The following is a 54,514-nucleotide window of genomic DNA, read 5'->3' on the forward strand; positions in this document are numbered from 1 at the left end:
GTAAGAAAGTTGTCGACGCATATGACGCGATACCCGTCGTGAAGCAGGGCCTCGCACAAATGCGAACCGAGGAAACCGGCACCGCCGGCGACAAGCGCCGTCCGTGTCTGCTGAACCCTTCTTGATCGCCGCATCTGCAAAGTCTCCTGTCTGCTATTCATGCTGCACTTTCCACGCTCAGATCGATCGCCGCGCGCGTATGGACTGACTGAGTCAAACTCAGAACGAATTCACGCGCCCGAGCGCCGCCGGTGTGGCTTGCAAGCACCGCCTCGCGTGCCGAACGGGCCATATCGAGTCTGGCCCGCTCCGATTTCGCTGTGAGGATTTCCTGCACGTCGCCGGCACTGGCTGCGGTCTCGATCGTCAATTCCGGGAAGAAGCTATCGAGACCGGGCCAGCGGTCGCTGATGATCGGGGTGCCGCAGGCGGCGGCCTCGAAGAGCCGCACGCTGGGCGACCATCCTGCCGCGATCATTGACGCCCGCGTAAGGTTCAGCGTGTAACGCTGGCGGCTGTAGAAGGCGGCATGTTCGGCGGGCGGCAGGTGCTCGATCCGCTGGACGTTGTCCGGCCAGGCGAGGTCGAATGGATATTGTGAGCCGGCGACGACGAAGCGGCGGTCCGGCAGGCACCGCGCCGGCTCCAGCAGCAGCGTTTCGAGGGCGAGCTGCCGGTCGGCGCTGTAGGTTCCAAGATAGCCGAGATCCCATTCGATCGCGTCTCCGGTGCGATGGTGTCGCTTTGGATCGACCGAGCAGTAGAGCGGCTCCGTTCGGAGGGCGCCGAACTCCGATCTGAGGCGCTGCAACGTCGGTCCGCCGGTGAAGGAGAAGTAGACGTCGAAATAGGGGATCTGCCTGCGGGCAAGGTAATCGCAATCGTCCTCGGCAACCCGCGCCAGCGTCACTGGCGTGTCGATGTCGTAAAAGCAGAACTGTCCAGTGCACAGCGAAGCGAGGTCGTCGATGATGACCCTGCCTTCCGGCACGAAGGAGCCTATCACCACCGCGTCGGCCCGCTGCAACTCCTGCCGGTGATTGCGGCGCAGCTCGGAGACCGTCTGGTAGTAGCGCAAGTCGCAGAAATCGGGGTCGCGCAGGTCCCGGTGATGCGCGTACCAGGGCACGTCGCGTTCGAGGAAGGTGACGCGATGGCCGAGCTCGTCGAGCGCGCGCAGCAGCCCCCGGAAAGTCGTCGCGTGGCCGTTGCCCCAGGATGAGGATAACGAAAGTCCGAGGAAAACGATGTCGAGCGGTTTCGTCATTCCGCGGCCTCCATTGCCCGGCGCTCGAAATGCGCCTTGAAGATGTCGTCCACCAGCCGGGCTCTCAACGTGTAGGTATGCTCGGCCAGAACGCGCCGCAGCGCTGCGGCGCCGATCGCCTTCGCCCGTGTCGGCGTCAGCGTGCGCACGATCTCGGCGACGTCGGCACCGTCCCGCGCGACCAGGATCTCTTCGCCGGGGGTCAGGAACAACTCGACGCCGAGCCAGGCATCAGTGATTAGGCATGCACCCGCGCCCGCCGCTTCGAAGACGCGTGTCGCGGGCGAAAACCCGTTGGCCGCCATGCTGTCGCGGCTGATGTTGAGCACCGCCTTCGGCGTAACGTTGAAGGCGTTGTGATCGCGCGTACCGACATGGCCGAGCCACGAAACGTTCGCCGGCAAGGGCTTGTCGCCCCAGCCGGATCCACCGAGCAGGAAGCGTTGGCTGCCAAGCACACGGGCCGGGTCGAAGAAGAAGGCGTCGACGCGCGCCTCGCGGTCGGGCAGCCGATTGCCGAGGAAAGCGAGGTCACAGGCAAAGCCCGGATTTGCGGCGACCGGATGATGTGTCTCGGGATCGAGCGCGTTGTAGATCGGCACGCATTCCGCGGCGCCGAGCGCGCGATAATCCCAAACCACGGGATCGCCGCCGCCATAGGTCAGAACAAGGCCAATCCTCTTCAACGTCTCATGCAGGGGGTGTTCGGCATGATTGCGCAACTCGCTTAGGGTCGCCGGCGCGTCGACGTCCCAGAACACGGTCAGCGCATCCGGGCGAGCGTTGTCGAGAACCGCATGCAGTAGCGCCTCGTCCTCGAAGCCGACGCCGCTTGCCTTGACCACGACGTCTGCCTGCGCGGCGCACGAGGCGACCTGCATCAGCGCATGCGCTGTCGGCTCGTAGACGACGACGCTGCACCAGTCCGGCGCCTTGATATCGCGATGCTTCTGGCGATCGTAGACATCGGGCTCATAGAAGACGATGTCATAGCCGCGCTTCGACAACGCCTTGAGCAAGCCTCGATAATAGGTGGCCGCGCCGTTCCAGTAGGACGACAGAAGGCTCGATCCGTAAAAGGCGATCTTCATGCGACGGCCTCCCTTGCAGGTTTGATTTCCGCGACCTCGCGATTGCCGCATGCGGCGAGAATGTCGAACAACTCGTCGACGCGGTGCCGGCATGTGTGGTGCGCAAGGATGGTTTCCCGGCCGGACGCCGCCAGCGCCTCCGCACGCTGGCTGTCGTTCAGCACGTCGCGAAGGTGACCTCGCATCTCGGCGCCGTTCCGGGCGAAGAGGAAATCCTTGCCGGCACGGAACAGTCCTTCGACATCCGACCATGGCGCCGAGACCAGCGGAATGCCGCAGGCCATCGCCTCGAACATGCGTATGGTCGGAATGCCGGGCAGGCTCTCCCGATAAGGTCGGCGGGGGATGTGCATAGTGACGCGATGCCGGGCGAAGCTCTTCGGCACGTCGGCATTGGCAATCCAGCCATCATAGCGCAGCCCTGCCTCGGCAAGCGCGGCTCGGGCATCGGTCGGATAGCGCACGCCGTGCACGGTTCCCGACAGCGCGAGAGCGCTCGCCGGCTCGATCAGGAACTCGGCAATCTCGGCGCTGCGTTCGTCGTCGCCCCAATTGCCAATCCAGACGAGGTCGGAGACGGGATCGACATCCGGGCACGGCTTGAACAGCCGGTCGTCCGCCGCCTCATGCCAGGTGAAGACCCGTTTGCCCCAGCCGGCGCGAAGATAGCTCTCGCGCAGCACCTCGCCGAAGACCAGCACCCCGTCATAGTGCTCGAGCTGAAGTGCCGCTATCGCCTGCGTCGCCGATACGGCGCGGTGGTGGGTGTCGTGGAACAGGAGCGTGAAATTGCCATAGGCTCGCGCCTGTCCGATGCGCGCGACAAGATCCTTGTCCGTCCATTCGTGGACGATCACGACATCCGCGCCAGCGAGCCAGGCTTCGTGCGCGAAGCCGGGGCCATAGCTCAGCGCCATCAGCTCCGGGAAATCCTTGCGGAAGCGCTCGACAGCGAAAGGGCCTTGCTCGGCAAGCAGATTCGATCGGCTCCAGCCGTCGGCGGGTTCCAGCGCGACCGCCTCATGTCCGCGCGCGACGAGCTCGCGCATGATGCCGCGCTGGAAATGCGCGTTGCCGTGATTCCAGTCGGAAACTGCGGAATGGGTGTAGAACACGAAACGCATGGTCAAAGCCCTGCCATGGCCGTCGCCGCCCGATCGTAGACCTCTCGCATCCGCGCCGTCTGGGCGCTGAGCGAGAATTTGCGCGCCCGTCGGGCGGCGCGCTGACCGAACTGGCGTCGCAAGCTTTCGTCACGCGAGAGCCTGGCGATGCAGCCGGCAAGCGCGTGGGGATCGCGCGCGTCGAAGAACGTCGCTGCTCCGTCCCAGATCTCGCGGTAGGTCGCGATGTCCGCCAACACCAAGGGGGTGCCCGCAGAGGCTGCCTCCAGGGCGGCCAGCCCGAAAGGCTCGTAGATGGACGGCGAGACAAACATGCTGGCCCGCGCCATCAATTGCCGAACCTCGCAATGGCTGATCGAGCCAAGCGAGATGCAATGATCGAAGAACAGGCGCTGTCCATCCGGACCTTCAGTTTCGCCTGCGGCGAAAACGGGAGGGCCACACAAGGCAGCCGCGGCATCGAGCGCCAATCCGTTTTTACCCTCATCCCACCAGCGGGCGGCAGCGAGAACGAAGGACTCACGATGCGCGCTTGCCGGGCCGGGGAGCGCACCATTGTGGACGACGCTCAAGCCCGCGATCGGACCGTAGCAAGCTCCGAGCATGGCGGCATGGCTTCGGCTCGGCGCGACAATGGCTTCGGCGCGGTCGAATCCGGCGCGGTTGCGCTCTCGTTGCCACGCCCAATCGCCCTCGGGCATTTGCGCCCGAACTGCATGCAGCCATGTGACCACGCAGGAATGGGATACCGCGACGATCGGACAAGTCAGCTCGAGACCGGCTGCCTGCGCCGGCGCATTGAGGTGTACGAGATTGATTGCATAGTCCGACGCAAGCTCCTGCAATTCGCCAGGCAACCGGTCGAGATCTTTCGTGTCGCGCGTCATCCAGTCCGGCGGGCATTTCAGCCAAACCAGCGCGGCGATGGACCGCGCTTCCCGAGCCTGTTCGGGGGAAGGCTCGGGTCCCAGCCCGGCAAGCACGATGCTGTCGCCGCTGGCCACCAGCTCTCGCGCCAGATCGAGCGAATAGCGCCAGACTCCGCCGACGGCGTCGGTCGTCATAAGGATGCGCCGCGGACGATGGGTCAGTGATTGCAGCATGAGGACTCCAACTCAGCCAGCGCATGCGGCCGCTGGTCCTGGATGTCGCTGAAGGATCGGAAGGAGGCGAGGTAGTGCTCATGGGCGCGCTCCCAGGCGAGGTCGTCGGGTTCGCCCCACAATTCGCGGTAGCTGGGAGAGCTCGGATAGGGATAGAGCGGCACGGGCTCGTTCGCCCAGACGCCGTGATCGATGAGGTGCTTGCGCCAATAGTCCACCAGCGTCGGGTCGTCCTCGACCACGCCAATCAGATTGGCCTGGACGAAAGGCACATGACGGCGGGCGTCAACCAGAAGCGCAGCCAGATCCTCTGTGTCGAGCCGACAGCGCTTGGCGAGCATCGCGCGGCCTTCGACGGTCAGGCTTTCAAGACCGGCCTCGATCGAGACGCAGCCGGCCGCGCCAAGCAGTTCGAGCAGTTCCGGCTTCCAGAGGTCGATACGTGTCTGGACGCCGAACTGGACGTCGCGTTCGACCAAGGCCTCCAGCAGCGCCTTCTGCGGCAGGAAGATCTCGTCGATGAAATAGATATAGCCGACCCCTTGAGTGATCAAACCGTCGATCTCGGCCATGACGGCGTCGTGCTTCCTGCGCCGATATGCATCGCGGAAATCGATCTTGGCGCAGAAGCTGCAATTATAGGGGCAGCCGCGCGACGCTTCCACCTCGGCGCCGGCGCCCTTCTGATGGGCATCGAACCTGTGGTGGTGGTGGCCATGCGCGGCGATCCAGTCGGACGGCCAGGCGAGCGCAGCATGATCGACGAACGGGCTGGCATGCACGCCGCCATTGCACACTGGAAGGTCGTTTTGGAGCCGGGCCGTATGCGCAATCTTGCTCCAGTCGCTCTGCCGTGCAAGCTCCGTCACGACGTCCTCACATTCACCGCGCACGACGACATCGACGCCGAGCTTGCGTAGGGTCGGTGCAGGCGTCGCCGAGCCATGCGGTCCGACCGCCACGGTTCGTCCGCCGCGTCCGGCGAGATGGCTGAGGAATTCCCCCGGCACGCGCAGTTCAGGCGGCGCGCAGCGCCAGAACAGATAGGTCGGCGCGGTGGTGACCACGGTCATGGCCGGCGCGAATGACGCCACCTGCTCTGCCAGCGCCGCGTTGTCGAGGACCTGCAATTGCCCGTCCAGCATCAGGACGTCGTGACCATCCGCTTCCAGCATTGCCTTCGAATAGCCGAGCTCCAGCGGCAGATGCGGCTGCCGGCAGCCGAAATAGATGCTGTGCTCATACGTCCAGAACGGATTGACCAAGGCGACTTTCATGCGACGTACCTCGTGGCTTCCGGGCGCGACTGGAGCCGATGTCGCACCAGCCAGCTGGCGAGATCGCAGACGCCTTCGCGCCATGGGACACGCGCCTGCCAGCCGATCGCGGCTTGCAGCTTGCGCGTGTCGGCGACGAAGAATGGTTGGTCGCCAACGCGCTCGCGGTCGTGGCGAAGCGCGACGTCGCTGCCCGTCATCTCGACTATCTCCGCCAGCAGCACGCGCAGGCTGACCGCATTGCTCGGGCCGCCGCCCAGGTTGAACGCCTGGCCCTTGAGATCCTCAATCCTGGCCAACACGCCGCGATAGGCGGCTACGGCATCGGACACATGCAGGATGTCGCGCACCTGCCTGCCGTCGCCGTAAACGGTAATCGGCCGGCCGGACAAGACGCTGAGTAGAAAATGCGCGACCCAGCCCTGATCCTCGGTGCCAAACTGGCGCGGCCCGTAGATGCAGCTCATGCGCAGCACCGCTGTCGGGAGTCCGTAGGATTTGGAATAGTCGAGCACATACTGATCGGCTGCGCCCTTCGAGCAGCCATAGGGCGTGCAGAAATCAAGGCCCACCTTCTCATCGACCCCGCTCGCACGCACCTTCTCGTCAAGCGGCTCGCAGTGATCGTCGGCTTGCCGCACCGCGATCTGGGGCAGGCTGCCATAGACCTTGTTGGTGCTGGCGAAGACTACCGGGACGCCGGTGCTGCGAGCGGTCTCCAGCACGTTGAACGTGCCTTTGAGGTTGATGTCGAAATCCTGCGCGGGATCGACCAGGCTGGTCGTCACGGCGGTCTGGGCGGCGAGGTGAAAGATCGCCTTTGCCGGCGCCAGCGCCGCCGCCAGTGCGCTGGCATCGCGTATGTCGACTGTTTCGGCGCTCAGTCGGTCGCCGTGCTTTTGCGCCAGCCAGTCGAGATTCTGCTCGACGCCCGGGCGGCTGAGATTGTCGACGACAAGCACGGCCTCGCCATCGGATAGCAGGCTGTCGGCCAGGTTGGAGCCGATGAAGCCGCTGCCGCCAATGACGGCTATCGGTGCCTTGCGCGGATGGCGGTGGCTCTGGGTCATGAGACCAATCCCCGCTCTTCCAGCTCGCGCCGCATGTCCGCGCCCCGGTCGATAACGACGCTGTTGCGGACCCATGCCGCGAATTCGCCGAGCGAATCTTCCAGCCGACGCTTCGGCTCAAAGCCCAGCAGTTCGCGGGCCTTGGCGATGTCGGCGAAGCAGTTGCGGATATCGCCGGAGCGCGCCTTGGTGAGGATTTCGGGCGGCCGCTTTGGGATGCCCATAGCCTTGGCAAGAAGACGGGCCACGTCCCTGATCGAATAGGCGTGGCCGCTGCCGATGTTGATGGCATGGCCGGCGGCCTGGCGCTGCTCCAGCGCCAGCCGGAACGCGGTGGCGACATCGCGCACATGAACGAAATCGCGCTTCTGCTCGCCGTCCTCGAAGATCGTCGGCCGCTTGCCGTTGGCAAGGCGCGAGGCGAAGTTGGCGAGAACGCCGGTGTAGGGATTGGCAAGCGCCTGTCCGGCGCCGAACACGTTGAACAGGCGCAGTGCAACGGCATCGACGCCGTAGGCCTGGCCGAAGATCAGCACCGCGCGTTCCTGCGCATACTTGGTCAGCGCGTAGATCGAGGCGAGATCGGGCCGCTTCTCCTCGTCCGTCGGAAGAGGCGACAGTGTTTGGCCGGTCGCCGACAGCAAATCCCAGCGGCCCTCCCTTATATCGGCTGGCTTGCGGCGCGCATTGTCGATCCGCTCGCCGTCCGGAGTCTGATAGAGGCCTTCACCATAGATGCTCATGGAGGACGCCACGACGATCCGTTCGACCGGCTTCTTGATGAGTGCCTCGAGCAGCACCGCCGTGCCGAGATCGTTCGTGCCGACATAGCGGGCGATCTCGTACATGGACTGGCCGACGCCAACCTCGGCCGCCAGATGGATCACGGCATCGACGTCTGAAACCGCCTCAGCGACAGCGTCGCGGTCGCGCACGTCCCCCTTGATCAGTTCGGCCCCCGTAGGGAGGTTGATGGCTTCGGCGCCGTGCACCTGATCGACAAGCGCGTCGAGCAGGCGCACCTGATAGCCATGGTCGGTGAGTTCCTGGGCGACGTGGCGGCCGATGAAGCCGCAACCTCCCGTAACCAATACACGTTTCACGATGACTCCCTTGCGGATTTGGCTTCGGCGCCCCGAACTGCGCGGCAAAAGGTTTGTTCCCTGCTTCAACAAAGTTCCCGTCTCAGGAGGTGCCGCAGCTTTGTCAGAGAACCGTTCCACCATCTGGAACATTGCCTGTTGGCTGCTGTTAGGACCGCTCATCGGTCCCCGCTGCAGAAAGGAAAGTCCATGTCCGAGGCCAAGACGACCACCAACCACGACGAAATCCGGAAGTGGGTAGAAGAACGGAATGGCCAGCCGGCTGTCGTTCGCACGAAAGGCAAGGGCGGCATTCTGCGCATCGATTTCGGCGAGCCCGAAGACACGCTCGAACCGATCGAATGGGACGAATTCTTCCGCATCTTCGACGAGAACGATCTCGCCTTCCTGCATCAGGATGAAGCTGGCGGCGGAACGAGCCGCTTCAACAAATTCGTCGAGCGCAGCCGGAAGAGCTGACGGCCAAGGATAGTGTCATGGCGCCGTTGAAGGGAGAGGAGACCCTGCAACGGCGCCGCGACAGGCGGTCAGGCTGCCGCATTTGTTCGTCCCGCTCAATCGAGCGGCTTGTCCGTCGGCCTGGGTGTCGGCCCGGCCTCGCGGCGCCGGCCGGCATTGCGGCTGGCAACACGGTTATCGAGCGGCGAGGACGATGGCTCCGGGGCGCCTGCGGTCTTCGGAGCGATCGGCTTCGCGCCTGCATCGCTGCCCTGCGCATCGCGACGCGGATGTGGAAGACCTCCGCGGTCGGGCGACTTCACTGGAGGCTTGGACGTATCTTTCGCTTGAGCCATTTCGAACCTTCCTGGTTCAGTCAGAGATCTGCAAAGCCTATCATTCGCTATCGGCGCTATCAGCCGTGCGGGCGCATCACCACTTTGATGCAGCCGTCCTGCTTGTCGCGGAATGTCTTGTAGAGGCCGGGTCCGTCTTCGAGGCCGGCGCGGTGGGTGATGACGAAGGACGGGTCGATCTCGCCGCTCTCGACCTTTTGAAGGAGCGGCTCGAGATAGCGCTGGGTGTGGGTCTGGCCCATGCGGAATGTCAGCCCCTTGTTCATCGCCGCACCGAAGGGAATGTGATCGACCAGGCCGATATAGACACCGGGCACCGAGATGGTGCCGCCCTTGCGGCAGCAATAGATCACCTCGCGCAGCACATGCGGCCGGTCGGTGCCGAGATAGACGGTGGCCTTGGCCTTATCGAGCATGGAATCGGTCGTTGCGGTGGCATCGGCCTCGGTGCCGACGCAGTCGATGCAACTGTCGGGCCCGCGCCCGCCGGTCATGGCCATCAGGGCATCGTAAATATCGGAATTGCTGAAATCGAGCGTTTCCGCCTTGCCGTAGTCGCGCGCCATGGCAAGCCGTTCCGGCACCTTGTCGATGGCGATGACGCGGCCGGCGCCGAGCATCCACGCGCTCTGGATGGCAAACTGGCCGACCGGTCCACAACCCCAAATGGCGACAGTGTCGCCTTCCTGGATGCCGGCATTCTCGGCCGCCATGTAGCCGGTCGGAAAGATATCGGAGAGGAACAGCACCTGCTCGTCATCGATGCCGTCGGGCACCTTGATGGGGCCGACATCGGCGAAGGGAACGCGCAGATACTCGGCCTGTCCTCCCCAGTAGCCGCCGACCAGATGCGAATAGCCGAACAGGCCCGCGGGCGACTGGCCCATGACCTTGGCAGCCTGCTCGGCGTTGGGGTTCGACCGGTCGCAGAGCGAGAACAGGCCGTTCTGACAGAACCAGCATTCTCCGCACGAGATGTTGAAGGGCACGACGACGCGATCGCCCTTCTTGAACTTCGTAGGGGCGCGGCCGACCTCCACCACTTCGCCCATGGTCTCGTGGCCCAGCACGTCGCCCGATTTCATCGTCGGCATGTAGCCGTCCATCAGATGCAGGTCCGAACCGCATATGGCGCAGCAGGTGACCTTGATGATGATATCGCGGTCGTTCTCGATCGCCGGATCGGCGACCTGATCGCAACGAATGTCGCCTTTGCCATGCCATGTCAGGGCTTTCATTGGGATTGTTCCTATGAATTGTGGGTCCTAGCGATGCGGCGGAACTGACGCTGAGCGGGAATGTCCCCGGATCATTTTCAGCCCTCTTTCGCCGAACCCGGCTCGGCCATCTCGCGGTGCTGTTCGGCCAGCGCGCCGACCGGCGTGACATGGGCGGCGGCGACCTGCATCTTGTTCTTCCAGCCGCTGACGACCTGTTCTTCGCCTGCCATCAAGGCATCGTAGCCGTCTTTCGCCACATCCGCGGGGTTGTCCTTCTCCTGCGTTCCGACCTCGGTGTCCATCATATCGGCACGCTCGAAGAAGCGCGTCTGCGTGGCCCCCGGCATCAGCACGGTCACGCTCACGCCGCTGTCTTTCAGCTCGTGGCGCATCGCGATGGCAAAGGAATCGATGAAAGCCTTGGTGCCGTTGTAGACCGCCTGGAACGTACCCGGCATGAAGCCGGCAATCGAGCCGGTGAACAGGATCCGGCCGCGGCCGCGCTCCACCATTTTGCGGCCGAGCTTATGGGCGAGATAGACGGTGCCGGTGATGTTGGTGTCGATGACGCGGCGTGCCTCGCTCCAGTCCTGGTCGACAAAGCCGCGGCCCAGGCCGCGCCCTGCATTGAGGAAGAGAAGATCGATGTCGCGATCGCCGATCTTGGCGATCAATTTGTCGGCGCCGTCCTCGCTTGCAAGGTCGGCCTCCACTGCGTCGACCGAGACGCCATGCGACTGGAGCGCCTCGGCGGCCTGCTCGATGGCCGGCTCATCGGCGACAATGGCTAGATCGTAGCCGTCCTTGGCGCAGAGTTTCGCGAGCGCCTTGCCGATGCCGCTCGAGGCGCCGGTGACGACCGCCAGTTTCCTGTTTCCCATTCGATCCTCCTGAGTGGTTCGGCCGAACATCCGGTTGGACCGAATGTTCCTCGGGCGGGTAGGATTTCGGGCAAGGAGGATTTGCGCGCGGCCGATTGCTATGCGGTCGGCCGAGGGAACCGCGTGGGCGCTCAGGCTGTTGGATCAGCAAGGAGCAATGGCATGGGACTCTTTTCCGACCTGAGCAAAAAGCTGACCGAGAACCTATATGCTCATGGAAGCTATCTGAGCGATCCGAGCGCCGACCTGCCGCGGCGGGTGGAGGAAACGGTCGATCTGCTGATGCCCTTCGTGAAGCCCGAAGCGCGGGAAACGGTCAAGCTGCAGATCCTCGGTATCATCCACGAGCATATCTTTGACGAGAAGTGACTCCGGCTCGATCCCGGAGACACTAGCCGGCGGGGGCTCTGTCACCCCGAACGTCGGGATCCGCGCTGCTTTTCGGCTTCGCGCAGCACCCGCACAATGGCGTCGACTGGAGAGGGGTGTGTTGTTGGCTGTGCTTTCCAGCGCCACAGATGACGAAACAAACGTCTCAAGCGCGGCATCGCAATTACCTCCTTGCGCCATCCAACTTGGAACGGGGAATGATGTTCCTTTCATACCTGGCGGAAGACCGCGGCGAGCAGAAACACAACCGCGGCCAGTACAACCAGCGCCACGATCACCAGCACCGGGCCATTCCTGCGCGGTTGCAGGCCGGGCGCGTTCTCTGGCGGCCGCATCGCGTTGGCAAAGCTTGTCTGGTTGGTGAAGCTCGGTTTGCGCGGCCCGGCCGGCTTGGCGGAAGTCGGGACATCGCCGGCCTCGGCATCCGTCTCCTGCGGCGCCGCCGCAGGGTCGAACCCTGGGGTCTTGTCCTGCGTCCTGCCGGCCTGGATTTCGCCGCGGGCCTCGGCGGGTGTGCGTTGGTTGGGTGACATTCGGCGCCTCCTTTGTTTCCAAACCTGCTTCCGGCCCCGCTGTTCCAACCGGGCCTTTAGGATGGATATCGATCAGGGAGCCGCCTTCGAGTTCATCGCGAGCGCTTTGGGGATGTCAGGCGCGGCTATCTAAGTCGATTCTTGAACTGGGGCGGAACTTTCGGGAGCAGGGGAGCTTTGTATCCCCAACGCGGAGACGAAGAGGCAGGAATGCAAGTTCTCGACACAGCGATACATGCCGGTACTGGACACGTGACGGTCGAATTTCTCGGCGAGGACGGGGAAAACATCGCTGTCACCATGGTTGTCTCCGACCGCTTGCCTGGCGATGCCGCGCTTGTCGATCGCGCCAAAGAGTTGATGGTTCAGTGCGCGGCATTCGGCGGCCGATCTGCGCAAGGTAGCCAGGACGGCACCGTGGATGCCGTCCGGCCCGCCGACGAGAGGCCAATCGACGTGGGCCAGGATCTCTATACATTCGAATATCGCGAGGGTGGCAGTTTGAGGCGGCTTGATGGGGTGGAATTGCCCAACGCCGAAGCTGTACATGATGAAGCGCTGCGCTCGGCGATCGATCTGCTCGACGATCCGGCTGCCGAACCTCGGCGGGAGGGCTGGGCGGTTCGGGGCGGCGACGGCGATGTAATCTTGTCCATCGCTATCGATGAGGCAAAGCGGGAAAGGCGGCCGCGGCGTTGTGATGGAGGCAAGTCTGTGAAGGATCGGACTATAAATCTCTTTATGCCCTTGCACGCGATTGCCGCCGCAAGGGGCGATGGGCTGAGGTCGCAATTCCTTCGACTGTTCGAGGCCCGCGCGGCCTTGTCAGACCTCGACGTGATCCAACTTAGCCGGGGCGAGGACGCAGGCTTGGACCAAGCCGGCCCGAATCCTATCGGCAGCCGCGCAGCCGTTTGCGGGCGAAACATTGTGCGCTTCCCTGGCCGGCGGAGTACATCAAGCCGTGTGCCAGGAGGAGGTAAGCGTGTCTGAGGAGATGGTTATGCAAGCGCCCTTGGCACTGATCATTGAAGACGAATATTTGATCGCTTGCGACGTGGCGGATGGCTTAAGGGCGCTCGGCTTCGAGGTGGCGTGCGTGGCCTCGGAACGGGCAGCCGCGACATGGCTGGACGACAACCGCCCCGATCTGGCCATCATCGACATCCAATTGCTCGACGGCCAACGGGGTACCGCCGCCGCTCGCCTCAAGGAAGCGGGTGTGCCTTTCGTCGTCCATTCGGGCTACGATCCGGCGTTCCAGTCCGCTGTCTTCCATGGCGCGCCTTTTCTGCCGAAGCCTGCGCCGATCCGGCACCTGGTCGAACTTGCGAGCCGGTTGATAGGCGATCGCACCACGTCGTAGGCCAGGCTTTCTCAGTCCGGCGCATCGCTCTTGCGGAACCGCGACACCGCTTCAATCAACAGGTTGTAATCGACCGGCTTCGACAGCTTGGGCTTGTCGCGAAACTGGTCGGGAAAGACGGTGACGCTGTCATAGCCGGTAAGGAAAATGAAAGGGACACGGCCGAGCGTGAGATGCTCGGCCAGCGGAAAGCTTTGCTCCCCCCGAAGGTTCACATCCAGCACGGCTCCGTCCAGGGCAACACCATCGATATGTGCAAGCGCCTGTCTGACCGTAGGTGCCGGGCCGATCACTGTGCATCCTGCTTGCGTCAACCGGTCGGTGAGATCCTCCGCAAGCATAAATACGTCCTCGACCACGAGGACATTCAGGCCGGACAAGAGCATGTTGTGTCCACTCCTCATCGCTCAGCGGCAAATGTCACCGACCTTTGCCTGACGCCAGTGGAATTTCTATGTCGCATTCAAGTCCGGAGCGTTCGAACCTTAGATCGACCTTCCCTCCCAGCTCGTACTCCAAACTCTGCTGGATGAAGCTCGTTCCGAAATTCCGCCTTGGCGGCTCTTCGACGACAGGTCCGTCGATTTCCCTCCAGCGGATCGACAGAATGCCCGGTTTGTCGGTGTTCCAGGCTACTTCGACGCGACCGTCCTCTGTCGATAGGGCCCCGTATTTCGCGGCATTGCTGGCAAGCTCGAAGAACACCATGCCGAGTGTCGCGGCCGCGCTCGCGCCAAGCTGCAAAGGGCTTCCGAGGATGATGATATTCTGGCGCAGCTTGCTGCTGTAAGGCGACAGCACTGCCCGCAGCAACTGCTCGAGATCGGCATCTGTCCAGTTGTAGGAAGACAGCACGTCGTGCGTTCGACCCATTGCCTGCAGCCGCTGCTGGAAGGACGTGGAAAAATCGCTCATCGAACTGGATGTGCGAACCATGCGAGATGTCAGCGCGGTGATCGTGGCGAGGATATTCTTCACGCGGTGCTGCAATTCGTGCAGCAGCCTTTCCTGGCTGCGCTCGGCCTCCTTGTGGCTGGATATGTCGACCAGCGCCGCGATGGCGCCGCGGACCTTGCCCTTTTCGTCGAACAGCGGGTTGGCCGACATCATGACGTCGATTGCGGTGCCGTCTTCATGCTGGACCCTCGCTTCATAGCCGGGAATTGCCCTGCCGGTGCGCATTGTCTTGAGCAGTGGCTGGTCGTCGGTGCCTACCTTGGTTCCATTGAGCGTCAGCGGCAGGATTGCGGGCACGGATATCAGCTTGGTGCCGGCAGCGGGCCGACCCAACAGCTCCGCCGCGCGCCGGTTGGCGCGGATCTGCACGCCAGCGTCATCCTCGGCGATGAAGATGCCGATCGGCACGAGGTCGAGCAGGGTTCCGAGGCTTTCGACGCGGTTGCGCAGGTCGTGCGAGAGTGCGCCGATCGTTTTCTCGGCTTGCGTGATCTGGGTAATGTCGACGAAGGTGACGACGACGCCCGCTATGATGTTGTCGACTGTCCGGTAGGGCAGCACCCTCATGATATAGCTCTTGCCGTTGTCGATGCCCTCGATCTGCCGCTCGATCGTGCCAAGCCTTTGCAGCACCTGTTCCATGTCGGCCTGCAGGCCGTCGGCCGGGAAGCGCGGACGGACATGCGCCAGCGGCCGTCCGACATCGCTTTCCACCAGCCGGAACAGGTCGCGCGCGGTCGGTGTGAAGTTCTTGATGCAGAGGTCGCGGTCGAGGAAGACGGTGGCGATCTGCGTGCTTTCGAGCAGGTTCGCCACATCGTTGTTGGCGCGGGTGAGCTCGTCGACGCGCAGACTGAGCTCGGCATTGACGGTGTGCAACTCCTCGTTGATCGACTGGAGCTCCTCTTTCGAGGTCTCCAGTTCCTCGTTGGACGACTGCAACTCCTCGTTGATCGAGGAAAGCTCCTCGTTCGAGGATTTCAGCTCCTCGTTGGAGGATTCGAGTTCCTCCGTCGTGATCTGCAGACGCTCCTTGGTTTCCCTCAGCTCCCTTTCGAGCTGGCTGACATTGGCGCTTTCAACATCGTCGGTTATGTGGATGGCCTCGTCCTCGGCTTCAGGCTTGATCCCGCCTACATCCCGGAAGATCAGCATATAGAGGGGGTCGGAAGAACCATCGCCCGGCAGCGGCTGTACAGCCAGGCTGATCGTCTGACGCCCGCCATTGGTGCCGATGCTGATCTTGTTCTGGACTGCCACCTGTCCGGTGCTTACGGCCTTGTGGAGCGCGGCCCTCAGATCCATGCGCAACCCGCGACGCGCCATGGAAAAGACGCTGTGGCTGGGGGCGCCGGCAGCGAGCTCCAAATATTTGCCCGTGCCGCCTGAGCTGTGCATCATTTCGCCGGCGGCATTCACGATCACATATGCCGGCGAATAGCGCTCGACGAGCAAACGCTCCGCGATTTCCTGCAGGGTTTCGGTCGTTGCCCGCCGGCGCGCACTTGGATCCGTCGATCTCGCCGCGGCAGCGAGCGGGAATTCCGGCAACCGATGTGTGGTGGCCCCGTTGCGCCTTTGGAAGATGCGGTTTGTCTTATCTACCGTCGAGAACAGCTGTGGATGGCGCGTGACGTTCTCCGAGGAACCGAGAAGGAGATAGCCGTTGTTGCGCAATGCGTAGTGAAAGATCGGGACGATCTTTTCCTGCAGTTCCGGGCCCATATAGATCAAAAGGTTGCGGCACGCGATCAGGTCGAGCTTCGAAAAGGGCGGATCTCGCAAGAGATTGTGCGCCGAAAAAAGGCAGATCTCCCGCAAGTCGGCGGAAATGCGGTACGTACCGTCCTCGCGCAAGAAGAACTCCTTCAGCCGCTTCGGCGCAACGTCCGGCGCGATCGTCGCCGAGTAGCGACCGGCGCGCGCTACTTCCAGCGCGCGCTCGTCGATGTCGGTGGCGAAGATCTGTAAGTTGGGCGAGGCGGCGCCGCGCGGCGCGCTTTCCTTCAAGAGCATGGCGATCGAATAGGCTTCCTCGCCGGTGGCGCAGCCCGGCACCCATACCCTGATCGTCTCGCCAGGCTTGCGGCTCTCAAGCAGCCGGGGAATGACCACACGTTCGAGAGCTTCGAAAGCCTGCGGGTCCCGGAAGAAGCTGGTGACGCCGATCAACAGGTCCTGGAACAAAAGATCGACCTGCTGCGGGTCCTCGCGTAGCCGCTCATAGAAGACGGTAGGATCGTCGATCTGCAGCACCTGCATGCGGCGCTGGATGCGCCGCAAAATGGTGTTGTCCTTATAGCCGCTGAAATCATGGCCTGTGCGCGAGCGAAGCAGGGCGACGATGCGCGAAAGCTGTTCGGTCACTTCGCGCTTGCGTCGATCCCGCTCGGTTTCGGTGCGGCTCGCGTGAGTGAAATAGCTGACCAGCTTGCCGGCCATCTCCTCCGCGGGAAGCACCATGTCGACCAGGCCGCTCTGGACGGCGCTGCGCATCATCCCGTCATATTCGGCGCTCTCCTGCGCAAGGGTCAGTCCGCCGCGCTCCTTGATAGCCCTCAGGCCGACGGTGCCGTCGCTGCCGGTTCCGGAAAGAATGATTCCGGCGGCGTTCTCGGCCTGCTCCTGCGCAAGGGAGGTGAAGAAATCATCGATCGGCGCCCGTTTGTCGCGCTCGGCCGCGATCTTGACCAAGTGAAAGCGCCGCTCTTCAATCCTCACCGAAACACCTGGCGGGATCACATAGATGTTATCGGCTTTGATCTCTACGCTTTCGGCAACTGTTTGCGTTGCGATCGCGGTTGAGCGCTGGAGGATGCTGGCAAGTGCACTTTCGTGCTCGGCGTCGAGATGCTGGATGACCACGTAGGCGAAGCCGCTGTCGGCGGGCACCTCGGGAAAAAAGCTCCGCAATGCCGCGATGCCACCCGCCGATGCGCCGATGCCGACAATCGGGAAGGACGCCGGCTGTTTTTCATCGTCGGGCGAACTAACCCTTGCCTTGTGAGTACTTGCCTTCCGCGCTGACTTCGCCATTGCCCCTTACCTGAACCCGCCTGCTTTCGAGAATGCGTTCGATCACAGCGGCATCCGCCTCATATTCCTTCGCCCGCCTGCCCATTTCGGCGGCGAGTTCGGAGCGGAGCTTCGCCCGCTCCCGCTCTGCCATTCGCTTGGCAAACGCCGCCCGCTGCTGATGCGAGCGGAGCAGGCTCCACAGGATATCGTCGGCCTCCACCGCCTGCACCTCCATCACCGCGTCGGTGGTGAAGGCATGCCCGGTATGACACCGATAGCGCAGCATGTCACCGTCTTCGATCTCCCACAACGGCCCGTGACATTCCGGGCATGTAAACACTGACAATTCGCCAAGTCGATCCGCTTCTTGCATCGTCGAATGCTCCTGCGCGGCAATGGCCGCTTCCAATCTAACCACAGGCGGGGGAGGAAAGGATTCTCCGGGCGGCTCGACCGCAAGCTTTGCCAGCAAAGGGCCGAGCTCGGCAGCGGGCAGGCAGTGGTCGACGTCGACATAGCGCAGCGCGCTTTCAATCATCCCCGGCACCAGCGTGTCCTTGGGGTGCTGGACGACAGCCAGCCCGCCGACGGACTTGATGGCCCTTAACCCGGCGGTGCCGTCGGAAAGCGAACCCGAAAGCAGAACCCCGATGACACTCGCACCGTAGCTCAGCGCCGCCGAGCGGAACAAGGGGTCGATGGCCGGCCGGGCAAGGTTCTCGCGCGGGCCGCGCCGCAGCATCATATGGCCATCGTGAAGGAGAAGGTGGAAGCCGGGTGGCGCCACATAGATGCAGCCAGTCCTGAACTCTTCACCGTTCCTGGCCGGCTGCGTTTCGAGTGTGCCCGCGCGGTCTAGGATCTCCGGCAGGTAGCTGACCTGGCCGATATGCACCACGACGAACGTGGCGGCCGGCAGATCGGCGGGCAGGTCGTTGACAATCCGCTTCAGCGGCTCGATCCCGCCGGCCGACGCCCCGATGACGATGATATTGTGGTTGTTCGATGGGCCATGGGAACGGGCCATTCGCCAACAAGCCTCCAAGCTTGGCTGAGAACCGCTCCGATGCAGTGATGGCGCCACCGCGGTTCAGCGGTTCAAACGACTGGTCAGATGTTCAACCCTGCAATCTGCACGAAGTTCCATTCGCTGCCGGCCCAGGCTCATCACCGCGAGGATGGCTGGAACATAGCGGAGGACTGGCAGTTCGGGTTCGCTTCAGACGCCACGCCAGGCGTTTGTCGAGGATCGGTGGGCAACACCCCTGATCGGCCCGCGCCTGTCCCTCGCAGGCGCGGGCTTCCGGCCCGGCAGGTCTGCCGCGCCGTGCAGATATCGGCCTCAAACCACAGGAGACAGCAATGAAGCATCAGACCTCATATGAACTTCAATCGGTGGCAGTCGTCGACCGGCTTGGATTGATTCCGCTTGCAACGAGAACGCAGCGGATCGAGCGGTGGGCGGAACTGCTGGACCGCAATCCCCTTCGGTGCCTGTCCGCGCTAACGGGCACCGAATATGTCGATCCCGAGGTTCGCGAACGCGTGCGCGCGGACGGATCGCCGCTCGCGGTTGCGTTCGATGATCCGTTGCTGCGCGCGGCCGGCTTGCAGTCCGACACCTACGGCGAGGCGAAGCGCTTTTTCGAATTGTCCGATTGGCAATTGCATGACGTCGTGTGCAGCTGCCATGCCGGCGCGACGATGCAAGCCAGCTGGGCTGCCGCGCGGGTCCGCCGGATCATAAAAGGCAACCGGATTCTCGGCTGGCTCAGAAGCCGCCTGACGCATTGAGAATGCTGGTCGCCCGGCGAACGCAGGTCGCCGGCGGCTCGGCTGTCTGAGATCAGTGCAGCAGACAAGCTCCGCGCAGCCGCGCCATCCTGCGCATGATGGTGTTCAGCCAGTCGGCGATCGACGACCCTTCGGGCCTTTTGTCGATATCTTCAAGCGCCTGTTCCAAAGTGTGCTCGACAAGGCGGTCGGAAGCGCCGGCATCGTCCAGCAGCAGACGCGCGGTGAGCCGGAGTTTGGGGAGCAGCGCTACGACGTCCTCCGCCGCGGTCGCCGGCTGCGCGAAGGTCAATGGCTCTGCAGAGGGCTCCGGCTGGAACAGCGCATCGACCACGACAGCACGGTTTGACGACTTGCTCAGGCTGCTCGCGAAACGCAAACGCTCGGGGATGGCGATCTCGTCATACCCGCTGAAGAAGACGAAAGGCACGTTGCGCCGCATCAATTCATCCGCTACCGGGAAAACGTGGCGGCCATGCAGATTGATATCCAGAATCGCTGCGTCCGCCGCCTTTGCATGTCGCCCGGCCTGCTCCACTGTCGCTGCCGGTCCGAGGATGATAGCGCCCATGTCAGCGAAGAAAGTCGCCAGATCGCTGGCCACCAGCCACTCGTCTTCCGCGATCAAGAGGTGAAGTCCCCTGAGGTTTCGCACACGAAGCTCCTTAGTTCATATTCTCATTGTGGTGAGACCTCAGTCGCGGGGCATGCCGGGTCGATACCCGGCGCGTATATCCACGAGATCGCAGGGAACCCAATTGGTAGAACGCGGCGACGTGTGAACCGTTCCAGCCGTTCACTGCGCGCGCTTCGATCGGGATCCGACAGGCATGGAACCATTCCGCCGGCCTGCGGTTCGGCGTGAGGTCGGCCGGGAACCATGACTATGACGTCGCACGGCGAAGCTCCCAGGGACGACAACGGGGTCGAAATGCCGAATACGTCCGCGACCTTCCGGAAAGAGCGAGAATCCCAAGCGGGGTGGTGTTGGCGCTGATGCTGAAATACGGCAACGAGCCGAACGTGCTCGATCGCGAGGCTGCAAAGCTCGAGCGCGACGTGGAGAATAGGGAGACACGCGGTGCTAGCTGATCCGATGGTGCTCATCCTAATGTATTTCGTCTTGCCGTTCTGGCTGATTGCGGGCTTTGCCGACTGGCTCTGCCATCGCGCCACCCACATCGAATCGACGACCGGTGCGAAGGAATCGCTCATTCATTTGCTGATGTTCGCCGAGGTTGGAATCCCGCTGCTTGCGGCAATGTTCCTGGAGGTGAATGCCTTGGTGATCGCCGTGATGATCGTCACCTTCTTCGTCCACGAAGCGACGGCGCTGTGGGACGTTCGCTATGCGACCACCGCGCGCACGGTGAGCCCGATCGAGCAGCATGTGCACAGCTTCCTGGAAATGATCCCGCTGATGGGTCTGGTCATCGTGGTGGCGCTGCATTGGGACCAATTCCTGGCTCTGTTCGGCGCCGGAACGGAAAAGGCTCGCCTCGATCTAACCTGGAAAGAACAGCAACTGCCGGTGACATATATTGCCGCCGTGATGATTGTCATCGTGCTGTTCGAACTGCTGCCCTATGTGGAGGAGTTCTTCAGAGGTTTGCGCGCCAACTCAGGCCGGCTGGTGCCTGCCAAGGCCAGACGGCATGAGCCCGGCGACACCGCGACGCGGTGAGTTTAGCTATCCTCTCGGCCATTCTGGTCGATAGCGTGCGGCGATGGCTGCTGGGCGCCACCGCGCGGGCGTCCGCCGTTTTGGTCAAACCAGACCCATAGCGCGACCAGAACGATCACCAGAATGCCAGGTGCAATTAGGATACGACGCATCCGCAGGCCGAGGTGCTTCAGCCGCCCGGCCTGTTGGCGGCAGGGTCGGAGACGACGCCAACTGCGGGATCGGGCGCCACCGGGCCGCGCTCGACTTCCGAACCTTCCGGCTCGATCTCCTGGACGGCTTGATCCCAGTGTTCCTGCTGGCGGCCCTCGGGGCGACCATCACGCTCCCAGATTTCATGGGCGCGTTGCCTGATGCGTTCTTCCCCGTCCATGACGAGCCTCCTTTCGCACCTCCCGTAGCGCTGCTCGCACCTCCCGTAGCGCTGCCCGCGCCTAATTGATTGCCTGCACGTTTGTTCCGTCCGGTCAAAACGTGGGTGCCGTGTATCGTGCTGGATCGGGAACGTCGCCTTCGCGCCATTGTTACTTCTCCATGAGAAATGGAGATCAGCCATGAACAATCAGAACCGCCGCGAGACGGGCGCCACAAAATATCCCGCTAATAGCGATCCGGATCCTGCCGACCAATTTTCGCAGGAAGCTGCCGAGAATGAAAAGCCTCGCGAAGGCATGGGTCTCACCAGACGACAGGGCGAGGTCGAGGACAGGACCCATCAGTCGGAGGGCCGCAATCCGCCGCGCCAGACCACGCCCAGCCCGGCCACGCAAAAGAGTTCAGGGGCCGGTCCCTCTGTCGCGGAGCATTCCAAGGACGCCAAGGCGCCGAGGAGTGGTCGTCAGTCCGGCGCCTACGTGAAGGAATGAACTGCGCCGCGGTCGTCGCGGAACATAGCCATGACTTCTAAGTTCAGGGACTGCCGCCGCCGACGATCCGGCGGCGGATTGTGAGGCTCTGGAACCGTCCGGAGCCGCCGCAACCATGGCGAATCGATACTATGAACAAAGCAGCGTCACGCGAGTACCTGCGAGAACGGGCGGCGGCCGTTGGGCCGCCTTCGCTACTTGCTGGAGAAAACCAACGGGTGCATCTCGACCAACGCGACAGGCTTCGCCGCCGGTCAAAGCCCGTCGATTGAGATGTCCAGCCGACCATTGGCCGAGAACGTGTTCGTGTTCGGCACTTTGAAAAGAGGCTTTCCGCTCCACGATGAAGGCCTGTCGGGCGCGCGATTTATCGGCCCGTGCCGTACCAAACAGCGATATCCGATGCTGATCGCAGGGCCACGCTTCGCCCCGATGATGTTCAATGAGCCCGGGAGCGGCCTTCATGTCAGCGGCGAGCTTTATATCGTCGATGAATGCGTTCTGGCGAAGCTCGATAGCATTGAGTCAATCGGCAAACCGGGGAACTTTCGCATTCTGATCGAGATCGATCCTGTCGCGGACGGGTCAAGCACGCTGGCACATGTCTACATGAAGTCTCGCAGCCTTGCCGATCCGATCCAATCCGGATTGCTCGACCGCTACGAGGATCGGCGTTTCATCCGGGAGGACCCGGCAAAGCCCGGCCCGCGATGTTGTCCGTGACACAGGATTGCGGGGCCGGGCCCAGCCTAGGTGAGGGCACAAAGGCCAAATCAACATTGCCCCATGAATGACGGCACTGCGTTAACATAGGTTGTTGATTGCGGCGGCAATTACGCGCTTCTTTTTGTGCGAAATCGTCAGCGGCAAAACGATCATGCGCACAGAACGCATCAAACGTTTTCGCAAACCGGTTATCGTGCAGCCCGGCAGGGTCGATCGTGATCGGGTGGTGGTCACTGTGCTGGATGCGGCCGACATCCTTCTGCATACTTGGCCGCAACCGGACTCCAGCGCGCGACATCATGCAATCAGGGCATGTTTGTCGGTGTTGCGGGACGGAAAGCCTCCACGCGTGGCACGCCAGGCCTTCGTCGCCGCCGCAAAAGACGCAAGGATTTTCCTTGGCGACCAGACTTAAGGTCGGCCGCTATTTTCGCCTGCGAGCCCCTCTCCCGGCGCCTTGAGCATTTCGCCAGAGCGGATAAAGGCTTCTGTCTCTCTCGATCCTGTCCAGCAGCACGCGGGATTGCTGCAGCAGAATTTGGGCCTGGGCAATGGCCGAGCCGGTTTCATCCATCAGACGCTCCGCGCGCATGCGTGTCCGGAGAAGGTCTTCCAGGTACAATTGAATGCTATGCGAGCGAAATTCATCCATAGCGCCGAACAGCGAAGCAAGCCGCATGTTCCACTCAGTCGATAAGCCCGTAGTCATCAGGCAGACAGGCGATCACGGCGAACGGTGGTGCCCCGGCTGTCAGTACCCGTTTCGCATGTGGCGCATGTACTGGCTTGCTCTCAGCCAGATAGCCAACAGCACCAGGACGCCTGTCGACAAAAATTCGCTCTGCCAGGCGATCATCAGCTCCAACGCACCATCCAGGCATGGTTGCGATGCAGGCGCCGCTGCATTCGTCAGAGCTCTGGCGATGAGAGTGGCAGACACCCCGCGTTGCCGCTCACGAACCCGCTTTGTAAATCCCGCATGGTAGCGCTAGGCGCGCACCCGTCGCCGTCCCTCCAAAGCCGCTGTCGACCTTAGGCAGCCATGCAAAACGGCAACAGGCTGCTATTGGCGTTTGAGCGTCTCCCAGCGCCTTGGAAATGGCGCCGACGATTTGCCGGAGCTGCACCGGCTTCTGCAGCCGCTCGATGTCGTCGAACCGGTCGGGGATCACCTCCTGATCGTAGCCGGTGATGAAAACGAACGGGATACGGATATCCTTGAGGGAATCGGCCAGGCTGAATGACGGCCCGGGCCCGAGGTTGATATCGAGTAGAACCGCATGGGGGCGCCGCTCTTCGAGTTCAGCCCTCGCGGCCCGATCGGATGGACATGGCCCGATGACCTCGGCGCCGGCGCAGCGCAACGCGCGCGCCGCCTCGAGGGCGATGTAATATTCGTCCTCCACGACCAGCACAGTGCGGCCGCCGAGATCAGATCCTCCCATCACAGCCAGTGCTCCTCCAAACACCGTGTCACCCTTAGGAGCGCTTCTTGCTGCCCCTGGCGACCGCCAAATTGACGCGGCGAATGACTCCCTTTGTCATCTTTCCGCAATCCAGCCTCCCGCTCCAATATTGGCATGACGATATTAGTGGTCGACGCATGTCGGAGCGGAAAGGAATATGGCTCAGCGTCGCGAAATCTCAATGGCAGCGCATCTTCAGATACCATTTGCGTCTGTTTCCTCGCGTGCTGGGTTCTGCAACGCCTGCTTGAAGGCCTCGATCAACGCCGGCGGGCTGGGTTCGCCCTCATGGAGATCTTCGTAAAGCGACCGGACGATGTCCTCGATCGGCACCGCCAGATCGGACAGCGAGAGCTCACGCGCTACAGCCGTGATTTCGCAAAAACCAGAGCTGTTGGGAGCGGAGATCATTGTGTTCTTCTTACTGTTCGGCTGAACGCCTTGCGGGCGATCCCAGGCGCCATTTCGACCGGGTCCGCCGGTGACGCTGAAGATGTCTGCGCTCGGCGCCGGTGCCCGACATAACGCAGGTCAAAGCAACTCTTTCCCGGTTCGGATAAATCTCAGCCCTGGCTTGACAAAACGGCGGCAGCCAAAGAGAGCCGGAGGGCCCGCCTAACTCTACCCCAGGCGAGGCCCTTTCTCCTGATCGGACCCTTGCCGCGCCGAAGCTTCCAAAGAATTTCCGCCTTCCTCTCATGGGTTAATGCGTGGCCGCGAGGCCGGGCGCAATTATCAACTGCAAGACAGCAAAAGCGCGGCTAAGGGAGGTTGCGGCGTGATCAAATATCATCCTGTGCGGCTCAACGAACTCATCGAACATTACATGGAAACGCGTTCCTCGAACCGCTCGCCGGTGTCCGTGGCCGCGGCCACGCGTGCCATCTTGACGGTCATGCCGGATTGCTCGGTCGAGTGCCCGCAATTGAGCAACATGATCGCGCGATCGGCCGTAAAGCACGGCCATGTCGTGAGCTTCGACTTGATGGGCATCTGATCCGGCGACGAACCTTCAGCGGTGCCGGCAATGGCTGGCGTGTCATTTCCGGTATGTGACGCGCCGGTTCCATAGGATCGTAAGGCTTCTCAGGTCTGCGACTTTCGCGTCGTAGCCGGTGGCGAAAACCAGCGGCAGCCGCCGGCAAAGTCGACGGTGGCGAGGTCCAGAGGGAGGACGGCGGCGTCGGCGCGATCATGACAGGCTTCCATCGCTTCATAGTTGGTCGCGACAGGACCGATGACAGCCAGACCGAGCGCAGCGAGCGCTTTGGTGATATCCTGGCCCAGAAAAATACTTGTCTTCCATCTCGAGCACGCGAGCACCGGCGACCTTCTAATCCATTGGCCTGCCTCCCCCGACGGCGAGTCGCCGCGCCCATGCTGGACATTAACATAGGTAAGGTCGCCGGCAGATCATTCTGTGTACCACGGGACAAGAGGATAAGGATGAGGCGACCTCTGATCCGCAAGCTCGAGAAATTCACGCGGCTTTCGCATGCCGACAAGGAGATGCTGGTCAAAATCGCGGCGCAACGCGTCCGGCGCTTCTCCGCCCGAGAAGACATTATCCATGAAGGCGAGAAACCTGAATTCATCAATCTGATCAACGAGGGCTGGGCCTACCGCTATAAGACCCTCGAAGACGGACGCCGGCAGATCATTGCGTTTTTCCTCCCCGGCGATCTGTGCGATCTCAACGTCTTCATCCTCAAGGAAATGGACCACTCGATCGGTGCCATCACGCCGGTCGTAGTCTCGGAAATTTCACGCGCCGCTTTCGACGAGATGATGATCCGGCACCCGCGCATCACTCAGGCACTGTGGTGGGAATTGCTCGTCGCGGCGGCCATCCAGCGCGAGTGGACGGTCAACCTCGGCCAGCGCGATGCGCTCGAGCGGATGGCGCATCTGTTATGCGAGTTGTTCATCCGGCTGGAGGCTGCCGGCTGCACAAGCAATAGCAGTTGCGAATTCCCGTTGACGCAGACGGAGTTGGGCGAGACGCTGGGTATGTCGACGGTTCACGTCAATCGTACGCTGCAGGAGTTGCGCGCTTCGAACCTCATTGTGCTGAAGGACAGGACGCTCACCATTCCCAATCTCCAGGCATTGCAGGACGTCGCGCTTTTCAATCCCAACTATTTGCATCTCGATCGCGAAGGCAGGCATCTCGATGCTAATGAGGAGTGATGTCCAAGGGCCCGCCCGACAAGCCGCTTGAACGCGGTCTGGCCAATGTCAACGCGGCCATGCGCGAGCATGCGCGTGCCGAGGCCCGGCTGCGTGACGGCGAGGAGAACCTGCAGGATTTCGGAGAGGCCGCCTCGGACGTATTGTGGATCCGCAACGCCGAGACGCTGCAGTGGGAATACCTGACGCCCGCCTTCGATGCCATTTACGGGATGAGCCGTGAACAGGCCTTGGCCGGCAACCACTTCGCCACCTGGATCGAGCTTATCGTGCCCGAAGATCGCGAGTATGTGCTGGGCCAGATCGAGCGCATTCGCGAGGGCGAACGCGCGACCTTCGAATACCGCATATGCCGGCCAGCCGACAACGAGATACGCTGGCTGCGCGATGCCGATTTTCCGATGCGCGATGAAGCGGGAAAGGTCGCCCATATCGGTGGCGTCGGCCAGGACATCACGCGTCAGCGGGAAGCCGAGGAACGGCAGCAGGCGCGCTTCGCTGAATTGCAGCATCATGCGCGCAACACGCTGGCGGTCATCCGTTCGATCGTGCGGCGTACGATGGAAAAGAGCGAATCGCTGGACGAGGCGGCGGCTCATCTGGAGGGTCGCATCAACGCTTTCGCCCGTGTGCAGGCAGCCATCACGCGGCGCCCGTCCATCGGCATCAATCTGGCGTCGATCGTCGCGGAAGAATTGCGCGCCGCAGGTGGCCGGGAAGACGAGAACCTGATGATCAAAGGCCCGTCCGTGGCTCTGGCGCCCAAGGCCGCCGAGACAATGGGGCTGGCCATTCACGAGCTGGCGACGAATGCCCTGAAGTACGGAGCACTTTCAAGTCGCGCGGGCCGCATCGACATCGAATGGCAGCTGGACGAAGACGCGCTCCGCTTCACATGGACAGAAAGCAGTCCCCATGATTTCAGCCCCGCTGAGCGGCGCGGCTTCGGCCTGGAGGTGCTGGAGCACACCTTGCCTTACGAGCTCGGAGCGACGGTGGATTTGCGGATCGCTCCGAGCGGTCTCAATTTCATGGCTGTCATCCCGCTTGAGGCCATCGGCAGCCAGTAGCACCACGGGCGGCGGCTGAATTGCCCTTCTATTCTTTGTTTCAAAACAATTCCGAGAGGAAAGCCGCTCACACTTTCCTGGAATGCTCCAGGCCCGGCGATATCCGTCAGCCGTTTCGCAAAAAGCGGGCCTCGTCCTCATCTCTCTGGCGGCCACCAAGCACTCCGGCGACGGCCGCGATGAAGGCGCCGATTACCAGAGACAAAGCTCCGATCAGCGCGGTCGTGGCGCTTGCCTTGCGAGCCTTATCGGCGGCCGTCTTGGCCTTGTTCTTGGCATCCTCGATCCGCGCCAAGACGTCGTCGACCCGCTTCAGCGCATCAGCCTGTGGAAGACCCGTGCGCGACGCTACCAGGCGGGCGAGATAAGCCTTGTCGTCCGCGCTCATTTCCCCGTTCGCGGCGCCGACCGCCAGTATGCGTGATGCCTGGGCCGTGGTGTCCGCGTTGTTCTGGGGCGCGCCAGCCGCGGGAGGCGCGGCAGCGGCTGCGTTGTCGGCCGGCCGGAACAACGAGTCGACGAAGTATCCGGCCAAGTCATTGGCGGATGGCGACTGCGCCGAGGCCCGCGAAGCCGCGCCGGTGGCGGCGCCGCTCAACAAGCCGGTCGCGGCCTGGGTGCCTGCGCCGACAATCCCCGAGATCGCCGAACCAAGGACGGTCGCCACCAGCAAGGTAGCCAAGGCCCAAGCGAGGAAGCCATGCGCCGTATCACGGAAATACACCTCGTCGGTGTGGACGTTGACCCATTTGGTGCGAAGCCGCCCGGCAATATAGCCTCCCAGCGCGGATGAGAGCCATTGCACGATGACAAGCCAGATCGCGGTCGAGACCGCAAATGTCGTCAGGGAGGCGCTGCCCCAGGGCGACATCATGGTCAGGCCAAGCCCGGACCCTACGAGCATCAGGACGACTGTAAGGGTTGAGGCCGCAAAAGCGCCGGCCACAATGGGACCCCAACTGACCGCGGAGCTCGACGTTTCGATTGCGGCCGGTTCATCGACCCCGGAAAATGCATTGGTCATCGTCGGGCTCCTAACGCGCGAAAAGCATCAAAAGAATGATGATCGGGATTGGAACGCCGAGCAGCCAGAGCAGAATACCTCGTCCCATTTCTTCCTCCTGGAAATCATGTTCAGATGCTTGTACCTAATTCCCGGATTTGGCTTTCGTTCCTTTCGACGGATGAAGCGCCGACTTGATCCAAAGCTGGGGGCTTCAGCGGGCAAAGCCCGCCCGCAAGGGGAACGGGCGGGCCTCGATCAGACAATTGAGGCCTGAGATGGCGCATGGGGACGCGACATGCGCCATCGCCGGTCGAACTGAGGTTTTGCCTAGATATTCCCGGAGAACTCAGCAATCAGGACAGTCAAAATGGCCGTACCAACATCGCTCAAGGCGGCTAATGCCAGTATCCAAGAATAGCGTCTACCGGCGCCACCTCGACATGGTGGGAGTAGCGCTTGGTGAAGAGCTTCAGGATGTTTTCATAGGCTTCATCGGACGTGCTGCAAATGGCGTCCTCCGCCAAGATCGTTCGATAGTCGAGATCGACAGAGCCGAGCAAGGTCGCCAGAACGCACATGTCGGCCTCGCCGCCGCTGACGATGACCTCCTCGACGCCTTCGGACTGAAGCACGCGAGCAAGTTCGCCGCTCAGCCACGGTGAATAGATCGGTTTATCGAACAGGCACGCCGGCGGGATGTGGATGGCAAGCTCGGGCAGAAGTTCGACCATCTCCTTGCCGGCCCTTGCGATCGTCATCTCCGCCAGATGCTCATATTCCACTGACCATGGCCTTTGCCCGGATTCCACGCCGGGATGAACCTGGTGAAGATCGTGGCTTCCGGTCGCTTGCGCACCAGCCTGTGAACTTGTGGCAGGCAGCCATTCGACCGCCCAAGGCCCCAGCGGCGTGACATCTGCTGCATGTTTACGCAGATATGGACGGCTTTCTCCGAGATCGGTGAGAGCGCTGCCAAAGTATTTTGCCTTCAAATCGCGGCGCGTTCGAAATCGCGAGAAGCAGTTCGCGTGTCGAAATCCCGCGTCAGGCCGGACTCTTTGATGCGACAGGCTAAGACGCGTATTGCGCGTGCGAACGATACATCTTGATGCGTTCGAATTCCCTCGCGTGCGCCTTGGCCATGGCCGCGCACCGTTCGCGTTCGAGAAGGCGCGAGATCATGGAGGGTACAAACCCACGCCGCGCCCTCCAGCTCGCGGAGGCAGAGCCCAACGGGTTGGCTGAAGCATCTAACTTGCCGTCCAAGCCACTTCGACACCAAACGGATCCAACTCACGATCCGCCCGGCCGCGGCCGGGCTATTTTTCAGAGCATGGAATGAGGCGCCTGGGGAACAAAGGGCAAGAACGGTTGTTCGGTGCCACCAAGACCAAAGGAGCCTTGCCCCATGAGCACGCGGACATTCTTTATCCCATCGGCGGCCGCTGCGTTGATGCTTGCCTTTCCGGCCTTCGCGGCCGACGACGCGCAGACCTTCGTCAACAAGGCAGCCATCGGCGGGATGTTCGAAGTGGATTCGAGCAAAATCGCGCAGGACAACGCGAAGGATCAGCAGATCAAGAATTTCGCCAAGCGGATGATCACCGATCACGGCGCGGCGAACGCCAAGCTGCAGAAGATCGCCGGCGAGCAGAAGTTGCAGGTACCGGCGCAATCCGATGCCAAGCATAAGAGCGATCTGGAACGATTGCAGAGCACGACGGCCTCACTGGACCAGCCTTACGTAGAGATGCAGCGCAAAGCGCATGCAGACGCAGTCGGCCTGTTCGAGGCGTACGCCAAGGATGGAGACAATCCCGCCCTCAAATCTTTCGCGGCGGAGACGCTGCCGACGCTGAAGATGCATCAGGACATGATCGAGAAGATCGCCGGCGGCAGCGCGGGCATGCCGGCGGTTAAATCGGCATCGACGCCCAAACCATCCGCTCCTGTCCCCGGCGCGAACAGCTTCACCGAAGCGCAGGCGAAGAAGCGCATCGAGGATGCCGGCTACGGGGACGTCTCGGCGCTCGCCAAGGACGAACAGGGCATCTGGCGCGGTCAGGCGACGAAGGACGGCAAGGGCACCGCCGTTGCGCTCGACTATCAGGGCAACGTCTTTGCCAGCCAACAATAAACAGGAGAACCGACATGCAAACGATCACCGCTCTGTTTGACGAGTATGACGACGCCGCTGACGCCGTGGGCGCGCTGGAGTCCATCGGCGTCCCGTCATCCGACATCAGCATCATGGCCAACAATGCCCGCGGCTGGTACCAGAACACGCATTCCCCAGCCTCCGAGGATGCCGCAAGCGGCGCCGGCATCGGCGCGGTCGTGGGTGGCGCTGGCGGCCTGGCAACAGGCCTGGGCGCCATGGCGATACCGGGCGTCGGGCCGGTGGTCGCGGCGGGCTGGCTGGCGGCAACAGCCGCGGGCGCCGTCGCCGGAGCGATTGTGGGCGGCGCCGCCGGCGGCATCATCGGCAGCCTGACGGATGCGGGCGTGCCGGAGGAAGACGCGCATGTCTATGCCGAAGGCGTCCGCCGCGGCGGCACGCTGGTGACGGCTCGCGTCGAGGACGACCTCGCCTCGGAAGCCCGGGAAGTTCTCCGCAGCTCCGCGTCAGTCAACATCGCCGACCGCCGTAGTGAATACCAGGCGGGCGGATGGGCAGCGTTCGACCCGGCTGCCGGCGATTATTCGGCTGATGATGTCGAGCGCGAGGCTGCGCGACGGCGGGAAGCATGAGCGTCGCCGGCGCCTGCGGTGCAACAGCAAAGCCCGTCAGGAGTTCGGCATGAAACGGGTGCTTTTGCCGCTGCTGCTGCTGATTATAGTCATGGCGCTCTGTTACTGGGCCTTCGCCTATGTCGGCACCGGCTGGCAAACAGCGCCCGTCAAACGCACACCAGAACAAAACCAGGGCGGGAATGCGCCGCAGGATACCTCGCCAGCCGCCGGCATCACGAAGAATCCCCAGGACGCCAGCAAAATGCCGGGAGTTCAGTAATTGTCGAAGCCCGTCACATCCTGGATCGCTACTCTCGCGGGACGAATTTGTTGAAGCGGCTGGTGCTGCCCTCCGAGGTCATGTCCTGGTGAACGAACATCAAGTTGTTGTCCTCCAGCACTTTGAAGAAATCTTCCCATTCGATCGGCTTCAGATCTTCATCGCCTCCGCCGAAATCGACCCGCAGCATCGCGGCCTTCCCCGGCGCCGCGACGATGGCAGGCCTGCCCTCGCGCGCCTCGATCCATGCTCGGATCACTTCGTGATTTGAGGTCGTCATAGCCTCGCTCATTGCGGCCTCCTGTCGACGGTTTCCTCTCTCGAAAGAACCCGGAAGACATCCCGCTTGTTCCCGCCGCGCCCGGTTTCGCGAGATTCGCCGCAACCGAATATCCGCAGACGAAGAAGGGCCCGATGCTGCATGCGGCAACGGGCCCTCATGGGCCTTGATGGGACCCCGGATCGCTGGAGGGAGGGCGATCTTCTCTCGAACCGGCATGCGCTCGAAATGTTCCGGCAAAGTCCTGTATTTCTATTGGTCGGATGAACACGTCAGAGTTTCACGGCACCTTCCCTCGCCCATAGCCGCAACCTGCGGCACGCCTCGACGAACGAGCGCGCGGAACCGCCGCCATTAAGCTCGATGAGCCCCTCGTCCGCATCGGTCGCTACCCCGGCGCTTGCCAGCAGAGGTCCGGCCTCCGCGACGAAGCCGATGAACTTCAGATGGGCGAAGGCGTCAGACACGAAGTCCTTTGCGGCAGCATCTCTGGACAGCATCTCGGCGCCTTCCTCAGATACGAGCAGCACGACCGCGTCGAAGAGAACCGACGGTCCGCCGTCGATCATGTGGTTGGCTTCGATCCAGCTGCCATCCCCGGCCTCGACACCCCCCACCTTGCGCGCCACGACTTCCACCTTGGCGCCCTCCGCGTGCGCCGCATCCCGCACCGCTTGCAGAAGGACGGAATCGATGCCGTCGCTGACGAGCACGCCCATCTTACGGCCCTTGAAGCTGTCCGGCCCGTTATTGATGATACTGAGTGCGGGCGACGGCTCGAGATCATCGCGAGTCGGCACGGCGGCATCGGCCGCGGGAGGCATCGTCTTGATGCCGAGCTTGTCGGCGACAGTGACCGCCAGCGTCTCGTCGATGTTGAGCAGATGGGAGATCATTCGCTCGCGGATGACTGGCGTCTCGACCTTGCTCAGTTCGAACGTCAAAGCCATCGCGATGTGACGCTGCTCAGGCTCGGTCTGACTGAGGAAGAATTGCCGGGCCTGGCTGTAGTGATCGGCGAAGCTCTCCGCCCGCAGCCGGACCTTCTGTCCCTCCTCCGCATCGGCAAAGGAGCGGAAGCCCCGCTCAGGCGCCTCGCGCGGCCCCTCGCCCCAGGAATTCGGCTGATAGTTGGCGCGGCCAGCCGGGTTGCGCATCGCCATGTGGCCGTCCTGCTGGAAATGATGGAACGGGCATTTCGGCGCGTTGATGGGAAGGTGGGTGAAGTTGGGGCTGCCCAGACGCTTGAGCTGCGTATCGAGGTAGGAGAAGTTGCGTCCCTGCAGCAGGGGATCGTTGGAAAAATCGATACCCGGCGGCACGTTCTGCGTCATGAAGGCGACCTGCTCGGTTTCGGCGAAGAAATTCTCCGGCATGCGATCGAGAACAAGGCGGCCGACCGGCAGCGGCTCGATGACCTCCTCTGGAATGATCTTGGTCGGATCGAGGATATCGAAGTCGAAACTCTCGGCGAAATCCTGGTCGAAGAGCTGCACGCAGAGCTCCCATTCCGGAAAATCGCCGGACCGGATGGCGTTCCAGAGGTCGCGACGGTGAAAATCGGGATCGGCGCCGTTGATCTTCACGGCCTCGTTCCAGACCACCGACTGCATGCCGAGTTTCGGCTTCCAGATGAATTTCACGAAGGTCGATTCATCCTTGGCGTTAACCAGACGGAACGTGTGCACGCCAAAGCCCTGCATGAACCGGAAGGACCGCGGAATGGCGCGGTCGGACATGATCCACATGATCATGTGCATCGATTCCGGAGTCAGCGAGATAAAATCCCAGAAATTGTCGTGCGCGGATTGGGCCTGCGGGAACGCCCTGTCTGGTTCCTCTTTCACGGCATGGACCATATCCGGAAACCTGACCGCATCCTGGATGAAGAAGACCGGGATGTTGTTGCCGACCAGATCCCAGTTCCCCTCCTTGGTGTAGAGCTTCACGGCGAAGCCCCGGACATCCCGCGCCAGATCAAAAGACCCTTTGCTGCCGGCGACGGTCGAGAAACGCACGAAGGCTGGTGTCTTTTCGCCGGCCCGCTGGAAGATATCGGCTTTCGTATACTGGGCGAGTGACTCATACGTCTCGAAGAAGCCATGGGCGCCGTAGCCACGCGCGTGGACCACGCGTTCGGGGATGCGCTCATGATCGAAGTGGAAGATCTTTTCGCGGAAATGAAAATCCTCGATCAGCGTGGGACCACGTTCGCCGATCTTCAACGTGTTGTGGTCATCCGCGATCGGCGTACCAAGCGCCGTCGTCTGCACCTCGACCTCGCCTTCGGCCACCTGATGCAGTTCGCCGCCATTGCCGCGGACAAGTTCCTGGTCATGAATCTTAGCCACGGTCGTAGCGTCGGCCGGGGAAGCTTTCTTCGGCATTGTCGGTGTCCCTTGTGCTCGCTGAAATGATGTTGCCGAACGAGCAATATGGGCGAATGTTCCAGCCGGTTTAGCGAGGCATGCCGTGGCGTGAGCTAGCTTGGAACAGCGTCCGATCCTTCCTCTGCTCCGCTGGCTTGGGGACAGCCCGGGTTATCCGAGAGGATGCGCGAGCCGGCACCCTCTCTCGGTGCCAGGTAAGAGATTTCGGCGCCACCAGCGCTGCAGGAACTCGGCCTTTGAAATTACCTCTTCATCCGATTGCCCATGGAAGGTTCACAGGCGACCAATTCCGGCCATGATTGTTCCGGAGGCGGCGCGATCAGAACGTCGTCACTGGCCGTCAATTCGGACGGGCTTTGCGCGCACGCAACGTGATCGCAGCGTCCAGCTTTCGCGCCAGTTCCAGCATTCGAGAAGGCGCTTCTTGGTGTGCCAACGCATCCAAAGCCACGGCTATTTCGCGCTCCACCTTTGTGGTGTCGGAAGACAACTCTTCCGGACTGAGCACTTCATCAACCTTCCGTGCCACTGCCTCTTCCTAACATAAGTTAACGACAGCACATTAATCCATTGGGGAAAATAAGGTTCCCGCCGACGACGTTCCGCCGTCGACGAGGCCCAAAACCTCTCGCCAGCAATTCGCCTTGATGACCATGGCGAATTGTCAGCCCGTGGCCGCTGGTGCCGTTCTCGCGATTTGAAAAAGAATGGCCGAGGGATGCCGCTACCGCGACGCGCTATCGCTATTAAGCCTCTTTGCAGCCCATCAGCGCCGAAGCCACCCTGTTTCTATTCCACCCGGCCCTCTCAGCCATTTCGATTAGTTTCGTCGAGGCGCGATGCGAGGGCATCTTGGCAATCACTATCATAATGGGCGGCATTGACCTCATGTTTGGGCGGTCTGATCCCGGTATCGGTTGTCGTCATCTATCTGAGCTCATGAAAGGGCGGCGGAATGCAGAGCGCCGAACTGCCGTCAGGCGCTCCGCCGGCATAAGCGTGAGTGGGGCGGCCGTTTCCGATAACGGGAGGTCCCGGTCTTCAACGAAAATGTCTTTCCGACGCGCGAAGGCCCACAAAAATGCTCCTCGCCGTCTCCGCGCCGATGTCTCCGGCCAAGACGGCCTTGCAAGCCCGAATGGCTGCCCTCTGCTCCGGGCTGTTGCCGCGCCAGGCAACCGCAAATTGGTAGGCCTCGACCACCGTATTGAGTTGACGCGGGAAGCCCAACCCGACCCACACGCGGACTGGTTTCGAAAGGTTCGGAAAGCATCGCGAGCTCCGTTACCTTCCCGATGCCTTCAGGCTGTCAATCCACCACCGGGGCCGCTCGTGCCCGTCATCCAAGGCGGCGGAGCACTCACGTCCTCGACGATTTAGCAGACCTGGCAAAGCCGGAAAACGCGGACTGCGCCGACGTCAGCGGGTAATCACTGTCGAAGGCCCGCTGGCGAGCGCGAAGGGCGGTGTCGTAGATCGGACCGCGTTTATGCTTTGGCCATTCATACAAGAATTCCAAAGCGTCTTCGGGACACGCGATCTCTTGGATGGAGGCTGTTTCCACTTTTTACGAAAACAGGGCTGTCGAACATCCGATCGTTCATAAGATCCTCCAAATGGAACGAACAATTGAGCTTCCGGGCAGGCAAGGAGCCGACAGCGGCTACCTTAGTTCGCCGGACCATACGAGATCATACGAAGGGTATGGGTTGGCTAACCATCCGCTAACCCGTTGATTTTCTTTAACAATCTCCGGGCCCACTGCAACCGTTGATCTTGTTGATGAAATTGCTTTCGGCCCGGGGGGGCGGGCTCGGCAGGGTGCCCGCGCGGCTCGACGGTTTGTCAGCTTCGTTCGCCGGAGCCTCGCATTTCCTCGATTTCTTCCGGCTCTTTGTCGTCCACTTCGGCGATCTCGTTGCGAGCCTCATCGTTCGCCTTGATCAGCTCATCGAGTTTCGCTTGGAGGGCTTGAGTGTCGCGATGCTCGGCCCTTTGGATAAGCAGCGTCATTGCCCACGTGATCAGCGTCGCGGCGCCGTGCCAGTCAAGCGTTTCCCGTTCAAAGACAAGCCAACAAACAGTGTAGCCGCCCAGAATCAAAAATGCCGCTGGCCGGGACGTCAACGTGCCGACCTTGGTCAGCGCTTCTCGAAGCTGCAATGTCGCCATGCGTGCGAACGGCTGAGAGCAATGCGGGTTCCCGCAAAGGCGGCTGGCGACGCGAGGTGCAGTGCCTCCCACGCGTCGCCAAGCCAGGGTAGGCTTACTTGTTAAGTCCATTGGGCGCACGGTCTCCAGGCGACCCAGGAAGAAGCTGACCGTTTTCATCGTCGGTCATGGAATTTCGCGGGATGTTCGGGTTCCCAACCGTCCATCGATCCGTTCGTTCCTCGCGGTTTCGGATTAGCGGGAACCTCAGTGCCACGGTCCGGTTATCTCGCTGCGAGGAGATGCTCCATGAATGCGACGAAGGAATTCCTGCGCAGCTGGCTGGACGAGAATCTCGGCAATTTGCTCGCCGATACCGCGGTCAGCGTTCCGATGCTGGCGCAGCAGTTCGAGCAGGACGCCGACGCCGCCGGCTACGGTCGCGAAGTGCGGGAGCAGGAGGTCGGCAACATCGAAGAGGCCATCCAAAGCGCGCTTGATAAAAACGGCGCGGAAAATGCGAAGACGGAATCGAATTCCGATGAGGAGAATTCACTGGCACCGGTTATCGATGCCTTGGAAGCTGCCGATCCCGACCACGAGGCGCCGGACGACGCCGAGGGCCTGCGGTGAGGGTCAGCAGCGGCGGAACAAAGGCTGATGCCAAGGGTTTGGCACCGATTTGTCCATGGCAGCCATGCAGCCCTTCCGACGAACAGAGACGCATACGATGATGAAGTCCCCTGGAAAGAGCGATCCTGTCGGGTCGGAATCAAGCAATAATCAGGCGAAGCGGCAAACAGAGACATTGCCGGAGCAAGACCCCGCGGAAGGATCGCGCAAGACGGTGGATCGCGAGTTGGAACGGCAAAAGCGCTCGCCTGGGGCTGAAGATCGAAAGTCCGGACGACAGGCGCTGCGGGATCAGGTCGAGGAAGAGACCGAGCTGCCTCAGAAAGGGTCGGCCTGATCGCGAGCAGCGACGCGACTGCTCTCGTGACAACAAGGTCCAAGCGGAACCTGCTCCTGTTGCTTGCAGCGGCAACGGCTGGGCTGGCGCTCTACAACAACCTCCTCGCGAGACGGGCATTGGCCGGACGCCCGCTCGGGCGTTTCATCCACCTCCGCGGAACCAAGCTGCATTTCCTGGAAGCGGGCCATCGGCAACCTTTGCTGCTCCTGCACGGCAACGGCGCTTCGGCGGAGGACTTCACGACAAGCGGCATCTTCGACAAAGCCGCTGCCAAGTATCGTGTGCTTGCCTTTGACAGACCCGGCTTCGGCCTGAGCCCACGCCCGGTGGGCAGATTTTGGACCGCCGGCGCCCAGGCCGATCTCATCCAGGCCGCGGCCGAAAAACTCGGCGTCGAGCGCTATGTGGTTGTCGGGCATTCATGGGGAGCCGCCGTGGCGCTCGAGATGGCACGTCGGCACACCCGATTCGTCGCCGGTGTTGTCGTTGTCGCTGGCTATCACTATCCGCCGCCAAGGCTGGCGCTAGCCATCGCCGCGCTGCCGGCGGTCCCGCTGATCGGGACGGTATTGCGTCACGCCATACTGCCTTCGCTGGTCAGGCTGAACTGGCGCTGGGCGATGGAGAAGATATTCCACCCGGCAAGGGTCGCGACCCTTTTCGCGGCAACGACAAGCGGGCTGGCGAGCCGCCCCTCGCAACTGCGGTCCATCTCTGCGGAATCCTTCCTGATGCTGGCGTCGGCTCTGTTCCCCAATCGTCAATATGCCGACATCGCCATTCCTGTCGGGATAATTGCCGGCGCAGGTGATCAGCTGTTTGATGCCAAGGCCGAGGCGCTACGGCTGCACGCCGAGATAGACCACTCGCTGGTCGATATCGTCCGGGATGCCGGACATATGGTGCATCAAAGCAAGCCGCAGGCGGTTCTAGCAATGATCGACAAGGTTGCCGCTCTCGCGAGCGTTGCCGACCCGGTCTCTGGGGCCCCTATTCAAGTCCCCGGTTCCTAAGACACGTCCGCGTCGCCTTGCGACGAGCCATCCGGACAGGAACCGGGTGGCTGCAGCAGGCCAGCGCATAAATCCCGGATGGCTTGAGGCAGGACCTCGAGAGCAAGCCTGCTGGATTGGCTGGAACGGCGTGGTGGCACGGTCGAGGACGATGCTTTCCCGAGCCGGGTCGATCTCGCACACCACATGAGGACAAGGCAGTACGCCCGTCTAGTGACGAATTGGTGACTACGATCGGTCTGCGTCCAGAGGAGTACGGCACTCATTCGCTTCGGCGCGAAGGCTTCGATGATCTACAAGGCGACGGGCAATATCCGCACCATCCAGATCGCACTCGGCCACTCAAAGATTGAGAATACTGTCCGATATCTTGGCGTCGACGTGGAGGACGCACTGCTCTTGGCAGAGCGGACCGAAATCTGACGCTGGGCGGTCATCCGTCGCAGCGCGGATGACCGTTTCAGCTCCCGAGACTACGTTGCTTGTCTTGGGGTGGGAAGCGGAGGTGCAGGTTTCGGGCGATCACCCCGGGAAAGCTGCCTTGCATGTGGCAACGAGCTTCGGCGGCAACGCCTATGTTGGCCGTAGTCTTGCGCTCTATCGTTGACCAAAAGCTGTCGTGGCCAAGCCCATTGCCCAATTCCCTCAGGCAATTACTGCTCAGAGTGTCAGGTTCACCGCTCCAGGCAGATTGCCACTCCTTGTCCGCCGCCGATGCAGAGCGATGCCAATCCTTTTTTCGCGTCGCGGCGGACCATCTCGTGCAGTAGCGTCACCACGATGCGGCAGCCGGAGCCGGCCAGCGGATGTCCAAGCGCGATGGCGCCGCCGTTAATGTTGATAATGTCCTCGTCCCAGCCCATCTCACGATTGACCGCGATGGCCTGCGCGGCGAAGGCCTCGTTGATCTCCATCACGTCGAGGTCGGACGCCCGCCAGCCGGCCTTGTCGAGCGCGCGGCGCGAGGCCGCCACCGGTCCGAGCCCCATGTTCATCGGCTCGACACCGGCGGAAGCATAAGACGCGATACGCGCGAGGGGCGTCAGACCGAGTTCCTTCATCCGCGCTTCCGACGTCACCAGCACCGCCGCGGCACCGTCGTTGAGACCGGAGGAGTTGCCGGCCGTGATCGTTCCCGCCGTATCGAAGACCGGCCTCAGCCGGCCGAGGCCTTCCATGGTGGTGGCGGGATTGGGATGCTCGTCGCGGTCGATGACGAGATCGCCCTGCCTGGCCTTTATCGAGATCGCGACGATCTCTTCGTCGAATCGGCCTGTCTGGATGGCGGCGTCAGCCTTCTCCTGCGAGCGCAGCGCGAAACGGTCCTGCTCTTCGCGGGTGATCTGGTAGCGCTGCGCCAGCGATTCGGCGGTCACGCCCATATGCACCTGATGGAAGGCGTCCCACAGTCCGTCGGTGATCATGGAATCCTTGACTGTACGGTCGCCCATCCGGATGCCGGCGCGGGCGCCGTGAATGAAATGCGGCGCCGATGTCATCGAATCCTGCCCGCCGGCAATCACGCAATCGGCGTCGCCACAGCGAACGGCCTGGGCGGCGAGATGGATCGACTTTTGGCCGGCACCGCATACCTTGTTCACCGTCATGGCGGGGACGCTGACTGGAAGGCCTGCCTTGAGCGCGGCCTGTCGCGCCGGATTCTGTCCGGCGCCGCCAGTCAGCACCTGGCCCATGATCACCTCGCTGACGGCATCGGGGGCGAACTGCGTTTCCGCCAGCATCGCCTGGATAAGCTGTGCCCCCAGCTCCGCCGCCGAAAGGCTGGCGAACGCGCCGTTCAGCTTGCCGATGGGCGTCCGCTTCGCGGCAATGATATAAACAGCGTCCATTTCCAGTCCTCTACACGCGAACGGCGTGTCCACGATCGCAGCTTGACATTCTGGTTATAACCAATAATCTGAAACGCATCGGCAGGCAAGGCTGCGGCATCGAGCCGGGCCTGCGTTGCGGGAGGAATCCATGTCATCCGTGCTTTGGACGCCGGCGCCGGCCGCGTTCCAATCGTCCAACCTTGCGCGCTTTTCGATAGCCAACGGCTTCGACCCGCGCGACTACGAAACGCTGCATCGCTGGTCGGTCGGCGATCCTGGCGCGTTCTGGCGCGCGGTGTGGGATTTCGTCGGGGTCATCGGCGAACCGGGCGCCATCTCCTTCCTGCGCGACGACAATGCGCCGATGACCAGGAGCCGCTTCCTGCCGGACGCTTCGCTCAACCTCGCGGAAAACCTGCTGTGTGGCGACGGCGAGAGGGTCGCAGTGATCGAGGCCGACGAGAGCGGCCATTTCCGGACCATCACGCTTGCCGAATTGCGCCGGCTCGTGGCTAGAATGGCCGACGGCCTGCGCGCGGCCGGTATCGCCAAGGGCGATTGTGTCGGCGGCATCCTGCCCAATCGCGTTGAAGGTCTCGTCGCATTGCTGGCGACGCTTTCCGTCGGCGCCGTCTGGTCGTCCTGCTCGCCGGATTTCGGCGCCGCCGCGATCGTAGACCGCCTCGGCCAGATCGGCGTCAAGGTGCTGTTCGCCGCACCTCGCTACCGCTATGCGGGCAAGGAGCACGACATCTCCGGCAGGCTGGCGGAGATCGTCGCCGCGATGCCGAGTGTGGCGACGCTGGTGCTGACCGGCGAACCGGGTCCCAGGCCAAGCTGCGCGGCGGATTGCATTTCGTTCGACGATTTCGGCGGCGACGCTCCGCTCAGCTTCGAGCGCGTGCCCTTCGACCATCCGGCCTATGTGCTCTACACCTCCGGCACGACGGGCGCGCCGAAGGCGATCGTCCATCGAGCCGGCGGCGTGCTGCTCCAGCATCTGAAGGAGCATCTGCTGCATGGCGATGTTCGCCCCGGCGACGTCATGAGCTGGTACACCAACACCGCCTGGATGATGTATCACTGGCTGATCTCGGGCCTCGCCTGCCACGCGACAGTGGTGCTCTATGACGGCGCGCCGATCCTGAAATCGGGCGACGGGCTCGATCCCAGCCCGCTCTGGACGATGGCCGAGCGTGCCCGCGTCACGCATTTCGGCACCAGCCCGAAATATTTGGCCACACTCGCCGCGGAAGGCTACGCGCCGGGCCACTTGTTCGATCTCTCGTCGCTGCGGTCTCTGCTGTCGGCCGGCGCGCCCGTCTCCCCCGGTCAGTTCGACTGGGTCTACGAGCATGTGAAAAAGGATATGATCTTCGCCTCGATCTCGGGTGGCACCGAGATCATTGGCTGCTTCCTGCTTGGCTCGCCCCTTCACCCGGTGCGGCGCGGCGAGCTGACCGTGAAAGGGCTCGGCCTCGCGGTCGGTGTGATGGACGAGCGCAATGCGCCCATCATTGGCCGCCAGGGCGATCTCGTCTGCACCGAGCCGTTCCCGTCGATGCCGCTGACCTTCCGGGGCAAGGATGGCGAGGCGCGCTATCACGCCACCTATTTCGCCGCGCGCCCGGAGATCTGGACACATGGCGACGTCGCCGAGATGACCGCCTATGGCTCGGGCATCATCCATGGCCGCTCCGATACGACGCTGAAGCCCGGTGGCGTGCGCATCGGCACGGCCGAAATCTACGCGGCCTGCGAAGACTTTGCCGAGATCGAGGATTGCCTGGTTTTTGGCGCGCCCGTCCAAGGTGACGAAGAGATCGTGCTCTGCGTCAAGCTCAATGATGGGTATGCGCTGACCTCGGAGCTTGCCGCGCAAATCCGCAGGGCGATCCGCGAAGGCGCATCGCCGCGCCACGTGCCGCACCGCATCCATGCGGTGCAGGCCGTGCCCTACACGCTGAACGGCAAGCGGGTGGAGGGCGCGGCCCGCACCACGCTCGAAGGCAAGCCGGTCAAGAACATGGCCTCGCTCGCCAATCCGGCATGTCTCGAGGAATATCGTGCGCTCGACCGGAGCAAGGCGGCATGAGCCGGTCGAGGGGAGCGATCGTCGGCATCGGCGAGTTGAAGCCGCAACGTTTGACCAGCGGCGTGACGACGCTGGAGATGATTGCCGCGGTCTCGCGCCTGGCGGTCCTCGACGCGGGGCTGGAGCCGAGAGCCATCGATGGGCTGCTGGTCGGGCCGCAGGTCGGCGAGACGCCGCAACACGTCCCGGCGACCATCGCCGAATATCTGGGTCTCGCTCCGACCATGGCCAACGTCGTCGATCTCGGCGGCGCATCCGGCGCCGGCATGGTCTGGCGGGCGGCCGCAGCGATCGAGGCCGGCATGTGCGAGGCGGTTCTGTGCGTGCTCGCCAACAACCGCGAGGCGGCGGCGCCCCGCTCGCCCAACCGCAATCCGATCCGCGAGTTCGATGTGCCGTTCGGCGCCTCGGGCGCCAACATTTCCTACGCGCTGCTGATGCAGGCGCATATGGCGGGATATGGCTCGACGGCACGGGATTTCGCCGTGATCGCGGCGGCGGCGCGCGCCAATGCGCAGTCCAATCCCGACGCCATCTTCTTCGGCAAGCCGGCGGATGTGGAAGCGGTGCTCGCCTCGCCCATGATCGCCTCGCCGCTGCACCTTCTCGAAATCGTCATGCCGGTCGCCGGCGGCGAGGCGGTCGTCGTCACTTCGGCCGAACGCGCGCGGTCATTGTCCAAGCCGCCCGTCCATCTGCTCGGTGCCGGCGAGAAGGTCACGCACCGGGCCGTCAGCCAGGCGCCCAGCCTCACCTCCGGCCCGCTGAAGAGCGCCATGGCGCGAGCCTTCGCGCAGTCTGGTACCAATGCCGACGAGATGCATCTTCTCTCGCTCTATGACTGCTACACCATCATGGTCGCCACAACGATCGAGGATGCCGGCCTCTGCGCGCCGGGCGAATTCGGCGCCTGGCTGCGCGGTCGCGATCTATCACACAAGGGCGACATGCCGCTGAACACGCATGGCGGCCAGCTGGGTTTCGGCCAGCCGGACCTTGCCGGCGGCATGACGCACGTCGTCGAGGCGGTGCGCCAACTGCGCGGCGAGGCGGGCGAACGCCAGATCGGCAAAGCCGGGCTCGCGCTGGTCACCGGCAATGGCGCGACGATGAGCGAAGCGACCGCACTCGTGCTGGGAACCGCCTGATGTCTGTCGATTTGAACACGCTCAAGACCGCCGGCCCGACCATCACCGCGCTCACCCGGCCGTTCTGGGATGCCGCGGCCGAAGGCCGGTTGACGATTCAACGCTGCGAGGATTGCGGCAAGGCCGTCTTCTATCCGCGGCCGATCTGTCCGCACTGCTGGAGCAGGCGGCTGGTCTGGAAAGACGCATCGGGCAGGGGGCAGCTCAAATCCTTTTCCGAGGTGCATAAGCCCGGCCATCCCGGCTGGCTGCCCGCGGCACCTTACGTGGTCGGCCTGGTCGAACTGGCCGAAGGCCCCACGATGCTGAGCTTCATCCTGGCCGGCACACGGTCGCTACATGTCGGAGACATACTGCGGCTTGCGCCGACAGCCATCGGCGGTCGCGTCCTGCCTGCCTTCAAACCAATCGAACCCAGAGCAGAGGAGAAGCCGAAATGAGCACCGAGAGGAAAGACGGTTGGGTGGGTGTGGTCAAAGGTCGCCCGCAGGTCGGCGCCTTTGCCGAGCGCACGCGGCGCACGCGCATGAGCGACATCGAAGCCTTCACCGACATCACCGGCGACCGCAACCCGCTGCATTACGACCGCGCGCTGGCCGAGAAGTCGGTGTTCGGCAAGCTGATCGTCCAGGGCGGCGTCACTTCCGGCATCCTCAATGCGCTGGTGGCGGAGGATCTGCCCGGACCTGGAACCGTGTTTCTCGAAGTGACCTGGAAGTTCGTCAAGGCTGTCGGCGTCGATGAGGAGATCACCGGACGCGTGGAGGTCAAGGACGTGCGGCCCGACAAGCCGATCTGCAAGATCGAGACCAGCGTGCGCAACGGCCAGGGCGAGCTTTGCCTCACCGGCACGGCCACGGTGTTCACCGTACCGCTGCAAGGCGCATGAGCACGGTCGGGGGCGGCCGGCTTGGCATGGCGGCCGACAGCGAGCGTTGGCGCGCGCTGTCGCTGCTTTGCCTGGCGGTCGTCCTTTCGCTGACCACCTGGTTTTCGGCGACCGCGGTACTTCCTGAGCTGAAGCAGGAACTCGCACTGGGCGCGAGCGCCGAAGCATGGCTGACCAATGGCGTTCAGGTCGGCTTCGTGATCGGCGCGCTGGCGGCGAGCCTGGTCAATCTTCCCGATCTTGTGCGGCTCAGCCGCCTCATGGCGGCCGCAGCCCTTGTCGCCGCTTTAGCCAACGCGACGCTGCTGCTTCATCCCGGACCGGGCGGCGTGATCGCCGCGCGCATCGTCACCGGCGCCGCACTTGCCGGAGTCTATCCGCCGGCGCTGAAGCTCGTCGCCACCTGGTTCACGCGCGACCGGGGGCTGGCGCTAGGCGCGGTCATCGGCGCGCTGACTGTCGGCTCGGCGCTGCCGCATCTCTTCCGCGCCGTCTCGACCGCGCTCGACTGGCGTCCGGTGGTCGCCGCCGCCAGCGTGGCGACGGCGGCGGGCGCGTCGCTCTTCCTGCTGTTCGCCAAAGAGGGGCCGTACCCCTTCGGCAAGGCCGTCTTCGAGCCCTCGCGCATCGGCCAGGTGTTTCGCGAAAAGCCGCTGCTGCTCGCCAATCTCGGCTATCTCGGCCATATGTGGGAGCTTTACGCCATGTGGGCGTGGCTGCTTGCCTATACGCGCGCCGCTTTCGAGGCGCAGGTGATCGGAACCGCCGCTACCGCCTCGCTCTCGACCTTCCTTGTCGTGGCCTCCGGCATCCTCGGCTGCCTGCTCGGTGGCTTTCTGTCCGACCGTATCGGCCGCACCATCACCACCGCCGGCATGATGCTCGTCTCGGGCGGCTGCGCACTGCTGATGGGCTTTCTCTTCACCGGCCCACTCTGGCTCTTCATGTTGGTGGCCGTCGTCTGGGGCGTTTCGGTCATTGGCGATTCGGCGCAGTTCTCCGCAGCCGTCACCGAGCTTGCCGACCGCCGCTTCGTCGGCACCGCGCTGTCGGTGCAGCTTGGACTGGGTTTCGCGCTGACGGTGCTCGCCATCTGGCTGACGCCGCGCTTCGCCGACTTCATCGGTGGCTGGCGCTGGGCCTTCCTGCTGCTGGTTCCCGGGCCGCTTCTGGGGGCTGCCGCGATGCTATGGTTGCGAAACTTGCCTGAGAGCGTGAAAATGGCCGCTGGTCTCCGCTAGGGAGGCGCCGCCGCTCGTTGAGTCGCGGCAATGAATTGCGGCAGGACCGAATGGAACAAGCAACCAGAATGCGCGGGCGTCCTCGTTACGACCAGGAAGATGCCGAGGCGGCCGAGGCTTTCCGCTCGATCGGCTCAAAGGTTCAGCTCAACCGCGACGAGGCGGCCCCGCTTTGGGTGCAGTTGCGCAACCAGGTCGAGGAAGCGATCAACACCGGGTTGCTTGCCGCCAATTCGCGCATTCCCTCTGAGCAGGCGCTTTGCGAATTCTTCGGCGTGTCGCGTCCCGTGGTGCGCGCGGCGATCGGCTCGCTGTCCAACGAAGGCCGTATCATCAAGATGCCGCGCAAGGGTATGTTCGTCGCGGCACCGCGCGAGCATGTCGACTTCATGACCGCCAATCTCGGCGTGTTCGACGACCTGACCGCCAAGGGCCACAAGGTCTCGACCCGCACGCTGGAAATCTACCGCTGCCCGCCGAGCGAGAAGGAGTCCAAGGTCTTCGGCATTCCCGCCAATGGCAGCGTGGTCCGCATCAGCCGCGTCTACATGACCGATGGCTCGCCGATCACCATGACGCGCATCAGCCTGCCTGGACATCGGGTGCCGGGGCTGGAGAACATCCTGTCGGAAAACCAGTCGATCTTCGGCACCATCCGCGCCGTCTTCGGCCTGACCGTGAAGCGCGCCGACCGCTGGCTGCGCGCCGCACTTCCGACCAAGGAAGAGGCCGATGAGATGGGTGTCGCCGCCAACACGCCGCTGATCGAGATCGAGTCGATCGCCTATGACGCCGACGGCGCCGCGCTCGAATATTACGAGGCCTTCTACAACTCCTCCGTGGCCCGCATCCACATGGCGGTGGAGCAGCCGTCGGCGACCGTGAACGGCGTCGATCGCACCTGAATTGCGCTCGTCCAAAAAAGATTCCCTTTTCTGGTTATTACCAGATTGACGGACCCAGGAAGCTTCTGTAACGTCCCTGTCATGGGGTCGGGAGGAGCCTGACCCGGAGGCATTATCAGGACCGGTCGGCTTGCGGCGCTGCTTCGGCGGCGAGGGCGAAGTTTTGCCCGCGCTCGAGCCTGTCCTGATGGAGGACGTGCATGGATTACCAGTCGCAATTCGACCTGAAAGGCGAGGTTGCCGTCGTCACCGGCGGCGCCAGCGGGATCGGTCTCGAGGCGGCCAAGGCGCTCGGGACTTGCGGCGCGCGTATCGTCCTGCTCGACATGAATGCGGACGGGCTGAAAGCCGCTGCCGAGGCGCTCACGACGGCCGGTGTCGCAAGCGTCGATGGCCGCGTGCTCGACGTCACCAATCCGGAAGCCGTCGAGGCGATGGCTGCCAAGGTCGTAGCTGACTTCGGAAAGGTCGATATCCTGGTCAACAGCGCCGGCATCGCGCGCCTCAACACCGCGCTCGACACGCCGGACGAGGAATGGCGCCTGGTGATGGATGTCAACGTCAACGGCGTCTACTGGGCCTCGCGCGCCTTCGGCCGCTCGATGGTCGACCGCAACAAGGGTTCCATCGTCAATCTCGGCTCGATGTCGGGCCTGATCATCAACCGCCCGCAGACGGCGCCGTCCTACATGGTGAGCAAGGGCGCCGTGCACATGATGACCAAGGCGCTCGCGGTCGAGTGGGCGAAATCGGGCGTGCGCGTCAACGCGCTGGCGCCGGGCTATGTCGGCACCGAGATGACGCTGAAGATGCGCGAGCGTCCCGAACTCTTCAACACCTGGATCGACATGACGCCGATGGGCCGGCTGGGTACGCCGAAGGAGATCGCCTCGGCGATCCTGTTCCTGGCCTCACCGGCCTCGAGCTACGTCACCGGCGCGATCCTGTCGATCGATGGCGGTTACACGGCCTGGTAATTGGCCTCGCAAGGATTGGTATATCGCATGACCGTTTCGGACCGAGAGGCGCGCCAGGCCATCATCGATGCCTGCATCCAGATGAACGCGCTGGGCATCAACCAGGGCACATCCGGCAACATCAGCCGGCGCCATGGCGAGGGCATGTTGATCTCGCCGACCAGCACGCCCTATGACACGCTGCAGCCGGAGGACATCGTCTTCATGGGGTGGAACGGCGAGGTCGACGGGCGCCTGCCGCCATCCAGCGAATGGCGCTTCCATCTCGACATCATGAAGGCGCGGCCGGAGGTCAACGCCGTCGTTCACGCCCATCCGACCTACTGCACCACGATCGCCATCATGGGCAGGAAGATACCGGCGATCCACTATATGGTCGCGGTCGCCGGCGGCAGCGACATACGCTGCGCGCCCTACGCCACCTTCGGCACGGCAGAGCTTTCGGCGTATGCGGTGGAGGCGCTGCGCGACCGCAAGGCCTGCCTGCTTGCCCAGCACGGCATGATCGCTGTCGGATCGAGCCTCGCTCAGGCCATGTGGCTTGCCGTCGAGGTCGAGACGTTGGCGCGCCAGTATCACGGCGCCCTGCAGATCGGAGAGCCGCCGGTGCTGTCCGACGAGGAGATCGAAAACGTCATCAAGCGCATGGCGAGCTACGGCCTGCGCGACGAGGAGGCCGCCGCCTGAGCGGCGGCCATCAGGCAGAATCCTCCGGAAGGCCCGGAGCGATCAAGAAGGGAGGAAATGAAATGATCAGATCCATGAAAGGCCTCGTCAAGGCGCTCGCCCTGGGGTTGGCGGTGGCTTGCAGCCTTGCCGCCGTCTCGGGCGCAACCGCCGAGGAGCTGTCGCTCAAGGGCAAGCGCATCGGCGTCTCGGCCATCGGCACGGACCATTATTGGGACCTGATGGCCTTCAAAGGCATCCAGGACCGCGTCAAGGAGCTCGGCGGCGAAGTCATCGCGCTCGACGCCGGTCGCAAGGACCAGCAGCAGATCGCGCAACTGCAGACGCTGATCGCGCAGAAGCCCGACGCCATCATCGAGCAGCTCGGCAATCTCGAAGTGCTGAACCCGTGGCTGCAGAAGATCCGCGATGCCGGCATCCCGCTGTTCACGGTCGATACCGCCACCCCGCACGCCATCAACAACACCACCTCCAACAATTACAATATCGGCGCCGAGATCGCCTTGCAGATGGTCGCCGACATGGGCGGCAAAGGCAATGTGCTGGTCTTCAACGGCTTCTACAGCGTGCCGGTCTGCAAGATCCGCTACGACCAGCTGAAATATGTGCTGACCTCGTTCCCGGATGTGAAGATCGTCGAGCCCGAGCTGCGCGACGTTATCCCCAACACGGTGCAGAGCGCCTATTCCAACGTCACCGACATGCTGACCAAGTCGCCCGAGAAGGGCTCGATCGGCGCGGTCTGGGCTTGCTGGGACGTGCCGCAGATCGGCGCCACGCAGGCGGTCGAAGCCGCCGGCCGCAACGAGGTCAAGACCTATGGCATCGACGGCAGCCCGGAAGTCATCAAGATGGTGATGGATCCGAAGTCGTCCGCCGGCGCGGTGGCAGCGCAACAGCCCTATGAGATCGGCAAGACCTCGGTCGACAACGTCGCCAAATACTTGGCTGGCCAGAAGGTGCCGCCCTTCACTTTCGTGCCTTCGGTGCTGATCAACAAGGAAAACGCCGCCGAAAAAGGAAAGCCGTTCCTCGACGCCGCCGAGAAGGCTGGCGTTAAATAGGACGGAACGAAACGACGGGCAGCCCAACGTCTGTGGCTGCCCGTCATATCCAACCAGGATTGACGGCCATGCAGACAGCAAAGCGTGACATTGCTGTATCGATGACGGGCATATCGAAGCGGTTCGGACCGGTTCGCGCGCTGGAAAACGCCAACCTCGAGATCGCGCGCGGCTCGATCCTCGGCCTTGTCGGCCAGAACGGTGCCGGCAAGTCGACTATCATCAAGGTGCTGGCCGGCATCATCAAGCCGGACAGCGGCACCATCCTCATCAACGGCGAGACCGTCAGCACGCTGACGCCGGCTTCGGTCGAAAAGCTCGGCGTGCATTTTATCCACCAAGACAGGCTTTTGGTGCCGACCGCGACCGTCGGCGAAGCTGTCTTCCTCGGCCACGAAATCGGCCTCGGCCCGTTCGTCAGCCGCCGCGCCATGGAGCGCGGGGCCGCGGACCTGTTGAAGCGCTTCTTCGGCATGGAATTGCCAGCGGGAACCCTTGTGAAAGACCTGACCACGGCGCAGCAGAAGGTCGTGCAGATCACCCGCGCGCTGGCTCAGAAAGCGTCGGTGCTGGTGCTCGACGAGCCGACCGCGGCATTGGTCAAACGCGAGGTCGACAGCCTGTTCGACGTGCTGCGCCGGCTGCGCGACGACGGCATCGCCGTGGTCTTCATTTCCCACTACATGCAGGAGATCGAGAAGCTCTGCGACCGCGTCACCGTGATGCGCAACGGTACCGATGTCGGCACGGTCGATCCGCGCCAGACGTCGATCGACGAGATCATCTCGATGATGATCGCCCGCGATGTCGGCGAGATGTTCCCGAAGCGCTCGGTCACTCTAGGCGCCCCGGTCCTGGAGGTTTCCTCCCTCCGCCTCGGCGGCAGCTTCGAGAATATCGGCTTCAACGTGCGCGCCGGCGAGATCGTCGGCCTCACCGGCCTGCTCGGCTCCGGCGCCAAGGAAATTGTCCAGTGTCTGTTCGGCCTCAAGACCGCCGATGGCGGCCAGGTCAAGGTCGAGGGTAGGGAGCTTGCGTTGTCGACGCCGGTCAAGGCGGTGCGCGACGGCATTGCGATGCTGCCGGAAGATCGCCGCGCGCATGGAGTGGCGCTTGGCCTGTCGGTGCGCGAGAATATTTCTTTGGCCAGCCTGCGCCGCTACTCCAGGAGCGGCATGGTCAGCCGCGGCTTGGAGAACAAGGCGGTCGACGGCCTGATCAAGGAACTGTCGATCAAGACGCCGCATCGCGACGCGCTGGTGCGCGAGCTCTCTGGCGGCAACCAGCAGAAGGTGGCTTTGGCCAAATGGCTGAGCTGCCAGTCGCGCGTTTATGTGCTGGACGAGCCGACAGTCGCCGTCGATGTCGGCGCCAAGATTGAGATCTACAATCTGTTGAACCGGTTGGCGGGAGAGGGCGCGGCGATCCTGCTTCTGTCCTCCGACCTGCTCGAACTGGTCGGCGTCTGCGACCGCGTTCTGGTCGTCTATCGCGGCAGGCTCGCCGGCAGCTTCTCCGGTCCTTCGATGAACAGCGACGCGCTGCTCGCCGCTTCGTCCGGTGCGCGCTCGATCACCGATGGAGTGGCCGCATGAGCGCGACTGTTCTCCAAACCGAAGTCGGCGTGTCCGATGAAAAGCAAGCCGCCGCCAAAAGCGCGGGCCGGCGCTTCGGCGCGCTGGTCGTGCGGCTTGGCGCGATCGCCGCCTTCGCCGCGATCATGGCCTATTTCGTCATCTTCGCGCCGGGCTTCACCTCGACCTTCAACCTGATCAATGTCGTCGAGCAGTCGGCGGTCCTAGGCGTGCTCGCCTATGGCATGACGGCCGTCATCATCGGCGGCGGCTCCGATGTCACCGAAGGCGGCATCGACCTGTCGATCGCCGCCAATATGGGGCTCTGCGCCGCCGTCTACGCGACACTTTTGTCGATGGGCTATGGCGACTTTCTTTCGGTGCTCGCGGCCATCGCCGTCGGCATGGCGGTCGGCGCGTTGAACGCCCTTGCCGTGGTCGGCCTCGGCATCCTTCCCCTGCTTGCGACGCTTGCCGTGCTCAATGTCGCCGCCGGCATGGAACTCACGCTCACCCAGAACACGGTCGTCGGCGCATCCTCGCCGCTGCTCGGCGTGCTGGTTTCGGGAAGCTTCCTCAGCATCTCGGCGCTTGCCTGGGCGCTGATCGTCTTCTCCGCTATCATGATCGCAGTCGTCCACGGCACGGCATTCGGGCTCAGGCTCTACGCTGTCGGCGGTCATCCCGAGGCGGCGCGGGCGGCCGGTATCGGCGTCCCCTTCTACGTCTCCTTCACGTACATCCTCAGCGGCTTCTGTGCTGCTGTAGCGAGCATCCTCACCGTCTCTCGCCTGTCGGCCAGCACACCCGGTTCCGGCGAGCTGCTCCTGTCAGTGCTGGCGGCGGCATTGCTCGGCACGGTCTTTTCCCGCCGCTTCGTGCCGACCATGGGCGGCACGCTGCTCAGCGTGCTGTTCATCGGCCTTCTGGCCAACGGCTTCCAACTGCTCAACGTCTCCAGCTATTGGGTCAACGGGGTGCAGGGTGCGCTGATCCTGCTGGTGGTGGCGATCACATCCTTTGCCCGCGGTTCGGAGGGTTCGCGATGAGCGTCTCGGCCAACGAGAACGCAGCCAAGGCGAGCCTGCGCGGCTTCCTCGCCAAATACAGCGTGCTCATTGCCTTCGCGGCCATCGTCATCTTCTTTTCGGTGGCGAGCCCGACCTTCCTGACGCCGGCCAATCTCTTCAACGTGCTGGTCAACAACGTCGTCATGCTGGCGATCGTGGCGCTGGGGCTCACCATCGTCATCTCGTCGGGCGGCATCGACCTTTCGGTCGGCGTGTCCGTCGACATGGCAAGCATGATCTTCGTCATGCTGCTGGCCGCCGGCTACAGTGGCGCGGTCGGCGTCGCGGGCGGGCTCGGCGCCGCGCTGATCGTCGGCCTGCTGAATGCGATCCTCATCACCAGGCTCAACATCAGCCCCTTCCTGGCGACGCTCGGCGTGCTCTTCATCGGCCAGAGCACGCAGCAGCTCGCCACCAGCGGCGGCCAGCCGATCTATCTCACAAGCGGCTATGCAGCAGACCAATTCAACGCCATTGCCCGCACCGCTATGTTCGGAATACCGACGCCGGTCATCGTGCTGATCGTCCTAGCGGTCGCGGTCCATCTCCTGCTGCATCGCGCGGTCTTCGGCCGCTATGTCCAGGCCATGGGCGCCCAGCCCGGCGTCGCCTGGTATTCCGGCATCCGCGTGCCGCGCGAATTGTCGATGGTGCATGTGCTGTGCGCGCTGCTTGCCGGCATCACAGGTATATTGTTGTCCGCGACGGTGAAGTCCTACGTGCCGCTGTCGGGCAACGCTTTCCTGCTCGACGCGATCGGCGCCACCTTCATCGGCACGACGCTCAGCCGAGAGCGCAAGCCCTCGGTGATCGGCACGCTGCTCGGCGTGCTGCTGCTCGCCATCGTCAAGAACGGGCTGCTGCTCGTCGGCTGGAATTTCTGCTGGCAGCAGGTCGGCATCGGCGTGCTCGTCTTCCTGGTGCTGGCCGCAAGCTTCGGCCTGCGCCGCGCCGCCCATTGAGTTCGAAAGGTCCAGTCAGCCATGCCACAATTCGACGTCAGCTCGATCGGCTTCTACGTCCTCGACATCCTGGGACGGCCGGTCTCGCGCATCCCCGAAGGCGGCCGCGCCGACTATATTGAGGAGATCCGCATGACTGTCGCCGGCACGGCCGGCGCGACCGGGATGGCCTGCGCCATCCTCGGCCTGAAGACCCGGGCTGTCACCACGCTCGGCAGCGACGACATGGGCGACTGGTTCCTGGCCAAACTTCAGAAATATGGGCTGGAGACGAGCCTTGTGCGCCGTGACGGCAGCGTCCAGACGTCATCCACCATCCTGCCGGTGCGGCCGAACGGCGAGCGGCCAGCCTTGCATGTTCCCGGCACCGCCACCCTGTTCGAGGTCGCCGATGCCGATCTCGACGCGGCGCTCGACGCCACCGTCGTCCATGTCGGCGGCACCGGCCTCCTGAAGCGCTTTGACGGCGAGCCGACCGTCAGGCTCTTGAAGCGCGCCAAGGAGCTTGGCCGCGTCACCACTTTCGATCTCATCCAGGCGACGCCGGAGACCTGGAAGCTGGTCGAGCCGTGCCTGCCCTACATCGACTATTTCGTGCCCAGCATCGACGAGGCCGGTGAGATGGCGCATGACCGCGATCCGGCCAGCGTCGCCGCCTTCTTCAAGGCGAGGGGCGTGAAGAACTGCATCCTCACGCTCGGTGCCGGCGGCGTCTATGTCTCGCCCGAGCATCGCGAGGATTTCCATCTGCCGGCCTTCGACGTCGAGGTGTTCGACACCACGGGCTGCGGCGACTCCTTCACCGCCGGCATCATCGTCGGCATCGTCAAAGGCTGGGACCTGAGGCAGTCCGCACGCTTTGCCAGTGCCGTCGCCGCCAAGGTGGCGATGGGGCTCGGCTCCGACGGCAAACTCGTTTCGTTCGACGACACGATCGCGGCGATGAACTCGCTCCCGGTCAAGACATCAAAGGTGGAACCAGCATGACCATTCTTCCTGAGGCCAAGGGCAAGACGGCTCTCGTCACCGGCGCCAGCCGCGGCATTGGCAGGGCGCTCGCAAAGGGGCTCGCCGAAGCGGGCTTCGACGTCGCCATCACCGATCTGCACTCGCAGGCGGCCGAGCTCGACGTGACCAAAGGCGAGATCGAGGCGGCCGGCCGCAAGGCCTATGTCTACACGATGGACGTCAGCAAGAAGAAGGACATCGACGCCACCGCGCAGGCGCTGCTCAAGGCTGCCGGAAGCATCGACGTGCTGGTCAACAATGCCGGTATCCTCAAGCCCAGCCTGCTGCAGGATCTCGACGAGGCCAATTGGGACGCGCATTTCGACGTCAACGCCAAGGGCGTGCTGATGATGTGCCAGGCGGTGCTGCCGCATATGCGCGCCAGGAAGTCGGGCAGGGTGATCAACATCGCCTCGATCGCCGGCCGGCAGGGCGTGCCGACGCAGGGCCACTACGCCGCGACCAAGGCGGTAGTGATCACGCTCACCCGCGTGCTGGCGCAGGAGGTCGGCATGGACGGCGTCACCGTCAACGCCATCTGCCCAGGCATCATCCTGACCGAGATGGGCAAGAACAATCTGGGCAGCGAAGCGGCGATCCGCCATTGGGAGGATGTCGCGGCGCTGAAGCGCCTCGGCGCGCCGGAGGACATCATCGGCCCGGTCTTGTTCTTCGCCTCGGATCTGTCGGCCTTCGTCACTGGGCAGGCGCTCAACGTGGACGGCGGCATCTACTACCACTGACTACTCTCTGAGGTGGCCTGCGTGATCGCCATATCCGCTTCGCTCCGAAGCCGTCGAGACTATGAGGGCTGGAAGGTCGGCTTCGTAGTTTAGCTCAACCATCCCCTGACCGGACCTTCCGCTTCCGCGAAGAGTTTCGGGCGCCGGCAAGCGTACGAAGTCCCGAGGAAGGAACCCGCGGGCCACAGGTGATGGCTATGGGGATTTCGGATTTTGGCAGATGTCGGCAATGGCGCGACCCGGGAACTCTGGGGTGAATACGGACAGACCGCTTCGTTGCGCCTCCGCGCGGTGATGGCGGGACGGTGGGCGGCTGGGCGCGGCTCTGTCGGAGTCGATCATCACCATAGACGTGTGTCGATCCGCTGCCGGAGGCTGAGTGCCCGCAACTGAAGGCTGAACCATTCCATGCCGGGTCATGGCGTGCTGCTCCCGGTCGACCGGGAACCGTGTGGCGGTTCGCGCGGCTGCCTCCATCGTTCGAACACCTCGATCACGATCAT

General features: G+C 63.1%; 61 protein-coding genes and 1 pseudogene (1 of these 62 running past the window's edge). 33 read left to right on the forward strand and 29 right to left on the reverse strand.

Features of this window, described 5'->3' with window-relative positions:
* The 8 genes in view from FJ424_RS19365 to FJ424_RS19400 are tightly spaced (at most 23 nt apart) and all read right to left on the reverse strand, a layout consistent with a single transcriptional unit that may run on beyond the window.
* On the reverse strand, positions 1–134 hold the beginning of the coding sequence (locus FJ424_RS19365) for a UDP-glucuronic acid decarboxylase family protein (RefSeq protein WP_140654221.1). 901 nt of this gene lie to the left of the window's left edge; the window shows 134 of its 1,035 coding nt (coding positions 1–134); its start codon is at positions 132–134; its stop codon lies off the left edge, out of view.
* 23 nt (positions 135–157) lie between these two features.
* Positions 158–1,267 carry a glycosyltransferase gene (locus FJ424_RS19370; RefSeq protein ID WP_140654220.1) on the reverse strand — a complete coding sequence of 370 codons (1,110 nt, stop codon included), beginning with the start codon at positions 1,265–1,267 and terminating at the stop codon, positions 158–160.
* A complete protein-coding gene (locus FJ424_RS19375; RefSeq protein WP_140654218.1) occupies positions 1,264–2,358 on the reverse strand; it encodes a glycosyltransferase in 1,095 nt (364 codons plus the stop codon). Before FJ424_RS19375 ends, FJ424_RS19370 begins: the two co-directional genes overlap by 4 nt.
* A complete protein-coding gene (locus FJ424_RS19380; RefSeq protein WP_140654216.1) occupies positions 2,355–3,482 on the reverse strand; it encodes a glycosyltransferase in 1,128 nt (375 codons plus the stop codon). Before FJ424_RS19380 ends, FJ424_RS19375 begins: the two co-directional genes overlap by 4 nt.
* Before the next feature lie 2 nt (positions 3,483–3,484).
* Complete coding sequence (locus FJ424_RS19385) at positions 3,485–4,585, reverse strand: glycosyltransferase family 4 protein (protein WP_140654214.1); 1,101 nt, start codon at positions 4,583–4,585, stop codon at positions 3,485–3,487.
* On the reverse strand, positions 4,570–5,862 hold the full coding sequence (locus tag FJ424_RS19390) for a TIGR04295 family B12-binding domain-containing radical SAM protein (RefSeq protein ID WP_140646363.1): 1,293 nt from the start codon (positions 5,860–5,862) through the stop codon (positions 4,570–4,572). Before FJ424_RS19390 ends, FJ424_RS19385 begins: the two co-directional genes overlap by 16 nt.
* A complete protein-coding gene (locus FJ424_RS19395) occupies positions 5,859–6,932 on the reverse strand; it encodes an NAD-dependent epimerase/dehydratase family protein (RefSeq protein WP_140654212.1) in 1,074 nt (357 codons plus the stop codon). The genes FJ424_RS19390 and FJ424_RS19395 overlap by 4 nt, the downstream gene beginning before the upstream one ends.
* Positions 6,929–8,035, reverse strand: coding sequence for an SDR family NAD(P)-dependent oxidoreductase (locus FJ424_RS19400; protein ID WP_140654210.1), 1,107 nt, complete (start codon positions 8,033–8,035; stop codon positions 6,929–6,931). The genes FJ424_RS19395 and FJ424_RS19400 overlap by 4 nt, the downstream gene beginning before the upstream one ends.
* A gap of 189 nt (positions 8,036–8,224) precedes the next feature.
* On the opposite strand from FJ424_RS19400, the gene FJ424_RS19405 reads away from it, so the two are divergent.
* Entirely contained in the window at positions 8,225–8,494 is a 270-nt protein-coding gene (locus FJ424_RS19405; RefSeq protein ID WP_140646358.1) for a hypothetical protein, read from the forward strand.
* A 95-nt stretch (positions 8,495–8,589) separates the two neighbouring features.
* Here FJ424_RS19405 and FJ424_RS19410 read toward each other — a convergent pair whose 3' ends face one another.
* The 3 genes from FJ424_RS19410 to FJ424_RS19420 form a co-directional block, all read right to left on the reverse strand.
* Positions 8,590–8,829, reverse strand: a complete 240-nt coding sequence (locus FJ424_RS19410; protein WP_140654208.1) for a hypothetical protein — start codon at positions 8,827–8,829, stop codon at positions 8,590–8,592.
* 59 nt (positions 8,830–8,888) lie between these two features.
* Positions 8,889–10,067 carry a zinc-dependent alcohol dehydrogenase gene (locus FJ424_RS19415; RefSeq protein WP_140654206.1) on the reverse strand — a complete coding sequence of 393 codons (1,179 nt, stop codon included), beginning with the start codon at positions 10,065–10,067 and terminating at the stop codon, positions 8,889–8,891.
* A 77-nt stretch (positions 10,068–10,144) separates the two neighbouring features.
* Positions 10,145–10,930, reverse strand: a complete 786-nt coding sequence (locus FJ424_RS19420) for an SDR family NAD(P)-dependent oxidoreductase (protein WP_140654204.1) — start codon at positions 10,928–10,930, stop codon at positions 10,145–10,147.
* A 162-nt stretch (positions 10,931–11,092) separates the two neighbouring features.
* Here FJ424_RS19420 and FJ424_RS19425 point away from each other — a divergent pair, with 162 nt between their 5' ends.
* The gene (locus tag FJ424_RS19425) at positions 11,093–11,299 is read left to right on the forward strand and encodes a hypothetical protein (protein WP_140646352.1); all 207 of its coding nucleotides are present in this window, start codon (positions 11,093–11,095) and stop codon (positions 11,297–11,299) included.
* A 230-nt stretch (positions 11,300–11,529) separates the two neighbouring features.
* On the opposite strand, the gene FJ424_RS19430 is transcribed toward FJ424_RS19425, so the two are convergent.
* Positions 11,530–11,853: a hypothetical protein gene (locus FJ424_RS19430; RefSeq protein WP_140654202.1), complete on the reverse strand. Its 324-nt coding sequence runs from the start codon at positions 11,851–11,853 to the stop codon at positions 11,530–11,532.
* A gap of 210 nt (positions 11,854–12,063) precedes the next feature.
* On the opposite strand from FJ424_RS19430, the gene FJ424_RS33650 reads away from it, so the two are divergent.
* Together FJ424_RS33650 and FJ424_RS19440 are read left to right on the forward strand one after the other, a co-directional pair.
* On the forward strand, positions 12,064–12,846 hold the full coding sequence (locus tag FJ424_RS33650; RefSeq protein WP_181182047.1) for a hypothetical protein: 783 nt from the start codon (positions 12,064–12,066) through the stop codon (positions 12,844–12,846).
* Positions 12,839–13,219: a response regulator gene (locus tag FJ424_RS19440; RefSeq protein ID WP_140654200.1), complete on the forward strand. Its 381-nt coding sequence runs from the start codon at positions 12,839–12,841 to the stop codon at positions 13,217–13,219. The genes FJ424_RS33650 and FJ424_RS19440 overlap by 8 nt, the downstream gene beginning before the upstream one ends.
* Positions 13,220–13,230: 11 nt before the next feature.
* Here FJ424_RS19440 and FJ424_RS19445 read toward each other — a convergent pair whose 3' ends face one another.
* The 3 genes from FJ424_RS19445 to FJ424_RS19455 are packed head-to-tail and all read right to left on the reverse strand — an operon-like array spanning position 13,231 to position 18,221.
* The gene (locus FJ424_RS19445) at positions 13,231–13,605 is read right to left on the reverse strand and encodes a response regulator (RefSeq protein ID WP_140654198.1); all 375 of its coding nucleotides are present in this window, start codon (positions 13,603–13,605) and stop codon (positions 13,231–13,233) included.
* Between the two features lie 34 nt (positions 13,606–13,639).
* A complete protein-coding gene (locus FJ424_RS19450; protein WP_140654197.1) occupies positions 13,640–17,212 on the reverse strand; it encodes a CheR family methyltransferase in 3,573 nt (1,190 codons plus the stop codon).
* Positions 17,166–18,221 (reverse strand): chemotaxis protein CheB, encoded by a 1,056-nt coding sequence (locus FJ424_RS19455; protein WP_140654195.1) that lies wholly within the window; start codon positions 18,219–18,221, stop codon positions 17,166–17,168. Before FJ424_RS19455 ends, FJ424_RS19450 begins: the two co-directional genes overlap by 47 nt.
* 335 nt (positions 18,222–18,556) lie before the next feature.
* Between FJ424_RS19455 and FJ424_RS19460 the strand changes: the two genes are divergently transcribed.
* The gene (locus FJ424_RS19460; RefSeq protein ID WP_140646342.1) at positions 18,557–18,988 is read left to right on the forward strand and encodes a hypothetical protein; all 432 of its coding nucleotides are present in this window, start codon (positions 18,557–18,559) and stop codon (positions 18,986–18,988) included.
* A gap of 52 nt (positions 18,989–19,040) precedes the next feature.
* Here FJ424_RS19460 and FJ424_RS19465 read toward each other — a convergent pair whose 3' ends face one another.
* A complete protein-coding gene (locus FJ424_RS19465) occupies positions 19,041–19,616 on the reverse strand; it encodes a response regulator (protein ID WP_226892159.1) in 576 nt (191 codons plus the stop codon).
* A gap of 453 nt (positions 19,617–20,069) precedes the next feature.
* Between FJ424_RS19465 and FJ424_RS19470 the strand changes: the two genes are divergently transcribed.
* Positions 20,070–20,672, forward strand: coding sequence for a diguanylate cyclase (locus FJ424_RS19470; RefSeq protein WP_140654193.1), 603 nt, complete (start codon positions 20,070–20,072; stop codon positions 20,670–20,672).
* Positions 20,673–20,841: 169 nt separating this feature from the next.
* Here FJ424_RS19470 and FJ424_RS19475 read toward each other — a convergent pair whose 3' ends face one another.
* Positions 20,842–21,045 (reverse strand): DUF2934 domain-containing protein, encoded by a 204-nt coding sequence (locus FJ424_RS19475; RefSeq protein ID WP_140654191.1) that lies wholly within the window; start codon positions 21,043–21,045, stop codon positions 20,842–20,844.
* A 181-nt stretch (positions 21,046–21,226) separates the two neighbouring features.
* Between FJ424_RS19475 and FJ424_RS19480 the strand changes: the two genes are divergently transcribed.
* The 3 genes from FJ424_RS19480 to FJ424_RS19490 all read left to right on the forward strand — a co-directional run bounded on the left by FJ424_RS19480 (position 21,227) and on the right by FJ424_RS19490 (position 22,679).
* On the forward strand, positions 21,227–21,538 hold the full coding sequence (locus tag FJ424_RS19480) for a hypothetical protein (protein WP_140654189.1): 312 nt from the start codon (positions 21,227–21,229) through the stop codon (positions 21,536–21,538).
* Positions 21,539–21,718: 180 nt separating this feature from the next.
* Positions 21,719–22,261 (forward strand): gamma-glutamylcyclotransferase family protein, encoded by a 543-nt coding sequence (locus FJ424_RS19485; RefSeq protein WP_246677301.1) that lies wholly within the window; start codon positions 21,719–21,721, stop codon positions 22,259–22,261.
* A 91-nt stretch (positions 22,262–22,352) separates the two neighbouring features.
* A complete protein-coding gene (locus tag FJ424_RS19490; protein ID WP_226892161.1) occupies positions 22,353–22,679 on the forward strand; it encodes a DUF982 domain-containing protein in 327 nt (108 codons plus the stop codon).
* A gap of 9 nt (positions 22,680–22,688) precedes the next feature.
* Here FJ424_RS19490 and FJ424_RS19495 read toward each other — a convergent pair whose 3' ends face one another.
* The 3 genes from FJ424_RS19495 to FJ424_RS19505 form a co-directional block, all read right to left on the reverse strand.
* The gene (locus tag FJ424_RS19495; protein ID WP_140654187.1) at positions 22,689–22,943 is read right to left on the reverse strand and encodes a hypothetical protein; all 255 of its coding nucleotides are present in this window, start codon (positions 22,941–22,943) and stop codon (positions 22,689–22,691) included.
* A 274-nt stretch (positions 22,944–23,217) separates the two neighbouring features.
* Positions 23,218–23,679, reverse strand: coding sequence for a hypothetical protein (locus FJ424_RS19500; RefSeq protein ID WP_181182046.1), 462 nt, complete (start codon positions 23,677–23,679; stop codon positions 23,218–23,220).
* Between the two features lie 246 nt (positions 23,680–23,925).
* On the reverse strand, positions 23,926–24,141 hold the full coding sequence (locus FJ424_RS19505; RefSeq protein ID WP_140654186.1) for a hypothetical protein: 216 nt from the start codon (positions 24,139–24,141) through the stop codon (positions 23,926–23,928).
* Positions 24,142–24,508: 367 nt separating this feature from the next.
* Here FJ424_RS19505 and FJ424_RS19510 point away from each other — a divergent pair, with 367 nt between their 5' ends.
* The 3 genes from FJ424_RS19510 (at position 24,509) to FJ424_RS19520 (ending at position 26,990) form a co-directional block, all read left to right on the forward strand.
* Positions 24,509–24,727 (forward strand): hypothetical protein, encoded by a 219-nt coding sequence (locus tag FJ424_RS19510; protein WP_140654184.1) that lies wholly within the window; start codon positions 24,509–24,511, stop codon positions 24,725–24,727.
* 449 nt (positions 24,728–25,176) lie between these two features.
* On the forward strand, positions 25,177–25,920 hold the full coding sequence (locus tag FJ424_RS19515; protein WP_140654302.1) for a Crp/Fnr family transcriptional regulator: 744 nt from the start codon (positions 25,177–25,179) through the stop codon (positions 25,918–25,920).
* Positions 25,921–25,979: 59 nt separating this feature from the next.
* Entirely contained in the window at positions 25,980–26,990 is a 1,011-nt protein-coding gene (locus FJ424_RS19520) for an HWE histidine kinase domain-containing protein (RefSeq protein WP_181182045.1), read from the forward strand.
* A gap of 106 nt (positions 26,991–27,096) precedes the next feature.
* Here FJ424_RS19520 and FJ424_RS19525 read toward each other — a convergent pair whose 3' ends face one another.
* Both FJ424_RS19525 and FJ424_RS19530 read right to left on the reverse strand, forming a co-directional pair.
* Positions 27,097–28,014, reverse strand: coding sequence for a hypothetical protein (locus tag FJ424_RS19525; protein ID WP_140654180.1), 918 nt, complete (start codon positions 28,012–28,014; stop codon positions 27,097–27,099).
* A 377-nt stretch (positions 28,015–28,391) separates the two neighbouring features.
* Positions 28,392–28,988: an isochorismatase family cysteine hydrolase gene (locus FJ424_RS19530; protein ID WP_181182044.1), complete on the reverse strand. Its 597-nt coding sequence runs from the start codon at positions 28,986–28,988 to the stop codon at positions 28,392–28,394.
* A gap of 416 nt (positions 28,989–29,404) precedes the next feature.
* On the opposite strand from FJ424_RS19530, the gene FJ424_RS19535 reads away from it, so the two are divergent.
* From FJ424_RS19535 to FJ424_RS19545, 3 genes are read left to right on the forward strand one after another with little or no spacing between them, the layout of a single operon-like run.
* On the forward strand, positions 29,405–30,133 hold the full coding sequence (locus FJ424_RS19535; protein ID WP_140646331.1) for a DUF4142 domain-containing protein: 729 nt from the start codon (positions 29,405–29,407) through the stop codon (positions 30,131–30,133).
* Positions 30,134–30,147: 14 nt separating this feature from the next.
* Entirely contained in the window at positions 30,148–30,747 is a 600-nt protein-coding gene (locus tag FJ424_RS19540) for a hypothetical protein (RefSeq protein ID WP_140654177.1), read from the forward strand.
* 49 nt (positions 30,748–30,796) lie between these two features.
* Positions 30,797–31,009, forward strand: a complete 213-nt coding sequence (locus tag FJ424_RS19545) for a hypothetical protein (RefSeq protein WP_140654175.1) — start codon at positions 30,797–30,799, stop codon at positions 31,007–31,009.
* A gap of 28 nt (positions 31,010–31,037) precedes the next feature.
* Here the strand turns inward: FJ424_RS19545 and FJ424_RS19550 are convergent, their stop codons facing one another.
* The 6 genes from FJ424_RS19550 to FJ424_RS19575 form a co-directional block, all read right to left on the reverse strand.
* A complete protein-coding gene (locus FJ424_RS19550; RefSeq protein ID WP_140654173.1) occupies positions 31,038–31,301 on the reverse strand; it encodes a hypothetical protein in 264 nt (87 codons plus the stop codon).
* 260 nt (positions 31,302–31,561) lie between these two features.
* Positions 31,562–33,676 carry a catalase gene (locus FJ424_RS19555; RefSeq protein WP_140654171.1) on the reverse strand — a complete coding sequence of 705 codons (2,115 nt, stop codon included), beginning with the start codon at positions 33,674–33,676 and terminating at the stop codon, positions 31,562–31,564.
* A 343-nt stretch (positions 33,677–34,019) separates the two neighbouring features.
* Positions 34,020–34,208 carry a hypothetical protein gene (locus tag FJ424_RS19560; RefSeq protein ID WP_140646326.1) on the reverse strand — a complete coding sequence of 63 codons (189 nt, stop codon included), beginning with the start codon at positions 34,206–34,208 and terminating at the stop codon, positions 34,020–34,022.
* Positions 34,209–34,720: 512 nt separating this feature from the next.
* Positions 34,721–34,921: a DUF982 domain-containing protein gene (locus FJ424_RS34085; RefSeq protein ID WP_348640129.1), complete on the reverse strand. Its 201-nt coding sequence runs from the start codon at positions 34,919–34,921 to the stop codon at positions 34,721–34,723.
* A 118-nt stretch (positions 34,922–35,039) separates the two neighbouring features.
* Positions 35,040–35,243, reverse strand: a complete 204-nt coding sequence (locus FJ424_RS19570; RefSeq protein WP_348640130.1) for a DUF982 domain-containing protein — start codon at positions 35,241–35,243, stop codon at positions 35,040–35,042.
* A gap of 281 nt (positions 35,244–35,524) precedes the next feature.
* On the reverse strand, positions 35,525–35,851 hold the full coding sequence (locus FJ424_RS19575; RefSeq protein ID WP_140646325.1) for a low affinity iron permease family protein: 327 nt from the start codon (positions 35,849–35,851) through the stop codon (positions 35,525–35,527).
* Between the two features lie 288 nt (positions 35,852–36,139).
* On the opposite strand from FJ424_RS19575, the gene FJ424_RS19580 reads away from it, so the two are divergent.
* The 4 genes and pseudogenes from FJ424_RS19580 to FJ424_RS33845 form a co-directional block, all read left to right on the forward strand.
* Complete coding sequence (locus FJ424_RS19580; RefSeq protein ID WP_140654169.1) at positions 36,140–36,463, forward strand: DUF768 domain-containing protein; 324 nt, start codon at positions 36,140–36,142, stop codon at positions 36,461–36,463.
* 55 nt (positions 36,464–36,518) lie between these two features.
* Positions 36,519–36,800 (forward strand): hypothetical protein, encoded by a 282-nt coding sequence (locus FJ424_RS19585; protein ID WP_140646323.1) that lies wholly within the window; start codon positions 36,519–36,521, stop codon positions 36,798–36,800.
* A gap of 59 nt (positions 36,801–36,859) precedes the next feature.
* Entirely contained in the window at positions 36,860–37,816 is a 957-nt protein-coding gene (locus tag FJ424_RS19590; RefSeq protein WP_246677302.1) for an alpha/beta hydrolase, read from the forward strand.
* Between the two features lie 96 nt (positions 37,817–37,912).
* A pseudogene (locus FJ424_RS33845) lies at positions 37,913–38,239 on the forward strand (tyrosine-type recombinase/integrase); the annotation flags it as partial.
* A gap of 251 nt (positions 38,240–38,490) precedes the next feature.
* Here the strand turns inward: FJ424_RS33845 and FJ424_RS19595 are convergent.
* Positions 38,491–39,666, reverse strand: coding sequence for an acetyl-CoA C-acetyltransferase (locus FJ424_RS19595; protein WP_140654165.1), 1,176 nt, complete (start codon positions 39,664–39,666; stop codon positions 38,491–38,493).
* A 130-nt stretch (positions 39,667–39,796) separates the two neighbouring features.
* Here FJ424_RS19595 and FJ424_RS19600 point away from each other — a divergent pair, with 130 nt between their 5' ends.
* The 14 genes from FJ424_RS19600 (at position 39,797) to FJ424_RS19665 (ending at position 54,011) form a co-directional block, all read left to right on the forward strand.
* Positions 39,797–41,743, forward strand: a complete 1,947-nt coding sequence (locus tag FJ424_RS19600) for an acetoacetate--CoA ligase (protein ID WP_140654163.1) — start codon at positions 39,797–39,799, stop codon at positions 41,741–41,743.
* Complete coding sequence (locus tag FJ424_RS19605) at positions 41,740–42,891, forward strand: thiolase family protein (RefSeq protein ID WP_140654161.1); 1,152 nt, start codon at positions 41,740–41,742, stop codon at positions 42,889–42,891. The genes FJ424_RS19600 and FJ424_RS19605 overlap by 4 nt, the downstream gene beginning before the upstream one ends.
* Positions 42,891–43,331, forward strand: coding sequence for a zinc ribbon domain-containing protein (locus tag FJ424_RS19610; RefSeq protein ID WP_140654160.1), 441 nt, complete (start codon positions 42,891–42,893; stop codon positions 43,329–43,331). The genes FJ424_RS19605 and FJ424_RS19610 overlap by 1 nt, the downstream gene beginning before the upstream one ends.
* The gene (locus tag FJ424_RS19615) at positions 43,328–43,780 is read left to right on the forward strand and encodes a MaoC family dehydratase (RefSeq protein WP_140654158.1); all 453 of its coding nucleotides are present in this window, start codon (positions 43,328–43,330) and stop codon (positions 43,778–43,780) included. Before FJ424_RS19610 ends, FJ424_RS19615 begins: the two co-directional genes overlap by 4 nt.
* Entirely contained in the window at positions 43,777–45,021 is a 1,245-nt protein-coding gene (locus FJ424_RS19620; protein ID WP_140654156.1) for an MFS transporter, read from the forward strand. Before FJ424_RS19615 ends, FJ424_RS19620 begins: the two co-directional genes overlap by 4 nt.
* Before the next feature lie 68 nt (positions 45,022–45,089).
* A complete protein-coding gene (locus FJ424_RS19625; protein ID WP_140654300.1) occupies positions 45,090–45,926 on the forward strand; it encodes a GntR family transcriptional regulator in 837 nt (278 codons plus the stop codon).
* A gap of 200 nt (positions 45,927–46,126) precedes the next feature.
* Entirely contained in the window at positions 46,127–46,903 is a 777-nt protein-coding gene (locus tag FJ424_RS19630) for an SDR family oxidoreductase (RefSeq protein ID WP_140654154.1), read from the forward strand.
* Between the two features lie 27 nt (positions 46,904–46,930).
* Complete coding sequence (locus FJ424_RS19635; protein ID WP_140654152.1) at positions 46,931–47,590, forward strand: L-fuculose-phosphate aldolase; 660 nt, start codon at positions 46,931–46,933, stop codon at positions 47,588–47,590.
* Positions 47,591–47,652: 62 nt separating this feature from the next.
* Complete coding sequence (locus FJ424_RS19640; protein WP_210239430.1) at positions 47,653–48,654, forward strand: sugar ABC transporter substrate-binding protein; 1,002 nt, start codon at positions 47,653–47,655, stop codon at positions 48,652–48,654.
* 68 nt (positions 48,655–48,722) lie between these two features.
* Positions 48,723–50,249, forward strand: coding sequence for a sugar ABC transporter ATP-binding protein (locus FJ424_RS19645; protein ID WP_181182043.1), 1,527 nt, complete (start codon positions 48,723–48,725; stop codon positions 50,247–50,249).
* The gene (locus FJ424_RS19650) at positions 50,246–51,277 is read left to right on the forward strand and encodes an ABC transporter permease (protein ID WP_140654150.1); all 1,032 of its coding nucleotides are present in this window, start codon (positions 50,246–50,248) and stop codon (positions 51,275–51,277) included. The genes FJ424_RS19645 and FJ424_RS19650 overlap by 4 nt, the downstream gene beginning before the upstream one ends.
* Positions 51,274–52,260 (forward strand): ABC transporter permease, encoded by a 987-nt coding sequence (locus tag FJ424_RS19655; RefSeq protein ID WP_140654148.1) that lies wholly within the window; start codon positions 51,274–51,276, stop codon positions 52,258–52,260. Before FJ424_RS19650 ends, FJ424_RS19655 begins: the two co-directional genes overlap by 4 nt.
* A 21-nt stretch (positions 52,261–52,281) precedes the next feature.
* On the forward strand, positions 52,282–53,247 hold the full coding sequence (locus FJ424_RS19660) for a sugar kinase (RefSeq protein ID WP_140654145.1): 966 nt from the start codon (positions 52,282–52,284) through the stop codon (positions 53,245–53,247).
* A complete protein-coding gene (locus tag FJ424_RS19665) occupies positions 53,244–54,011 on the forward strand; it encodes an SDR family NAD(P)-dependent oxidoreductase (RefSeq protein WP_140654143.1) in 768 nt (255 codons plus the stop codon). The genes FJ424_RS19660 and FJ424_RS19665 overlap by 4 nt, the downstream gene beginning before the upstream one ends.
* Positions 54,012–54,514 lie beyond the last annotated feature (503 nt).

It is taken from the genome of Mesorhizobium sp. B3-1-8, assembly GCF_006439495.1.
Classification (GTDB): Bacteria; Pseudomonadota; Alphaproteobacteria; order Rhizobiales; family Rhizobiaceae; genus Mesorhizobium.

What these genes read in the sequence shown, in the direction of transcription:
- FJ424_RS19370 (WP_140654220.1), bottom strand. Translation starts at nt 1,267, where the DNA reads ATGACGAAACCGCTCGACATCGTTTTCCTCGGACTTTCGTTATCCTCA.
- FJ424_RS19375 (WP_140654218.1), bottom strand. Translation starts at nt 2,358, where the DNA reads ATGAAGATCGCCTTTTACGGATCGAGCCTTCTGTCGTCCTACTGGAAC.
- FJ424_RS19380 (WP_140654216.1), bottom strand. Translation starts at nt 3,482, where the DNA reads ATGCGTTTCGTGTTCTACACCCATTCCGCAGTTTCCGACTGGAATCAC.
- FJ424_RS19385 (WP_140654214.1), bottom strand. Translation starts at nt 4,585, where the DNA reads ATGCTGCAATCACTGACCCATCGTCCGCGGCGCATCCTTATGACGACC.
- FJ424_RS19390 (WP_140646363.1), bottom strand. Translation starts at nt 5,862, where the DNA reads ATGAAAGTCGCCTTGGTCAATCCGTTCTGGACGTATGAGCACAGCATC.
- FJ424_RS19395 (WP_140654212.1), bottom strand. Translation starts at nt 6,932, where the DNA reads ATGACCCAGAGCCACCGCCATCCGCGCAAGGCACCGATAGCCGTCATT.
- FJ424_RS19405 (WP_140646358.1), top strand. Translation starts at nt 8,225, where the DNA reads ATGTCCGAGGCCAAGACGACCACCAACCACGACGAAATCCGGAAGTGG.
- FJ424_RS19410 (WP_140654208.1), bottom strand. Translation starts at nt 8,829, where the DNA reads ATGGCTCAAGCGAAAGATACGTCCAAGCCTCCAGTGAAGTCGCCCGAC.
- FJ424_RS19415 (WP_140654206.1), bottom strand. Translation starts at nt 10,067, where the DNA reads ATGAAAGCCCTGACATGGCATGGCAAAGGCGACATTCGTTGCGATCAG.
- FJ424_RS19420 (WP_140654204.1), bottom strand. Translation starts at nt 10,930, where the DNA reads ATGGGAAACAGGAAACTGGCGGTCGTCACCGGCGCCTCGAGCGGCATC.
- FJ424_RS19425 (WP_140646352.1), top strand. Translation starts at nt 11,093, where the DNA reads ATGGGACTCTTTTCCGACCTGAGCAAAAAGCTGACCGAGAACCTATAT.
- FJ424_RS19430 (WP_140654202.1), bottom strand. Translation starts at nt 11,853, where the DNA reads ATGTCACCCAACCAACGCACACCCGCCGAGGCCCGCGGCGAAATCCAG.
- FJ424_RS33650 (WP_181182047.1), top strand. Translation starts at nt 12,064, where the DNA reads ATGCAAGTTCTCGACACAGCGATACATGCCGGTACTGGACACGTGACG.
- FJ424_RS19445 (WP_140654198.1), bottom strand. Translation starts at nt 13,605, where the DNA reads ATGCTCTTGTCCGGCCTGAATGTCCTCGTGGTCGAGGACGTATTTATG.
- FJ424_RS19450 (WP_140654197.1), bottom strand. Translation starts at nt 17,212, where the DNA reads ATGGCGAAGTCAGCGCGGAAGGCAAGTACTCACAAGGCAAGGGTTAGT.
- FJ424_RS19455 (WP_140654195.1), bottom strand. Translation starts at nt 18,221, where the DNA reads ATGGCCCGTTCCCATGGCCCATCGAACAACCACAATATCATCGTCATC.
- FJ424_RS19460 (WP_140646342.1), top strand. Translation starts at nt 18,557, where the DNA reads ATGAAGCATCAGACCTCATATGAACTTCAATCGGTGGCAGTCGTCGAC.
- FJ424_RS19475 (WP_140654191.1), bottom strand. Translation starts at nt 21,045, where the DNA reads ATGGACGGGGAAGAACGCATCAGGCAACGCGCCCATGAAATCTGGGAG.
- FJ424_RS19480 (WP_140654189.1), top strand. Translation starts at nt 21,227, where the DNA reads ATGAACAATCAGAACCGCCGCGAGACGGGCGCCACAAAATATCCCGCT.
- FJ424_RS19495 (WP_140654187.1), bottom strand. Translation starts at nt 22,943, where the DNA reads ATGCGGCTTGCTTCGCTGTTCGGCGCTATGGATGAATTTCGCTCGCAT.
- FJ424_RS19505 (WP_140654186.1), bottom strand. Translation starts at nt 24,141, where the DNA reads ATGATCTCCGCTCCCAACAGCTCTGGTTTTTGCGAAATCACGGCTGTA.
- FJ424_RS19515 (WP_140654302.1), top strand. Translation starts at nt 25,177, where the DNA reads ATGAGGCGACCTCTGATCCGCAAGCTCGAGAAATTCACGCGGCTTTCG.
- FJ424_RS19520 (WP_181182045.1), top strand. Translation starts at nt 25,980, where the DNA reads ATGCGCGAGCATGCGCGTGCCGAGGCCCGGCTGCGTGACGGCGAGGAG.
- FJ424_RS19525 (WP_140654180.1), bottom strand. Translation starts at nt 28,014, where the DNA reads ATGACCAATGCATTTTCCGGGGTCGATGAACCGGCCGCAATCGAAACG.
- FJ424_RS19535 (WP_140646331.1), top strand. Translation starts at nt 29,405, where the DNA reads ATGAGCACGCGGACATTCTTTATCCCATCGGCGGCCGCTGCGTTGATG.
- FJ424_RS19540 (WP_140654177.1), top strand. Translation starts at nt 30,148, where the DNA reads ATGCAAACGATCACCGCTCTGTTTGACGAGTATGACGACGCCGCTGAC.
- FJ424_RS19545 (WP_140654175.1), top strand. Translation starts at nt 30,797, where the DNA reads ATGAAACGGGTGCTTTTGCCGCTGCTGCTGCTGATTATAGTCATGGCG.
- FJ424_RS19550 (WP_140654173.1), bottom strand. Translation starts at nt 31,301, where the DNA reads ATGAGCGAGGCTATGACGACCTCAAATCACGAAGTGATCCGAGCATGG.
- FJ424_RS19555 (WP_140654171.1), bottom strand. Translation starts at nt 33,676, where the DNA reads ATGCCGAAGAAAGCTTCCCCGGCCGACGCTACGACCGTGGCTAAGATT.
- FJ424_RS19575 (WP_140646325.1), bottom strand. Translation starts at nt 35,851, where the DNA reads ATGGCGACATTGCAGCTTCGAGAAGCGCTGACCAAGGTCGGCACGTTG.
- FJ424_RS19580 (WP_140654169.1), top strand. Translation starts at nt 36,140, where the DNA reads ATGAATGCGACGAAGGAATTCCTGCGCAGCTGGCTGGACGAGAATCTC.
- FJ424_RS19585 (WP_140646323.1), top strand. Translation starts at nt 36,519, where the DNA reads ATGGCAGCCATGCAGCCCTTCCGACGAACAGAGACGCATACGATGATG.
- FJ424_RS19595 (WP_140654165.1), bottom strand. Translation starts at nt 39,666, where the DNA reads ATGGACGCTGTTTATATCATTGCCGCGAAGCGGACGCCCATCGGCAAG.
- FJ424_RS19600 (WP_140654163.1), top strand. Translation starts at nt 39,797, where the DNA reads ATGTCATCCGTGCTTTGGACGCCGGCGCCGGCCGCGTTCCAATCGTCC.
- FJ424_RS19605 (WP_140654161.1), top strand. Translation starts at nt 41,740, where the DNA reads ATGAGCCGGTCGAGGGGAGCGATCGTCGGCATCGGCGAGTTGAAGCCG.
- FJ424_RS19610 (WP_140654160.1), top strand. Translation starts at nt 42,891, where the DNA reads ATGTCTGTCGATTTGAACACGCTCAAGACCGCCGGCCCGACCATCACC.
- FJ424_RS19615 (WP_140654158.1), top strand. Translation starts at nt 43,328, where the DNA reads ATGAGCACCGAGAGGAAAGACGGTTGGGTGGGTGTGGTCAAAGGTCGC.
- FJ424_RS19620 (WP_140654156.1), top strand. Translation starts at nt 43,777, where the DNA reads ATGAGCACGGTCGGGGGCGGCCGGCTTGGCATGGCGGCCGACAGCGAG.
- FJ424_RS19625 (WP_140654300.1), top strand. Translation starts at nt 45,090, where the DNA reads ATGCGCGGGCGTCCTCGTTACGACCAGGAAGATGCCGAGGCGGCCGAG.
- FJ424_RS19630 (WP_140654154.1), top strand. Translation starts at nt 46,127, where the DNA reads ATGGATTACCAGTCGCAATTCGACCTGAAAGGCGAGGTTGCCGTCGTC.
- FJ424_RS19635 (WP_140654152.1), top strand. Translation starts at nt 46,931, where the DNA reads ATGACCGTTTCGGACCGAGAGGCGCGCCAGGCCATCATCGATGCCTGC.
- FJ424_RS19640 (WP_210239430.1), top strand. Translation starts at nt 47,653, where the DNA reads ATGATCAGATCCATGAAAGGCCTCGTCAAGGCGCTCGCCCTGGGGTTG.
- FJ424_RS19645 (WP_181182043.1), top strand. Translation starts at nt 48,723, where the DNA reads ATGCAGACAGCAAAGCGTGACATTGCTGTATCGATGACGGGCATATCG.
- FJ424_RS19650 (WP_140654150.1), top strand. Translation starts at nt 50,246, where the DNA reads ATGAGCGCGACTGTTCTCCAAACCGAAGTCGGCGTGTCCGATGAAAAG.
- FJ424_RS19655 (WP_140654148.1), top strand. Translation starts at nt 51,274, where the DNA reads ATGAGCGTCTCGGCCAACGAGAACGCAGCCAAGGCGAGCCTGCGCGGC.
- FJ424_RS19660 (WP_140654145.1), top strand. Translation starts at nt 52,282, where the DNA reads ATGCCACAATTCGACGTCAGCTCGATCGGCTTCTACGTCCTCGACATC.
- FJ424_RS19665 (WP_140654143.1), top strand. Translation starts at nt 53,244, where the DNA reads ATGACCATTCTTCCTGAGGCCAAGGGCAAGACGGCTCTCGTCACCGGC.